At 39.3% G+C, this 57671-nt stretch carries 57 protein-coding genes and 2 riboswitches (1 of these 59 cut by a window edge); of the genes, 21 read left to right on the top strand and 36 right to left on the bottom strand.

Translation table 11 applies throughout. The features are described from left to right. A protein-coding gene (locus V7124_RS02810; protein WP_335485681.1) for a hypothetical protein crosses the window boundary here: on the top strand, positions 1-136 show its 3' end. The gene continues 395 nt to the left of window position 1, outside the view; only the last 136 of its 531 coding nucleotides appear in the window; the start codon falls outside the window, past its left edge; its stop codon occupies positions 134-136. Between the two features lie 54 nt (positions 137-190). On the opposite strand, the gene V7124_RS02805 is transcribed toward V7124_RS02810, so the two are convergent. From V7124_RS02805 to V7124_RS02790, 4 genes are all read right to left on the bottom strand, one after another. After that, complete coding sequence (locus V7124_RS02805) at positions 191-616, bottom strand: OsmC family protein (protein WP_335485679.1); 426 nt, start codon at positions 614-616, stop codon at positions 191-193. 91 nt (positions 617-707) lie between these two features. Next, positions 708-1703 carry an aliphatic sulfonate ABC transporter substrate-binding protein gene (locus tag V7124_RS02800; RefSeq protein ID WP_335485675.1) on the bottom strand — a complete coding sequence of 332 codons (996 nt, stop codon included), beginning with the start codon at positions 1701-1703 and terminating at the stop codon, positions 708-710. 34 nt (positions 1704-1737) lie between these two features. Continuing rightward, the gene (locus V7124_RS02795; RefSeq protein ID WP_335485672.1) at positions 1738-2496 is read right to left on the bottom strand and encodes an ABC transporter permease; all 759 of its coding nucleotides are present in this window, start codon (positions 2494-2496) and stop codon (positions 1738-1740) included. Next, positions 2429-3271 carry an ABC transporter ATP-binding protein gene (locus V7124_RS02790; protein ID WP_335485669.1) on the bottom strand — a complete coding sequence of 281 codons (843 nt, stop codon included), beginning with the start codon at positions 3269-3271 and terminating at the stop codon, positions 2429-2431. Before V7124_RS02790 ends, V7124_RS02795 begins: the two co-directional genes overlap by 68 nt. 181 nt (positions 3272-3452) lie before the next feature. Here V7124_RS02790 and cysK point away from each other — a divergent pair, with 181 nt between their 5' ends. Both cysK and V7124_RS02780 read left to right on the top strand, forming a co-directional pair. Next, positions 3453-4364 carry a cysteine synthase A gene (gene cysK, locus V7124_RS02785; RefSeq protein WP_335485666.1) on the top strand — a complete coding sequence of 304 codons (912 nt, stop codon included), beginning with the start codon at positions 3453-3455 and terminating at the stop codon, positions 4362-4364. Positions 4365-4621: 257 nt separating this feature from the next. After that, positions 4622-4807 carry a hypothetical protein gene (locus V7124_RS02780; RefSeq protein WP_335409560.1) on the top strand — a complete coding sequence of 62 codons (186 nt, stop codon included), beginning with the start codon at positions 4622-4624 and terminating at the stop codon, positions 4805-4807. 77 nt (positions 4808-4884) lie between these two features. Here the strand turns inward: V7124_RS02780 and V7124_RS02775 are convergent, their stop codons facing one another. The 10 genes from V7124_RS02775 to V7124_RS02730 all read right to left on the bottom strand — a co-directional run bounded on the left by V7124_RS02775 (position 4885) and on the right by V7124_RS02730 (position 16207). Further along, positions 4885-5160 carry an aspartyl-phosphate phosphatase Spo0E family protein gene (locus V7124_RS02775; RefSeq protein ID WP_335485663.1) on the bottom strand — a complete coding sequence of 92 codons (276 nt, stop codon included), beginning with the start codon at positions 5158-5160 and terminating at the stop codon, positions 4885-4887. Between the two features lie 200 nt (positions 5161-5360). Continuing rightward, positions 5361-7079 (bottom strand): assimilatory sulfite reductase (NADPH) hemoprotein subunit, encoded by a 1719-nt coding sequence (gene cysI, locus V7124_RS02770; RefSeq protein WP_335485660.1) that lies wholly within the window; start codon positions 7077-7079, stop codon positions 5361-5363. Between the two features lie 28 nt (positions 7080-7107). After that, positions 7108-8910, bottom strand: coding sequence for an assimilatory sulfite reductase (NADPH) flavoprotein subunit (locus tag V7124_RS02765; protein ID WP_335485658.1), 1803 nt, complete (start codon positions 8908-8910; stop codon positions 7108-7110). Between the two features lie 410 nt (positions 8911-9320). Further along, complete coding sequence (locus tag V7124_RS02760; protein WP_335485655.1) at positions 9321-10046, bottom strand: sirohydrochlorin chelatase; 726 nt, start codon at positions 10044-10046, stop codon at positions 9321-9323. A 21-nt stretch (positions 10047-10067) separates the two neighbouring features. Further along, positions 10068-10844 carry a uroporphyrinogen-III C-methyltransferase gene (cobA, locus tag V7124_RS02755; RefSeq protein WP_335409550.1) on the bottom strand — a complete coding sequence of 259 codons (777 nt, stop codon included), beginning with the start codon at positions 10842-10844 and terminating at the stop codon, positions 10068-10070. Between the two features lie 30 nt (positions 10845-10874). Further along, a complete protein-coding gene (cysC, locus tag V7124_RS02750; RefSeq protein WP_335485653.1) occupies positions 10875-11474 on the bottom strand; it encodes an adenylyl-sulfate kinase in 600 nt (199 codons plus the stop codon). Between the two features lie 12 nt (positions 11475-11486). After that, a complete protein-coding gene (sat, locus tag V7124_RS02745) occupies positions 11487-12659 on the bottom strand; it encodes a sulfate adenylyltransferase (RefSeq protein ID WP_335485650.1) in 1173 nt (390 codons plus the stop codon). Positions 12660-12699: 40 nt separating this feature from the next. Then, positions 12700-13758 (bottom strand): inorganic phosphate transporter, encoded by a 1059-nt coding sequence (locus V7124_RS02740; protein WP_335485647.1) that lies wholly within the window; start codon positions 13756-13758, stop codon positions 12700-12702. A 15-nt stretch (positions 13759-13773) separates the two neighbouring features. Then, entirely contained in the window at positions 13774-14490 is a 717-nt protein-coding gene (locus V7124_RS02735) for a phosphoadenylyl-sulfate reductase (RefSeq protein WP_335485644.1), read from the bottom strand. Between the two features lie 71 nt (positions 14491-14561). Continuing rightward, positions 14562-14662, bottom strand: a riboswitch (SAM riboswitch). Positions 14663-14836: 174 nt separating this feature from the next. After that, positions 14837-16207 (bottom strand): MATE family efflux transporter, encoded by a 1371-nt coding sequence (locus tag V7124_RS02730; protein WP_335485641.1) that lies wholly within the window; start codon positions 16205-16207, stop codon positions 14837-14839. Positions 16208-16403: 196 nt separating this feature from the next. On the opposite strand from V7124_RS02730, the gene V7124_RS02725 reads away from it, so the two are divergent. Next, positions 16404-17618, top strand: a complete 1215-nt coding sequence (locus V7124_RS02725; protein ID WP_335485638.1) for an MFS transporter — start codon at positions 16404-16406, stop codon at positions 17616-17618. Positions 17619-17735: 117 nt separating this feature from the next. Here V7124_RS02725 and V7124_RS02720 read toward each other — a convergent pair whose 3' ends face one another. After that, positions 17736-18557 (bottom strand): histidinol-phosphatase, encoded by an 822-nt coding sequence (locus V7124_RS02720; RefSeq protein ID WP_335485635.1) that lies wholly within the window; start codon positions 18555-18557, stop codon positions 17736-17738. A gap of 157 nt (positions 18558-18714) precedes the next feature. On the opposite strand from V7124_RS02720, the gene V7124_RS02715 reads away from it, so the two are divergent. Beyond that, entirely contained in the window at positions 18715-19146 is a 432-nt protein-coding gene (locus tag V7124_RS02715; protein ID WP_335485632.1) for a hypothetical protein, read from the top strand. 32 nt (positions 19147-19178) lie between these two features. Here the strand turns inward: V7124_RS02715 and V7124_RS02710 are convergent, their stop codons facing one another. Next, positions 19179-21005: an APC family permease gene (locus V7124_RS02710; protein ID WP_335485629.1), complete on the bottom strand. Its 1827-nt coding sequence runs from the start codon at positions 21003-21005 to the stop codon at positions 19179-19181. Between the two features lie 128 nt (positions 21006-21133). Continuing rightward, positions 21134-21275: riboswitch (cyclic di-AMP (ydaO/yuaA leader) on the bottom strand. A gap of 80 nt (positions 21276-21355) precedes the next feature. Between V7124_RS02710 and V7124_RS02705 the strand changes: the two genes are divergently transcribed. After that, entirely contained in the window at positions 21356-21484 is a 129-nt protein-coding gene (locus V7124_RS02705; RefSeq protein WP_335485626.1) for a bacitracin ABC transporter ATP-binding protein, read from the top strand. 129 nt (positions 21485-21613) lie between these two features. Beyond that, positions 21614-22933: a YheC/YheD family protein gene (locus V7124_RS02700; RefSeq protein WP_335485624.1), complete on the top strand. Its 1320-nt coding sequence runs from the start codon at positions 21614-21616 to the stop codon at positions 22931-22933. A gap of 21 nt (positions 22934-22954) precedes the next feature. Here the strand turns inward: V7124_RS02700 and V7124_RS02695 are convergent, their stop codons facing one another. Next, positions 22955-23197 (bottom strand): glutaredoxin family protein, encoded by a 243-nt coding sequence (locus V7124_RS02695; RefSeq protein WP_335485621.1) that lies wholly within the window; start codon positions 23195-23197, stop codon positions 22955-22957. Between the two features lie 422 nt (positions 23198-23619). On the opposite strand from V7124_RS02695, the gene V7124_RS02690 reads away from it, so the two are divergent. Then, positions 23620-24171: an undecaprenyl-diphosphatase gene (locus V7124_RS02690; protein WP_335485618.1), complete on the top strand. Its 552-nt coding sequence runs from the start codon at positions 23620-23622 to the stop codon at positions 24169-24171. Between the two features lie 25 nt (positions 24172-24196). Here the strand turns inward: V7124_RS02690 and V7124_RS02685 are convergent, their stop codons facing one another. The 4 genes from V7124_RS02685 to hutU form a co-directional block, all read right to left on the bottom strand. Next, positions 24197-24970 (bottom strand): alpha/beta fold hydrolase, encoded by a 774-nt coding sequence (locus V7124_RS02685; protein WP_335485615.1) that lies wholly within the window; start codon positions 24968-24970, stop codon positions 24197-24199. Between the two features lie 147 nt (positions 24971-25117). Next, entirely contained in the window at positions 25118-26125 is a 1008-nt protein-coding gene (locus tag V7124_RS02680) for an agmatinase family protein (protein ID WP_335485612.1), read from the bottom strand. Further along, positions 26097-27395: an imidazolonepropionase gene (gene hutI / locus V7124_RS02675; protein ID WP_335485609.1), complete on the bottom strand. Its 1299-nt coding sequence runs from the start codon at positions 27393-27395 to the stop codon at positions 26097-26099. The genes V7124_RS02680 and hutI overlap by 29 nt, the downstream gene beginning before the upstream one ends. Before the next feature lie 13 nt (positions 27396-27408). After that, a complete protein-coding gene (hutU, locus tag V7124_RS02670; RefSeq protein WP_335485606.1) occupies positions 27409-29082 on the bottom strand; it encodes a urocanate hydratase in 1674 nt (557 codons plus the stop codon). 242 nt (positions 29083-29324) lie between these two features. Between hutU and V7124_RS02665 the strand changes: the two genes are divergently transcribed. Next, positions 29325-29738 (top strand): VWA-like domain-containing protein, encoded by a 414-nt coding sequence (locus V7124_RS02665; RefSeq protein ID WP_335485603.1) that lies wholly within the window; start codon positions 29325-29327, stop codon positions 29736-29738. Between the two features lie 53 nt (positions 29739-29791). On the opposite strand, the gene V7124_RS02660 is transcribed toward V7124_RS02665, so the two are convergent. From V7124_RS02660 to V7124_RS02635, 6 genes are all read right to left on the bottom strand, one after another. Beyond that, complete coding sequence (locus V7124_RS02660) at positions 29792-30583, bottom strand: hypothetical protein (RefSeq protein WP_335485601.1); 792 nt, start codon at positions 30581-30583, stop codon at positions 29792-29794. 130 nt (positions 30584-30713) lie between these two features. Next, the gene (locus tag V7124_RS02655; protein WP_335485754.1) at positions 30714-32018 is read right to left on the bottom strand and encodes a UDP-glucose dehydrogenase family protein; all 1305 of its coding nucleotides are present in this window, start codon (positions 32016-32018) and stop codon (positions 30714-30716) included. A gap of 1 nt (position 32019) precedes the next feature. Next, a complete protein-coding gene (galU, locus tag V7124_RS02650; protein ID WP_335485598.1) occupies positions 32020-32925 on the bottom strand; it encodes a UTP--glucose-1-phosphate uridylyltransferase GalU in 906 nt (301 codons plus the stop codon). A gap of 129 nt (positions 32926-33054) precedes the next feature. After that, positions 33055-33831, bottom strand: coding sequence for a HipA family kinase (locus V7124_RS02645; protein ID WP_335485595.1), 777 nt, complete (start codon positions 33829-33831; stop codon positions 33055-33057). Next, positions 33828-34943 (bottom strand): glycosyltransferase family 4 protein, encoded by a 1116-nt coding sequence (locus V7124_RS02640; RefSeq protein ID WP_335485592.1) that lies wholly within the window; start codon positions 34941-34943, stop codon positions 33828-33830. The genes V7124_RS02645 and V7124_RS02640 overlap by 4 nt, the downstream gene beginning before the upstream one ends. Positions 34944-35033: 90 nt before the next feature. Then, a complete protein-coding gene (locus tag V7124_RS02635) occupies positions 35034-36113 on the bottom strand; it encodes a hypothetical protein (protein WP_335485590.1) in 1080 nt (359 codons plus the stop codon). A 318-nt stretch (positions 36114-36431) separates the two neighbouring features. Between V7124_RS02635 and V7124_RS02630 the strand changes: the two genes are divergently transcribed. The 4 genes from V7124_RS02630 (at position 36432) to V7124_RS02615 (ending at position 42290) form a co-directional block, all read left to right on the top strand. Beyond that, entirely contained in the window at positions 36432-37094 is a 663-nt protein-coding gene (locus V7124_RS02630; protein ID WP_335485587.1) for a TorD/DmsD family molecular chaperone, read from the top strand. A 1-nt stretch (position 37095) separates the two neighbouring features. Then, positions 37096-39468 (top strand): DMSO/selenate family reductase complex A subunit, encoded by a 2373-nt coding sequence (locus V7124_RS02625; protein WP_335485584.1) that lies wholly within the window; start codon positions 37096-37098, stop codon positions 39466-39468. Positions 39469-39687: 219 nt separating this feature from the next. Beyond that, on the top strand, positions 39688-41010 hold the full coding sequence (locus V7124_RS02620; RefSeq protein ID WP_335485581.1) for an ectonucleotide pyrophosphatase/phosphodiesterase: 1323 nt from the start codon (positions 39688-39690) through the stop codon (positions 41008-41010). A 14-nt stretch (positions 41011-41024) separates the two neighbouring features. After that, the gene (locus V7124_RS02615) at positions 41025-42290 is read left to right on the top strand and encodes an MFS transporter (RefSeq protein WP_335485578.1); all 1266 of its coding nucleotides are present in this window, start codon (positions 41025-41027) and stop codon (positions 42288-42290) included. 51 nt (positions 42291-42341) lie between these two features. On the opposite strand, the gene V7124_RS02610 is transcribed toward V7124_RS02615, so the two are convergent. After that, positions 42342-43382 carry an ATP-grasp domain-containing protein gene (locus V7124_RS02610; RefSeq protein WP_335485575.1) on the bottom strand — a complete coding sequence of 347 codons (1041 nt, stop codon included), beginning with the start codon at positions 43380-43382 and terminating at the stop codon, positions 42342-42344. Positions 43383-43545: 163 nt separating this feature from the next. Between V7124_RS02610 and V7124_RS02605 the strand changes: the two genes are divergently transcribed. Continuing rightward, a complete protein-coding gene (locus tag V7124_RS02605; RefSeq protein WP_335485573.1) occupies positions 43546-44223 on the top strand; it encodes an SOS response-associated peptidase in 678 nt (225 codons plus the stop codon). 66 nt (positions 44224-44289) lie between these two features. Here the strand turns inward: V7124_RS02605 and V7124_RS02600 are convergent, their stop codons facing one another. The 5 genes from V7124_RS02600 to V7124_RS02580 all read right to left on the bottom strand — a co-directional run bounded on the left by V7124_RS02600 (position 44290) and on the right by V7124_RS02580 (position 48545). After that, entirely contained in the window at positions 44290-44784 is a 495-nt protein-coding gene (locus V7124_RS02600) for a flavodoxin domain-containing protein (RefSeq protein WP_335485570.1), read from the bottom strand. Between the two features lie 239 nt (positions 44785-45023). Next, positions 45024-45356 carry a metal-sensitive transcriptional regulator gene (locus tag V7124_RS02595; protein WP_335485751.1) on the bottom strand — a complete coding sequence of 111 codons (333 nt, stop codon included), beginning with the start codon at positions 45354-45356 and terminating at the stop codon, positions 45024-45026. A gap of 145 nt (positions 45357-45501) precedes the next feature. Further along, complete coding sequence (locus V7124_RS02590; RefSeq protein ID WP_335485567.1) at positions 45502-46968, bottom strand: alanine/glycine:cation symporter family protein; 1467 nt, start codon at positions 46966-46968, stop codon at positions 45502-45504. 143 nt (positions 46969-47111) lie between these two features. Then, positions 47112-47849 carry a GTP pyrophosphokinase gene (locus V7124_RS02585; protein WP_335485747.1) on the bottom strand — a complete coding sequence of 246 codons (738 nt, stop codon included), beginning with the start codon at positions 47847-47849 and terminating at the stop codon, positions 47112-47114. Positions 47850-47879: 30 nt separating this feature from the next. Next, complete coding sequence (locus tag V7124_RS02580; protein ID WP_335409494.1) at positions 47880-48545, bottom strand: TetR/AcrR family transcriptional regulator; 666 nt, start codon at positions 48543-48545, stop codon at positions 47880-47882. Between the two features lie 260 nt (positions 48546-48805). Between V7124_RS02580 and V7124_RS02575 the strand changes: the two genes are divergently transcribed. Together V7124_RS02575 and V7124_RS02570 are read left to right on the top strand one after the other, a co-directional pair. Then, positions 48806-48967 (top strand): hypothetical protein, encoded by a 162-nt coding sequence (locus tag V7124_RS02575; RefSeq protein ID WP_335409492.1) that lies wholly within the window; start codon positions 48806-48808, stop codon positions 48965-48967. Positions 48968-49252: 285 nt separating this feature from the next. Next, positions 49253-49423 (top strand): hypothetical protein, encoded by a 171-nt coding sequence (locus V7124_RS02570; protein WP_335485565.1) that lies wholly within the window; start codon positions 49253-49255, stop codon positions 49421-49423. Positions 49424-49466: 43 nt separating this feature from the next. On the opposite strand, the gene V7124_RS02565 is transcribed toward V7124_RS02570, so the two are convergent. Next, positions 49467-50204 carry a protein-glutamine gamma-glutamyltransferase gene (locus tag V7124_RS02565; RefSeq protein ID WP_335485563.1) on the bottom strand — a complete coding sequence of 246 codons (738 nt, stop codon included), beginning with the start codon at positions 50202-50204 and terminating at the stop codon, positions 49467-49469. A 313-nt stretch (positions 50205-50517) separates the two neighbouring features. On the opposite strand from V7124_RS02565, the gene V7124_RS02560 reads away from it, so the two are divergent. From V7124_RS02560 to V7124_RS02540, 5 genes are all read left to right on the top strand, one after another. After that, a complete protein-coding gene (locus V7124_RS02560) occupies positions 50518-51750 on the top strand; it encodes an ABC transporter substrate-binding protein (RefSeq protein WP_335485561.1) in 1233 nt (410 codons plus the stop codon). A gap of 153 nt (positions 51751-51903) precedes the next feature. Continuing rightward, entirely contained in the window at positions 51904-52764 is an 861-nt protein-coding gene (locus V7124_RS02555; RefSeq protein WP_335485558.1) for a branched-chain amino acid ABC transporter permease, read from the top strand. Then, complete coding sequence (locus tag V7124_RS02550; RefSeq protein ID WP_335409486.1) at positions 52765-53757, top strand: branched-chain amino acid ABC transporter permease; 993 nt, start codon at positions 52765-52767, stop codon at positions 53755-53757. It begins immediately after the preceding gene. Next, a complete protein-coding gene (locus V7124_RS02545; protein WP_335485555.1) occupies positions 53754-54509 on the top strand; it encodes an ABC transporter ATP-binding protein in 756 nt (251 codons plus the stop codon). The genes V7124_RS02550 and V7124_RS02545 overlap by 4 nt, the downstream gene beginning before the upstream one ends. Beyond that, entirely contained in the window at positions 54502-55212 is a 711-nt protein-coding gene (locus V7124_RS02540; RefSeq protein ID WP_335485552.1) for an ABC transporter ATP-binding protein, read from the top strand. The genes V7124_RS02545 and V7124_RS02540 overlap by 8 nt, the downstream gene beginning before the upstream one ends. Positions 55213-55265: 53 nt before the next feature. Here the strand turns inward: V7124_RS02540 and V7124_RS02535 are convergent, their stop codons facing one another. Both V7124_RS02535 and V7124_RS02530 read right to left on the bottom strand, forming a co-directional pair. Continuing rightward, positions 55266-56282, bottom strand: a complete 1017-nt coding sequence (locus V7124_RS02535; protein WP_335485550.1) for an amidohydrolase family protein — start codon at positions 56280-56282, stop codon at positions 55266-55268. Positions 56283-56323: 41 nt separating this feature from the next. Then, positions 56324-57322: a VOC family protein gene (locus V7124_RS02530; RefSeq protein ID WP_335485547.1), complete on the bottom strand. Its 999-nt coding sequence runs from the start codon at positions 57320-57322 to the stop codon at positions 56324-56326. Between the last annotated feature and the right edge of the window lie 349 nt (positions 57323-57671).

The following is a 57671-nucleotide window of genomic DNA, read 5'->3' as shown; positions in this document are numbered from 1 at the left end:
GGACGATAAGGAAATAATAAAAAAAGAATACAAGAAAATACTAAAAGCCCTTCATCCAGATAGAGGTGGGGACGAAAGACTTTTTAAAGTGTTTTATGAGCATTACACAAAATTAAAGGATTCAGCAAAAAGCTGAATCCTTTTTTACAGACTCTTTTCTTAAACTTTGTTACTTTTACGAAAACAGCCTTTATAAAGTTTGATCAGCCTTCGTTCCATTAATCGAATAGCTTGCTACGATGTTGGCACTTAGGGAATGCGATACCGAGCAGTATTTGTCTTTTGATAATTGGATGGCACGGACTACCTTTTCTTCGGGCAATTCCCCTTCCACTAAATAATGAATATGAAAATCCGTAAATTTTTTTGGTTCTGTGTCTGCTCTGATTCCCTCTATTTCCATCGTAAAACCGGTTAGCTCCAAACGCATCTTCTTCAAAATCATTACAATATCAATTCCTGTACAACCAGCTAGTGAATACAAAAGAAGCTCTGTTGGTCTTGCTCCGCTATTTTGCCCGCCAATTTCTGGTGCGGCGTCCATTCTTAATTCATGCCCTGACGGTGTAGTCCCTGAAAAAGCCATATCCCCTTGCCATGTGATTGTTGATTTCATTCTACCCATTCCTTCCTCTATGTATTTCTACTCTTATTTTACCTTAAAAAAAGGTTTTGAACTCGTTATTGAGTCCAAAACCTTTCTAAGCTTATTTAAGAAGTGATAAGTCAATCATACCTTTTATATCACTGCTTGGGATATAGCCAGCTTCTTTGCTGATGTCTGCCATTTCTTGAATCACTTTTTCATTTACATCTGTCGTTACAGCAAGGCGTGAGAAGGCTGCGTCCACTTCGTCTTTATTTAATGCTTTACCTGTCAAATCTTTCAAATGCTTAATAACAATTTCTTTACTCTCTTCAGGATTATCCTGGATAAATTTCACTGATTTCTTGTGAGCCTCTATATACTTCTTTGAAAGATCTTTATTTTTCAAAAAGTCAGCTCTTGCAGCGACTACAGTATTTGTAGACTCTTTACCCCAAGCAAACTCATCCCAGTCAAGAAGCAGTTTACCGTTTGCTTGATTTTCAATGACATAGCCCCATGGTTCTTGAGTTGCTGCTGCGTCTACTTGCTTTTGGATAAATAATGAAGCCGTATCAGCAGGTGCTGCAGCGAATAAGTCTACTGTACCACCACTTGTTTTTGCTTTTAAGCCAGCCTCTTTTAGCGCTTTTCTTAACATTACATCCTGAGTACTTCCAATTACCGGGATGGCTACTTTTTTACCATCTAAATCTTCAAGCTTTTCTACGCCGCTGTGTTCAGCAGCAACTAGGACCGCTCCACCATTCACTGCTCCAGAAATAAGGTGATATTCTTTATTTTTCACATAAAAGTTAAGTAATGGACCTGGACCAACCGTACCAACATCAATTGCCTTTGTTGCCATAGCTTCCATAAACAGTCCGCCATTCGCTACGGTTTTGGTTTCGATCTTTACATCTTTACCGAAAGCCTCTTCAAAATAACCTTGTTCCAGAGCAACAATTGTAGCAATATGCGTTAAGTTAGGAAAATAGCCAATTTTAACTGTTTTTGGGTCACCGCTCCCCTCTTCGTTCGAACCTTGCGCACACCCACTTAATAATCCAATAAATAGTGCCGTCATAATCAGATAAAACATGGATTTCTTTAACATAAATTCTCTCTCCCAATCGTAAAATAATAGCTTGCTATCTTGCTCTAATACCCCATTTAACTTCCACACTGCGTTCAAGTCTCGAGAAAACAACATTATCGACAATGGTCCCAATTATCGCAATGATAATCATGACGGATATAACTAAATCCATTTGTCCAAGTGAACGACCCATCTCAAGCAGCTGACCTAGTCCGCCCCCGCCACCAAGTAATTCTCCTGCCATCAAGGCGCGCCATGAGAATGCCCATGCAATCCTAAGGCCAGAAATAATTTGCGGAACTGAAGCCGGCAGGATGACGGTCCGTAAAAAATGAAATCCGCTTGAACCATATACTTTGGCAACACGTTGATAAAGCTGCGGAACGTTCTTAAATCCGCTTGTAGCATTCACGGTCATCGTCCACGTTGCTCCGATCGTTACGATAAACAAGATGGAAAAATCATTTAATCCAAACCAGATAATCGCTAACGGGAACCAAACAATACTTGGAATCGATTGAAGAGCAGTAACAACAAAACCAAGAGTGTCCTCGACAAGTTTATATCGCCAGATGAAGTACCCTAATATGAGTCCCACAATGATAGCGATCGTAAATCCAAGAAGAATACGCCCCATACTTTTACCTATCGCAAGCGTAATTTGACCGTTAACAATCCCGTTAAAAAGAGTTTCTAATACTTGAGACAGGGTTGGGAACATAAAATCTGGAAGGCTGGAAAATCTAGATGTGACTTCCCATATCACCGCTATCGTCGCGATGAAGATGATCCGTCTTAAAGCTGTAGTCATCACCCATTTCCTCCTTCAACACTTTCTCGATTTCTTCCTGTAATATGGATAAAATCCGTTGTTCCGTATTCACAGTAATACTATCAGGTGTAACCCCATCCTTCATGGTAGGAACTGGGATAATTTCTTTAATTCGTCCTGGACGTGTAGCAAAAACCACTACCTCTTCTGAAAGAAGGACCGCTTCCCTTATATTGTGGGTGATAAAGAAAATCGTTACCTTCGTCTTACGCCAAATTTCGAGCAGCTCTTTATGCAGCACCATTCTTGTCTGTTCATCAAGCGCTGAAAAGGGCTCATCCATTAATAGAATATCAGGTTCCATCACCAACGCTCTTGCAATAGACACCCTCTGTTTCATTCCCCCTGATAACTCATGTGGGTAGGAATTAACATACCGGCTGAGGTGGACCATTTTTAAAACATCAAGGGCCTTAGCTTTTGCCTCTTCTTTTGGCATCTTTTTCAATGTAAGTCCGTAGGTTACATTTTCTAAGACAGTCAGCCAGGGAAACAACCCTGCTTCTTGAAAAACAACAACCCTTTCAGGACCTGGTTTTGTCACTAAGTTACCATCGACCCGGATTTCGCCTTTATCGGCTTTGTCTAAACCCGCAACTAAGTAAAGTAAGGTAGATTTACCACAGCCAGATGGTCCGACAATGGAAACAAAGCTGCCTTTTTTAACATGTAAATTTATGTTGTCGAGAACTTTCACGTTTTCTTTTCGATCATTAATAAAACTTTTCTCGATAGCTTCTATCGTTAAGTACAATGCCTTCACCTCTTTTTTAATCCCAAGTAAAACTATTGGTTTTATTATATTATAATCAAAACGGAAGTCAACAATTATTCTAGCATTCTCAAAAATTTTCTTTGATTTCTTTCTTTATTTTCAAATTTCTCTCGCCTTTGATAAGATAAGAGTAAGATTTTTTATGGAGGTTAGTTTTTATATGAAGGTTGTAAATAATATTACCGACTTAATTGGAGATACACCTATTGTTCGCTTAAATAAGCTTGTTCCAGAAGGTGCTGCAGAGGTTTATGTCAAGCTTGAAATGTTTAACCCATCAGGAAGTGTGAAGGATCGGGCAGCTTTTAATATGATTAAAACTGCTGAGGAACAAGGACTCATTAAACCAGGAGATACCATTATAGAACCCACCAGCGGCAATACCGGAATTGGTTTGGCGATGACGGCTGCCGCAAGGGGCTATAAAGCCATTTTAATCATGCCCGACAATATGACCAAAGAGCGTATTAATATATTGAAGGCATACGGAGCAGAAGTGGTATTAACCCCAAGTGAAAAGAAAATGCCAGGCTCCATCGAAAAAGCGCTTGAATTGCAAAAAACGATTCCTGGAAGTTTTATTCCACAGCAATTCGAAAACGCAGCAAACCCAGACATCCATCGAAGCACGACAGCGATTGAAATCTACAATCAGATGGAAGGTCGTCTTGATGCATTTGTTGCGACGGCTGGAACGGGAGGAACGATTACTGGTACAGGTGAGAAATTGAAGGAATTACTGCCTGAACTTTTTGTAGGGGTTGTCGAGCCGAAGGGATCTCCTGTTTTATCTGGGGGTAAGCCTGGTCCACATAAATTGGTTGGAACAAGCCCTGGATTTGTCCCAGTTATTTTAAACATAGATATTTATGATGAAATTTTTCAAATCTCTGATGACATCGCGGTTGATATGTTTAAACGTTTAGCGAAAGAAGAAGGTATATTTGTTGGACCATCCGCAGCTGCAGCAGTTTATACTGCCATTGAGGTGGCAAAGCGGTTAGGTACAGGAAAAAAAGTGGTTTGTATCGCACCAGATACAGGGGAACGCTACTTAAGTATGGAACTTTGATTTCATTTAGCTGATACAAAATTTTGTATCAGCTATTTATTTTTATCTGAGAATCTCATAATATTTTTCTACATATGACTTCTACTGGCGCTGGAATCCCGTCGTTATTTGCAAAAATGTTACTTTTTCTTAAGGAATCTGGTGATACATGTAGATAAGTTTTTTACTGTTATAGCAGGAATAACTTCCCTCTTTCTAAAACTAATAGAGTAGACGAATTAGTAGTCTAACGAAAAAGTTGAAAGGTGGTCATTGCCATGAGCCAGGATATTACCCTCCAACAAATTGCAGAAGGTGTACCTAAGACGCTTTTATATGCATCTGATAGAGACATTGAAGGATTCCAAAAAATCATTGAAGAAACCATTAAATTAAGAGAAGCACATAGAAACTTGCAGAAAATGGTTAAAAACTTCTCTACCTCAACGATTCAGCGAACGTAAATATTTATGTAAAAAAAAGACCCATCTTGGTTGAATGGGTGGGTCTAAACCTACTTTTATTGGAATACATTTTAAGGTTAAGAGAATCTATTACTTTTAAAAGGATGCAAAAATTTGTATGGTAGTGCTATTAATTTTTGCAAGTGCTGAAAAAAAGCCTGTAGACTTTCTAGTATTAATGTAGCTTGAGACCGTTTCCTGTTTGTTCTTAGCCTTCTATGGTCATTAAGCAGTTTATCGAGTTCTTGGCTGCATAAAACCGTTTCTTCACAAGTTAGTCCTTTGGTCATACCAATTTTAATCATTTCATCTCTTTTTACATTAATTGCTTCTTCTAACTCTACTATCGTCATAACAAAAACACACCTCTAAACAATATTTATAATCTAGTTGCGCTTTAATTTTATAGTCATGAAATGAATTATAGCATCAATTTTAATCTATTAAATCGTTTCGATAAAACAAGTTAAAAAATGACAAAACTAGACGAAGTTTAAAATTTCTGAATTTTATACACAAAAATAAAGAGACAGGGTTACTGTCTCTTCACTCTTTAAGCATGAAAATTTGTGCCATCTGTCGTAGCTTGGATAATTCCTGCACGGATCACGAAATCGCCAAAGTGCTCGTCTTTATTTCGTTCTTTTGCGTAACGGGGAAGAATGACATTTAGTTCGCGTAAAATTTCTTCCTCGCCGATATTTTCGCGATACATTTTGCTTAAGCGGCTGCCATCATGGGCTGCTCCTAAATACATGTTGTATTTGCCAGGTGCTTTTCCGATGAAGCCAATTTCTCCTAGTGCATGGCGTGCACATCCGTTCGGACATCCAGTCATACGTATGGTAATTTCTTTATTCCTAAGGCCATTTTCGTCGACAATCGTATCGATTTTGTCAATCAAACGAGGCAAATAACGTTCTGCTTCCGCCATTGCTAATCCACACGTAGGCAGCGCCACACAGGCAATAGAACTGCGGCGGAGTGCTGAATAATGGTTACCATCTGTTAAACCATATTGTTCAATCAATTCGGTGATTTTTTTCTTTTTCTGGCTAGTTACATTGGCAATGATTATATTCTGATTAGATGTCAGACGGATATCGCCAGTATGTACTTTGGCAATCTCTCGTAAGCCTGTCTTTAACTTATAATTATCGTAATCCGCTACACGGCCACCTTCAACAAACAGTGTTAAATGCCATTTTCCGCGAATTCCTTTCACCCAGCCGTAACGATCGCCATTATGATCAAAATGATAAGGCTTTGCTGCACTTAGTTTCCAACCAAGACGCTCTTCTAGTTCTTCCTTCACTGTTTCAAGCCCTAAGCGGTCAACCGTGTATTTGAACCGAGCATTTTTACGTTCAGAACGGTTTCCATAATCACGTTGAATCGTAATGGTTTTTTCTGCAACATCATATATTTGTTCAGGCTTACAGAAGCCAATTACCTTTGCCAGCTGTGGATAAGTTTCTTTATCCCCATGAGTCATACCCATGCCGCCGCCAATTGCCACGTTAAAGCCAACAAGTTTTCCATCCTCTACAATCGCAATTAATCCGAGGTCCTGAGAAAAGACATCGATATCGTTGGAAGGAGGTACGGCAATTCCAATTTTAAATTTACGTGGTAAATAAAGCGGTCCGTACATTGGTTCTACTTCTTCTATTTCGGGTGTCCCTGCCACTTTTTCTTCATCAAGCCAAATTTCATGATACGCTCTTGTTCGTGGCAATAAGTCATTGCTCAATTTCTTCGACCATTCGTACACTTCTGAATGGATTTCTGACTCATAAGGATTTGACGCGCACATCACATTACGGTTTACATCTCCGCATGCAGCAATAGTATCTAAAAGGGAAGCATGGATTTCCTGGATCGTACTTTTCATATTCCATTTCAATATGCCATGCATTTGGAACGTTTCCCGAGTAGTTAGTTTTAATGTACCATTTCCATATTTCTCAGCTAATTCATCCATTACCAGCCATTGAGCCGGGGTAGCTACACCACCAGGCATACGAACACGGAGCATAAACTGGTAGGCTGGCTCTAGTTTCTGCTTTTGACGCTCATTGCGAAGATCACGGTCATCCTGCAAATAGCTGCCATGGTGTTTCATCAAGCGGTTATCATCGTCTGGAATTCCGGCACTGATCCGGTCGAGCATGACTTCTTTTAATGTTCCGCGTAAATAGTTACTATCGATTTTAATACGCTCGACATCGCTTGGCGCGCCTTCAGGTGCCGTTAATTTTTGCTTCACCATTTATGAAAAAACTCCTTCCACTACTAGATTAGTATACATCGCGTTGGTATCGTTTTTGCTGTTGCATGTCTGTAAGGTACGCTTCTGCTTCTTCACGGCTCATGCTGCCTTCTGTTTCGATAATGTGAATAAGTGTTTGATGAACGTCATGTGCCATATGTTTTTCATCACCACAAATATAAAGGTGAGCACCTTCTTGTAACCATTCGAATAATTCCTTGCTCTGTTCAAGCATGCGGTGTTGTACATAGACTTTTTCAGCTGTATCTCGGGAAAAAGCAACATCCATTTTTGTTAACACACCATCTTTAAGCCATTTTTGCCATTCTGTTTGATAGAGGAAGTCCGTTACAAAGTGCTGGTCTCCAAAGAACATCCATGACTTACCTTCTGCACCAGTTTCCTCACGCTCTTGCATAATGGAACGGAACGGTGCAACCCCAGTACCCGGTCCAACCATGATAATTGGGGTTTCAGGATTAGCTGGGAGTTTAAAGTTATCATTGTGCTGAATGTAAATGGGTACGCTGTCACCAGTTTGTAATCTGTCTGCGGTAAAAATAGAACAAACACCTTGGCGGTCACGACCATGTGCATGGTAACGAACAGCACCAATTGTTAAATGAACTTCATCTGGGTTGGCGGATAAACTGCTGGCAATCGAATATAATCGTGCAGGCAGTTTTCTAAGAATAGCGACAAACTCTTGAGGAGAACTATTCCATGGTCCGAATTCACGAACCACATCGAGTAAATCGCGTCCCTCAAGATATGACTTTAATTTTTCCCCATTATTGATGAGCTCTTTTAATTCGTCATTTGTTGACAGTTTCGCTGCTTTTTCAAGTAGCGGTTTTGATAAAGTAGTAATTTCATAGTACGTGATGAGGGCATCTCTTAGCGCACGAACCTCACCTTGTTTATTAATCATTATGCTTTCTTTTGGATCCCAATTCATTTCCTCAAGAAATTGGTCGACAAGCGCTGGATCATTTTCTGGATATATCCCAAGACTGTCACCAGGTTCAAAGGAAAGTCCAGAGCCTTCAAGCGATAACTCAAGATGTCTCGTTTCTTTATTGGAGCCTCGGCCGTTTAAATTAATATTTTCAAGTACTTCTGCTTTAAATGGATTGGTTCTGGAATAAGTTGATTCTACTGTTTGCGCAGCTGTCACCTGAGTAAGTGCAGGTATACCATCCTTCGCTTCACCTAAGCTGCTAATCACGCCCTGGAGCCATTCCGCTGCTGGTTCATCATAATCTAAGTCACAGTCAAATCTTGGATATAATCGGGTACCTCCTAGTTCCTCTAGGCGGGCATCAAATTGTTTACCAGTTTCGCAGAAAAACTCATAAGAGCTATCTCCCAGAGATAAGACAGAAAAGTTCAGTTCATCAAGCTTAGGAGCACGTTTACCATGCACAAATTCATGGAATGTAAGTGCATTATCCGGTGGATCGCCTTCTCCATGTGTACTCACTAAGACTAATAAGTTTTTTACTTTTTTTAGATTGTTTGGTTTAAAATCGCTCATAGAAGAGACGGTTACGTGGAACCCTTTCCCTTCAAGTGTTTTGCTCGCCTTTTTTGCGAGCCCCTGAGCATTTCCAGTCTGTGAACCAAAAAGAATGGTTACTTCTTTTGAAGTAGTCCCCTCTGATGCTGCTTGCTGGTTCGGTGCTCCTAGAACGGAAGCTAATGGTGAAGCCGCGCCTGCAAGATACCCACTTAACCACACTTTTTGTGATTCTGTAAAAGTAGGTAAAAGACGATTTAGGAGTTCCGCCTGCTCCTGATTAAACGGACTGTTTACTACCTGAAGTTGCAACATTATCCACCTCACTATGGAATATAAACCTATGATACTGTTCTTTTAAGTGGCTGTTCTATTATTATTGATTTCTGATAATTGTGGGACACTTTATAGTTACCGGTAACTCGTTTGGATCTGGCTTTCGGTCACTATGAACCCTTTATAGTGACCGAAAACTCGTTTCCCATCAACTCTCGGTCACTATAAGCCGTCTATAGTTACCCAAATCTCATTTCCCATCGACTCTCGGTCACTATGAGCCCTCTATAGTTACCCAAATGCTTTTTCCAATCGGTTCTCGGTAACTATAAACCTTCTATAGTTACCCAAATGCTTTTTGAAATCGGCTCTCGGTCACTCCAGCTCCTCTGCATTGACCCAAAACACATTTCCAAACGGCCTTCGGTCACTCCAGCCAATTAACTCTACTCCCCAATTGCCCGTTCAATCACAATATCCTCAATAACCTGATGATTGCTCAAAGGAGCGGTGCAAAGGATCTTCTGACCTTCCTTTTGGCGGGCGCGAACGATTTTATTTAATTCTGCAAGCAGCAATCCGGAAAATAACATATAAGGAACGACAATGACTCTGCCGGCCACTCCTTCAGAAATCGTCTCTAGCCCCTCACTCAGCCTTGGCTCTGTTGCAGCAAAATAACAAACCGATACCTTTTCAGCTTCAAGCCGCTCCCGAATTCCACTAGCAATCTTACCGAAATTCACATGAATATCTGGGTCGCTGCTTCCTACACCAACGATTAACAAACGATCATTGGGGAATACATCTCCTGCCGAATCCCTAATCAATTCAGCCACTGCGTCCAAAATAACTTCTTGAACACCAAATGGATTCTTTATTTTTACCGGAATAGTAGGATATTGGGCAAGTAAAGGCGCTAAAGCTTCTGGGATATCTCGTTTAATATGTCCTGCTGCTAAGAGAAACAATGGAACAACCTCTATTTCCGTTGCGCCTTGTTCTACACATAATTCAAAGCCTTCTTCAATCAGCGGCTCTGTCAACTCAAGGAAGCTAAGTTCCTGAATCGGTACATCAATTCGTGCCTTAACCCTTTCGATAAAAGCACGTATCTCGACCGCCCCTTTTTTTGAGCGAGTACCATGGCCGATATAAAGAATTGCTTTCATTCAATGTGCTCCCTTCTGCTATTACCGGTTGGCTACTGGTATATTTGGTACAATTTCTTCTTGAAACCAATTCAATTTTTTGTGTAAGGTGACTACCTCACCAATTACAATCATACTCGGATTAGTAAGCTGTTCTTTTTTCACCATATCTTCAATATTTTCAAGTGTTCCCACTACCGTCCTTTGTTCACTTAATGTTCCCCAATGGATTAGTGCGATTGGCGTCTGTGGTGATTTCCCATTTAGGATTAAGTGCTTAGTAATAGTAGCAAGATGGGATACCCCCATGTAAACACAAATGGTATCAACGCCATGTGCCAAATGAGCCCACCGATGCTCAGCTTCAACATCTCCGGCCTGATGACCAGTAATAAAAGCAAAGCTTTTACTCAAACTGCGATGGGTTACAGGAATACCTGCATACGCAGAAGCGGCTATTCCAGAGGTAATACCTGGAACGATTTCAAATGGGACATTATGCCTTGCACATTCCTCCGCCTCTTCCCCGCCACGTCCGAAAACAAAAGGATCTCCTCCTTTTAAACGGACTACCTGATATCCCTTTTTGGCATATTTCACTAAGAAATGGTTGATCGTCTCCTGCTTCATTGTATGATAATGTGGGAGCTTGCCGCAATAGACAAGTTGCGCTCCTTCTTTCGCATTCTCCAAAAGTTCAGGATTTACTAGCCGATCATAGAGGATGACATCAGCTTGCTGCAGGCAGCGTAACCCTTTTACTGTGATTAAATCTGGATCTCCAGGACCCGCACCTACTAAATAAACCTTGCCAACCATTGATCAACCATCCTTTCTTACAAACTCAAATTAGAGAATATCCTTTTCTTGCAAGTAACTAAAAATTTGTTTTACTGCTTCTTCCACTGTTAATAAATCGGAACGAACAGTAATTTCTGGATTTTCAGGTGCTTCATATGGAGAATCAATCCCCGTGAAATCCTTAATTTCTCCACGACGTGCCTTAGCATATAACTTCTTTGGATCACGCTTTTCACACTCTTCAATCGGACAGTCCACAAAAACTTCAATAAACTCTCCTTCTTGAAAAATTGCTCGGACCTGGTCACGATCGGAACGAAATGGTGAAATGAAAGCTGTGGTCACAACAGCACCACTATCGACAAACAGTTTCGCTACTTCACCAATTCTTCTAATATTTTCAGTCCGGTCATGATCTGAAAAACCAAGATCCTTGTTTAGTCCATGACGGATATTATCGCCATCTAAGACATACTCATTGATTCCCTTACGATACAGTTCACTTGATACAGCATTCGCAATCGTTGATTTACCAGAACCAGAAAGTCCTGTGAACCAGAGTACGGCGCTTCCATGACCATTTTGACGATGTCGATCGGATTTTGTAACGGTACTAGCATGCCATGTAATATTCGTTGCTTTCGTCATTGTTGCTCCTCCTTAGACCGTCGCCTTTTCTTCTTTCATGCCTTCAATCAGCACTTCGACAACCTCTTTACGGCTGAAAGTAGATGGTGGCAGCTCACCTGCACGAAGTAATTCTCTTACTTTTGTTCCAGAAAGAATCACTCGGTCTTCGTTGCTATGCGGGCAAGTTTTATCCGAAGCCATTCCTTCACATTTTGTGCAATAGAAACTATGTTCAAAGAATAATGGTTTAATGCCAAGCTCCCCTTCAGGGAATTCGTTAAATATCAACTGGGCATCATACGTCCCGTAATAATTCCCCACACCGGCATGGTCACGACCAACAATGAAATGCGTGCAGCCAAAGTTTTTACGGGCAATCGCATGGAAAATTGCTTCTCTTGGACCTGCATATCTCATAGCTGCCGGGTAAACTCCAAGCTGAACACGTTCAGTAGGATAGTAGTTTTCTAGCAAAACACGATAGCTCTTTAAACGAACATCTGCCGGAATGTCGTCAGACTTAGTCTCGCCAACCAGCGGATTAACGAATAGACCGTCGACTGTTTCAAGAGCTGCTTTTTGAATATATTCATGGGCACGGTGAATGGGATTTCTCGTTTGGAAGCCTACTACAGTCTTCCAGCCCTTCGCTTCGAACAATGCTCTAGTTTCCTTTGGTTCGAACCACACATCACTGAAGACTCCTTTTTCTGGTTTTTTAACGAGTGTAATTTCCCCAGCAACATAGACGGGACCTCTTTCATACAAACGCTTGACACCAGGGTGAGCTGTTTCTAAAGTCTTATATACTTCAACCGCTTCTTTGTCTAAATTTGGTTCATACCATTCTGAAACAGTGATAACACCGTATACCTCATTATTAAAAACAAGTTTACTTTTTTCACCAACCTCTAGGGTCGCAGCTGTTTCATGGGAAACAGGCAGGGTTACAGGAATTGACCAAATGGTATTGTTTGCAAGACGCATATTTTCCACTACATTTTCGTAATCCGCTTTCCCCAGAAAACCCGTTAACGGACTAAATAACCCAACACCGATTAACTCCAGGTCACTCAAGGCAATCGCGTCGATTTCAATTTCTTTTACAATAGATGTAACATCATAGTTTGGATCAAATGCTTGGATAAGTTTACCTCCATGAGGTGTTGGTAAAAATGACAACAGAATCAAACCCTTCTTCATTAATTTTTCATTTTAGATTTCATTTAGCAAAACGATCATACTAGTCTTCCACAACATCTACTACCGGCTGACGTGAACTTTTCATCAATGACATCACTCCGAAAACAGAAACCAAGACCCCTGCCATTGCAACGATTGGATAGAAATTATGTTCAATTAGCAATTGGATGAGTGTATAGGACAACACCATAGATAAAACAGGTGACACGATCCAAACAGTTAGCAGTTGCACAACAATGCCTTTCTTTAAAACTGATTTGCCGTGTTTGGCAAATCCAATACCGATAATCGAAGACGTTGTGATTTGTGTCAGTGGTACAGGAATTCCGAATACAGAAGCTGCCGTGACAATGGCCGCACCTGTTCCAGAGATAACACATCCCTCTTCAAGCCGCAGAGTAGTTATTTTCTTGCCATTTGTCTCAAGGACTCGGTGTCCTAGCAGAATGGCACCTAATGCCACACACAACCCGCCCCAGAAGATACCGTCACCCGTGGACATGATATCTGCACCGACAAGCGGTCCAACGGCATTGGCCACATTGTTCATCCCTGCTGAGAAGGCTTCAAACAAACCCATTAAGACGACAAGGACGGACAGGTAAGGGACTGCTTTTGGAGCCTCCATCAAGCGTTTAAGTGTCTTATTTTTTAAAACTTTTGCTGCAAGGATGGCAATCAAAAATGCTGCAAAAGGGGTTAATAGCCAAAACATCATTATCCAAACCAAATTACTAACAAATACGGATTGGTAGACAATTCCAGCCCCTACAACCGATCCAACCGCAACCTCACTGGTGGAGAGTGGAATCCCGAATATATTGGCTAAGAACAACGATAATGCCGCAGAAGCTAATACAATAAGCGCAATTGGAACAGTAAAGGTGCTGGTCGGGACTATCCCACTTCCAATGGTTTTAACCACTTCACCACCGCCAAGCCAAGCACCAAAGAATACAGTAATTCCACACAATAATAATGCCAGTCTCTTTTTAACCACGCCTGCTCCGTAAGAAATCCCCATCGAAGCTGCCGCACCACTGGCACCGATATTAATGGCAAAAAATAAACCTATTGTTACCGCAATAATTGTGAGCAAACCACAAGCCCCCTTTTAGGATGTGTGTAATCCACACTCCGTCTTGCCACTTCCTACCCAGCGTCCTGCACGTGAGTCACCATCTGCCGCAACGGGCTGTGTACAAGGGAAACAGCCGATACTCGGGTAATTTTGATCATGCAATGTATTGTATGGGAGGTCTTTTTCCTTGATATAGGCCCAAACTTCGTCCCAAGTCCAGTGAATGAGGGGACAGATTTTAATATTTTGAAACTTATCATCTTTATTCAGGAATTCCGTATTCGCTCTTGTCGGTGATTGTTCGCGGCGTAGCCCTGAGATCCAAGCTAGTTTAGCACTCAACGTTTCTCTCAGTGGAATTACTTTACGAATGTTACAGCATTGGTTAGGCTCCCTTTTCCAAAGAGCTGACCCATATTGCTCGCGCTGTTCGTCAAGAGTTAACTTTGGCAGCTTTCTCTCAATTTTTAATGAAGGAAAACGCGCTTCGATTTTGTTAATTACCTCATATGTTTCTGGAAAGTGTAAGCCGGTATCCAAGAAAACGATATGCGCTTCTGGTTTTACCTGCTGGATAAGATCGATTAACACAATCGCTTCTGCACCAAAACTGGATGCATACACAATTTGGTCCTCCGGATATGAGCTGTATGCCCACTCAAGGACCGAAAGTGCTCCCTTTGTTTTATCCTCAATCGTGAAGGTATCGGATATTTGACTCCACTTTTCATATGTTACCGATGTAGTCATAGCTACAATCCTCCTTTTTTCATCAAAAAAGCCTTCCCAAAAAGGGGAAAGGCATCTCACGATTGTTTAACGCCTTATCTCCCAAATGGATACCATTTTGCTGGAATTAGCACCTTGTTTTGCAGGTTGTCGAGCTTTGTAGGACCAGTCCCTCCGCCACTCTTGATAAGATATTTATATTATTGGAATTAATCCTACCATACCAATAGGTTTTATGTAAATATAAAAAATAAATATTTGGAAAAATTAATTTATATCCTGGGCTGACCAATAAAAAAACACAAAAATGCGCCATGGCAGTAATCGCTCATGACGCATATCCATTCGTAATTATTAACTTTTTTGTTTATACCGCTTCTACTTTTTGTGTGTCTATGAATTTTCGTTTTTGGATGTAGAGGAGTCTCCACGAAAGGGCAATTCCAGCCGCTAACAAGCCGACTGTAAGTCCTAGCCAATAGCCTGTTGCTCCTAAGTCCGTAAAGTTTGCCAGCCCATATCCCACTGGCAGACAAATTAACCAGTAGGCAATTAACGTCATAATAAAGGCAAGATTCACATCTTTGTAGCCTCTTAATGCTGCCTGTGCTGTGACTTGAATGGCGTCACTAATTTGAAAGAATAACGCAAAGATCAAGAAGTGCGCTGTTAAGTTGATGACTTCTACTTCATTTGAGTAAAGACCTGCCACTTGGTACCGGAACAGAACTACTAACACGCCAGTAATGAGTGCAGACAAAATAGCTAAATAAATTCCAAGCCAGCTATAGCTTTTTGCATCCTTGTACCTCCGTGCACCTACCTCATAACCAACTAATACCGTTTGCGCCATAGAAATACTAATTGGAATCATATATAGGAAAGAAACAATGTTTAATGCAGATTGATAGGCCGCAATCGTGGTCACATTAAATTTACTTAAAAGGATTGTCACGACTGCAAACATACTCGTTTCAAAGAAAGTTGATAATCCCATTGGTACACCTATTTTTAATATTTCCATACACTCTGTCACTGAGAAAGCTTTCAAATTCTCAAAAACAGAAAAACTAGAGAAAGGTTCCTGTGTTTTAACAAGGACTATCGTCATTCCCGTTATCATCCAATATGTGACAGAGGTTGCGTAACCAGCACCTGCTCCGCCCAGTTCCGGGAATCCCCAATTTCCAAAGATTAACACGTAGTTCAAAAAGAAATTAATAGGGAGAGACAGAAGTAGGATATACATGACTATCCGTGTCCTCCCTAATGCATAGATAAACGATCTTAACACGTTAAAAATGAAAAGTGGAAGAATTCCATAGCTTAGACCAACCAAATAATCAAAAGCTGTTTCATGTACTTCTCTTGGAAGGTTCATTTTATCTAGAAGTGGATTTAGAAAGAAAAATCCAAGCACGATCACCACAATCGCGATCATAAAGGAAAGATATAGTCCATGTCGGACAACGGAAGCTACTTCACTGCTCCTCTTTTCCCCAAAACGCTGAGCCGCTATTGGTGAAACTGCAAGCAAAATTCCACTTATTCCTGTAAATACCGGGCTCCATATTGATGCACCAATCGCAATCGCTGCAAGATCTGAAGAGCTGTATTTACCAGACATAATTGTATTAAAAAACACCATTGAGAACATTCCAAGTTGTGTGATTAAAATAGGAATTAACATGATAAAGATTTGCTTTGTCTTTTCCTTTAATGTAAAAGTTTGATTCATTTAAAATTCTCCTAATAAAACTGAAATATAAAAGCAAAGCTTTATTATACTTTATTTTTTACTTTATTACATTTAAAATATTTCGATTACCGAATCAATTTTTATTACAAAAATTTCACAAAAGGATTATATAGAAATTTCGGAAACCGTAGTATAATATTAGCGTTATTGATTACTTGAGAAACTGGTGAATTTCGTGCGCACATATAATGAAAAAATAAGTATTTATCATGGAATGGTTTCAACCATTGCTGTTAACCTGGCAGGGAACTTTTATCCCATTTTCGCTATCTCTATTCTCGGAGCGACCAATTATCAAGTTGGACTGATTAGTTCACTTCCTCCGTTAATTGCACTCCTGATGACGATCCCTGCTGCCATTTTGTTAAACCGATTAGAGACACAGAAAAAAACGGTAGCGATGGCTGTATTATGGACTCGCATGTTATTTTTATTTCTCATTGGTGTTGTTTATATTTCCTCTTCCTACCAAGCATGGGCATTTCTCATCATCATTGCCTTCATGAATGTACCTGCCACCGTTTCTAACATAGGGTGGCAAACACTGATCAGTGGAATGATAAAAGACGAACGAAGGGGTGCCTTTTTTAGCGATCGAAACCGGTTATTGACCATTGCAGGCATGGTTTCAACACTTGTGATTGGGATTATCATGAAAAACCAAACAAACAATGCCACCGCCTATCAGTGGTTATTTTTTACAGCCCTCCTTTTTGGTTTAGGGGAAGTTTATTTCTTGATGAAACACAAAGAGAAAAGCCAACCTAGCACTAGTACGAAAAAATCATCAATGGATTGGTCGATTTTTAAAGATCATGGGTATAAATGGTTTCTCATTGCAGCTTTATGCTTTAATTTCACTTGGCAGATGTCTTGGGGAATATTCAATATTTATAATGTCAGATTTGCGGAGGCAACGATCCTTTGGATTAGTATTTTTTCGGTTGCCAATCAATTGGTCCAAATTTTCACGTTCCCTTTATGGAAAAGATGGGCAGAGCAAAAATCTAATACACTTATGCTCGTTTGGGCTGCCCTAGGCATGGCACTGGTACCATTTTTAACGGTACTATCTACCAATCTATACTATTTAACGATTGTAAATGCCATTTCTGGATTTTTCATTTCCGGGGTTGTGCTCTTATTGTTTAACCTTTTGTTGGAGCAATCACCCTCCGAAACGAGAACGTATTGCATCACTAGTTATAACGTACTCCTATCATTTGTCGCCTTCATTGCGCCCCAAATTGGTATCTTCTTGTTAGAAGGACTAGGCATTCAAAAATCAATGGAACTTAATTCAATCCTAAGAATAGGCAGTGCATTTGTTTTCTTACTTATGTATTATCAAACTAGAAAAAATACGAAAGCAATCTTATTAAAAGGCTAGTAATTTTCCCCAGTAAATCATCGGTGGAATCTACTTATTAAGAGCAATAGTCAAAAAATGAATCAAGAAAAAATGTAATGGAGCCACCCATTACATTTTTTCGTTTATTTTCTCCATTTAAATCTTGACTTCATATCTCTTCCGCCCTTTAAAGTAAACCCATTCTGTGTAGCCTAATTGTCTTAGGCGAGTCTGGACGTTTTCGAATTCGTCTCCTACTCGATGCGGGTCATGAGCATCAGATCCGAAGGTGACTTTTACTCCATGATATAGTGCTCTTTCTAAGATGTCATCCGCAGGATACCAGCCACCGACATATTTTGTTTTGCCTGAGGTGTTGATTTCAATGGCAATATCACATTTTGCTATGACCTTTAAGGTCCGCTCTACTGCTGCAGTTTGGATCTTAGAAAACTCTGGATAGTAACCCTTCATTGCGTCAATATGCCCTAATATCTGAAACATGCCACTCCGTGCGGATTGTTCAATTAAAGAATAATAATTTTCTTTCGTTCGTATCCTTTCCTTAGTACTCAGCCTTTCCCAGCGGTTTTTATTAAAAATACTAACTCCATCCACTTGGTGAACAGAACCAATAATGTAATCAAACGGATAACGGTCAAAATAGGCTCGATAGTTTTCAACATGTTCCGGGAAGAAGTCTGCTTCAATTCCTAAAAGAACTTCTATTTTTCCAGAATAAGTTTGTTTCAACTGTAGGACTTCCTTCACATATTCAGGAAATTGACTTGTCGCCATCGTAATGTGAGGAAAGGGATGGTCTTCTTTACTTGAAAAATACGGAGTATGGTCCGATATTCCGATGATATTCAATCCTTTTTCTATAGCAGCTTCTATATAATCCCGAATCCCCCCCCTCGCATGGCCACACCGGTCATGATGTGTATGTAAATCAAATTTTACTACTAAGTTGCTCATTCACTCATCACCTCTAGCCCTATTTTCCCATATTAAGGAACTTTCATTCAAACTATTAAAACTTTTTAAACCTAGAATATTTATTTCCCCGTCAGTCCAATCGATGAGACAAGCTCTTTCATATATATAATTATTAATGATTAATGAGAGGTGTTTTATGGAAAGTTGTAATTGTAGTGCAGTTGTGTCCGCTGCAGCTGTACCAGTTGAAACCTTAATTGATCGATTTCCATCCAGCGGCTTGATTACTGTATCAGCACGTATTTGTGATCGTCATTGTTCTTCCAAAAACTGTTCGATTTCCATTCTCTATGGAGATCATGCGAATCCAAACAATAGCTTTGTTTTTAGATCTGTTGTCCCCGACGAACCCACCTATGAACCTGTTTCAGGCGGCGGTATCGGATTAATTGTATCTGCACAAGGAGAAGCATCAGGAGTGATTTTTAATGACATCGTTTCTCTATCAAATATTCATTTTCTCAATGGGACCATTATCGGAGATGCAATCTGTTCCATATCTTTAACAGCTAACGGCCGGACCTTTGAGGTACCTGGATGTATATTTAACAATTCTGATAACACTTAAAATTGAGCAGCCCCCAATGGAAGCTGCTCTTTTTATTTCTTTAAATGATATGGAACGGTGGTGATAATTACGTCTCTTTTATATAACAAGAAGGCTTTTATGAGTAAACTAGATTGATTATGCAGTATATTGTGCCATCCCTTTTTTGGAATAAATTGTGGAATGATGACAGTAACCCGATAGTTAGCTTCACTGGCTTTGTGCTGTATCGTGTCAACGAATTTTGTCAGTGGCTGGATGATACTTCTGTAATGGGAATGCAGGGTAACCAACCGTATTTCCGGTTGCCATTGTTTCCATTTTTCCTCAAATTTCTTTTCGTCACCTCGTTCAAACGAAACATAGACAGCTAGTATTTGATCCGCTCCAAGAGACTTTGCATAATTGACAGTGTTTTCTACTACTTGCGTCATTCCTGCTACCGGGACAATGATAACATTTCCTTCAATCGGAATTGCAGGCGCCTCTGGATTTAATCTTAGTTGATCCCCCACTGCCTCATAATGTTTTTTTATACGGAAAAAGATGAAGACGATAATGGGTAGGAAAACCAAAACGGGCCAAACCTGGGCAAATTTTGTTAAAAAGAACATGATGGTTACGATAAAACAAATAACTGCCCCTGTAGTATTAATAAATAACTTTGACATCCAGCCCTGTGGCTTTTCACGAAGCCATTTTAACATCATTCCTGTCTGGGATAATGTAAAGGGAATAAACACTCCCACTGCATATAAGGGGATTAAGTGCTCAGTTTGCCCTTTGAAAAATATGATTAAAAGGATGGAAGCTAAACATAGTACAATAATTCCATTTGAATACCCTAACCGATCCCCTCTTATTTTGAACATTCTAGGAATAAATTTATCATTTGCAAGATTTACCGCCAATAACGGAAAGGCAGTATACCCTGTGTTGGCAGCGAGAATCAAGATTAATGCAGTAGTACCTTGAATAAAGAAGTACATAAAATTCCGCCCAAATGTTTCCTCCGCAATTTGCGATACTACGGTTACCTTTTCATTTGGAGTAATTCCAAAATAATAGGCTAAAAATACAATCCCTGAAAATAATATAGCTAGTAATCCTCCCATTGCTAATAACGTTTTAGCAGCGTTATTAGGGGCAGGATCTTTAAAATTGGGAATCGCATTTGAAATTGCTTCTACTCCAGTTAGTGCTGAACTGCCTGATGCAAATGCCCGCAAAAGAAGAAAAAGGGATATCCCTGCGATAGGCGTACCAACTGGAGTATGTAATGCTGCTGGAACCTGACCTGATAAAACATTGTAAATTCCTACACCTATCAAAATGAATATAGCGAGAACAAATAAATAGACTGGATATGCTAAAATAGAAGCAGACTCTGTAACTCCTCTTAAGTTTAAAGTTGTTATTAATAAGACAAAAACAATTGCTATAGCCACATTATGGTCGTGTAGTGCAGGAAAGGCTGATGTAATCGCATCTGTTCCAGCTGAAACACTTACCGCTACGGTTAAGATATAGTCAACGAGTAAGGAGCCGCCCGATATTAGGCCATAGTTCATACCCAAATTTTCCTTCGATACTACATAAGCACCACCGCCATGTGGGTAAGCAAAAATAATTTGTCGATAGGATAAAATTAATGCTGTTAACAAGATCAAAACACCGATTGCAATTGGAATCGAATACCAAAAGGCAGCTGCCCCGACTGTAATTAACACAATTAATATTTGTTCCGGACCATATGCCACTGATGATAATGCGTCAGATGAAAGAATGGCCAACGCTTTTGTTTTATTTAACTTCTGTTCCCCTAATTCAGCTGACTTTAAAGGTCGGCCAATTAAAAATCTTTTGATTGAAGAAACCATTGGTTCCACTCCCGAGTAAATAAAAAATGTGATTCTTTCCTATTAACTTGCCAAAAAAACACAAAAAAATGCCTACAAGTCAAAGTTAATAGACCTGTAGACATATATGCTCTGTCAACAAGCTCCACCTTCCTTCTCATTAACGCTTACGAGGTTAGCTGTCGGATTCGGGCCATTGAGTAGCCCTACCTTTTTAAAGGATTCACCCCTTGGATATACTATCCATGTGAATGGTTCCCCCGCACCAATTGGTCTCAGCGATTTAGAAATATGAAACTGTGATTATCATACTCCTGTGTTTCTCAAATGTAAATTATTATTTTTTAATAAATTTAAGATGGGAGAAAAATATGTCTAAAAGGAAGAAACCCTTATTATCAGATGAATTCTTAGACGAATTGGCGAACGAAATCAATCTATTATCAGGGACAACCGAGGAACAAATCGAAGATAACAAGAATGATGAAAATGAAAAATGATCTTTAATTCATATTTCAGGATAACAATAGGACACTTGTCCAATTTGTAGGAATCCCCCCATTTTTAAAACAACATTGATTATTGGTACATATAATAACTTATCAGTATTAATGGTTGGGGGAATTAAAATGGAAAATGTTATACTGCTATCGAGTGACAACCATACAAAAGGAAAATTAACTCTTCATCACAAATTTGCAGAATCAATTGGAATTACTCGACCTACAATTAGAAACATCAGATTTGGTGCAAAAACCTTTCAAACGACTGTAGACATTTCTGATGAACTGCCATCAAATGGGGCAAGCCTATCTATTGATATTTTGGACAGGCTGAACATACCTCAGCATTGCCAGCTAGAAATCAAGCAGTCTGGCAGCGAAATCCAAATCGGACCCTTTATTGGTTTACTTGCTGGTTATTATTTTAGTTCGATCAAGAAAAATCTTAGTCATCTACGGGATTATATCATCCATTACAGGGAGATTAAGGGGGCAATTCTTGTTTTTTCCCTTGACCATGTTGATAAAATTAACCATACCGTAAAGGGATATCTTTACAATCCTCAGGCAAAACAATGGGAGGAAGGAACCTACCCATATCCAGCATCTATCTTTGTGATGACTTCTTCTGTGAGCTCAGCTTGGATTCATCATTTCAAAAAAATAGTAGGTAATGTGGTTTTTAACGATTTCAACCTTAATAGATGGAGTATTCATAAGAAATTGACGAGTTCTCTTGGGGTAAAATGTTATCTGCCTGACACCATTCTTTATGGTTCACCTCAAGACCTTTACTTCTTTTTAAAAAAATTCCCAAATCTAACGGTCAAACCATTAAACTGTGCTAATCGTTCGGCAATAAAAGTACTTTTAAAGGACTCGACCACTCTTGTTATCACCAATCTAAAAAAAATGGCAACGAAGAGTTACAAATTTAATAATCGTGACCAAGCCTATTCTATCTTTAGTAAATATTTTAAAGCAGGTGAATTCCTGATCCAGGAATCAATCGATGTAACAGGTTATCGAACAATCTCAGTACGAATCGTAACGGTTAAAAATCAGTTAGGACAATGGCAGGCTATGGGGCTGTTTACGAGAGGAGAACAATCTGAAAATAATAGCGGGCAATTTCAGCCTTTGGTTAATTTTGAAAAAGGCATGGTAAAAGACTTCTTACATCAGAGTGATTTACTAGCTTCCTTGACCTATAAGGAATTAATCCATATTGCGATTGACACTCTCAAAGAAATTGAATGCATGGGAGTTCATTTTGCCAATGCAGCCGTAGATATGACAATTGGAGAATTAGGTGATATCTGGATTTCTGATATTGATCACTGCCATCCATCACACGAGATGGCATTAGTAGCTGGCGATCCCGATCTTTACTATGAAATTCTAAAGACCAATTTGCTTTACGCTAAAAAGCTGGCAGGTTTTTAAAGATAAAAAAGAGCTAACCAATTAGCTCTTTTTTGCTATTTTCATTATTTCCTTAAGCTCATTGGTGAAACCCTTAACTGCTTTATTTCCTAACACAGTAACTGGGACACCGAGAAAGCCGTACTTCTCTACTTCTGTTTGATAATCTGCGTTTATTGAAATATCCCTCACTTCAAAAGGAATACCTTCCTCAGTAAGAACTTTTTTGACCATCGTGCACTCAATACAGTCATTTGTAGTATAGACGATGACTCCTTGCGACATTTATATCTCCCTCTCCTTCTACACTCTGCTATTTTATCATTTATGGAGAACACTCCGAAAGAATACTGCTTCTGTCTTATTTTGTCTGTTGGCGACTACGAGTTAAAAATTAATAATTCCCCTTCAAATCTGTTCAATAGATTTTCTTTTTGGTAAATATGCATCTGAAATTACGACAATCTTCATACTTTTCCCTCACTATTTTCGATGAAAGCAATATTTTGTTAGACACTATACATGAATATCCTTATTTCCCATCTTTATTACGACAACAATAATTGACAAAAGAACTCAGGAAATGTCTGTTCTTGCGCTTTCCCAAGAAATACAAAAAATTTCCCTAATCCTCAAAAGGAAACCGCCTACATATTAAGTTATTTTAAGGAAAAAATATTGTCAGCACAATTTTAGGAGGCATTATCATGGACGATAAAATATTTAGAGTAATAAATCAATTCACAGGAAGGTATCATTTGGTTGATATTTTTATGATCATGATTTCTAAGAAACTCCGATATGTTTTTGCGTTTTTATTGGTAATCATGTGGCTTCAAAATAACTTTCATAAAAGAATCACATCATTTGCAGGAATTTCTGCCCTCATTACATTACTGATTACCAGTGTTATTAAATTTATTTATTTCAAACCGCGTCCATTTTCAAAGCACTGGGTTAATCTATTAGCACCAGTGCCGTCAAAAAAAGATTCTACATTTCCTAGTAAACACACGACCATAGCATTTGCGATAGCAATTTCAGTGTTTTTTTACAAACGCACATTAGGTTGTATCATGTCCTTATTAGCCTTCCTAGCAGGTTTATCTCGTATTTGGATGGGACAGCATTATCCCTCTGATATTATTGGCAGCGCTTTGATAGGAAGTATAGTTGCTTTATGGGTAAACTTTTTATCAAATTTTTGGGATCCCATCATTACCCGAGTAATCCATACCTACAATCGTTACTATTCATAAATCACTTCAATTTTCCTTAATTTGGTTACTCGTTATGTAATTGGACAAAATCGATAATCAAATGGTTTAATTCTCCAGCTGCTTTTGTAGGTATTTGATGTTTTTCCTTATCAATGAACTTTAAACTACTGCCTGGTAATCTTTCTTTTAAAAGATTTGCATACCGATGAAATGATTTGTCTTTCTTCCCATAGACCAATAATATGGGAAGATCGATATTTTCTAATTGATTTGTACAATTATATTTTAAACTATATTGGTAATATTGATGAATATTCCTGGCGTCACCTTTTACTGCTGCATTATACAATATCGTAAATGTCTCTTTTGAATCTGAATTGCCATATGTAATGGCATAGGCTAGAAAAGAAAGTGTTCGAGGATTAGCAAGTTTAACGGCTAAAGAAATCCTTTTCCTCAAATAAAAATCACTTACTTCTGACATTCCACTTACTAAAATACTTCCTAAGGCTCTGTCAGAATAAGTCAGCATAAATTCTAAGGCAATAGAAGCTCCTGTCGAATACCCGCATAGGAATGTTTTTTCTATCCCTAAATGATCCAGCAAATGTTTCATATCTTCCGCAATTAACGGATAAGTAATCGGTTGATTTGAATAAAGACTTCTCCCATGACCTCTAAAATCAAAGGTAATAACTTTAAAATCCTTGGATAGTTCTTCCATTTGATATCTAAAGTTTTCATTAGTAAGTAAAGGTGGATGAATAAAAACAATCGGTTTGCCTTCCCCCTTAACTGAAAAATATAAGCTAACACCCTCCAGTTCCAAAATCGCCATAAAATCACCCCAAAATAAAAAATTCCTTTAAAATGGTAGTATCCACATAACACCACCATTTTCATTCTCCCACCAAAAAAAAAATTCCCGCCCGAGGCGACATTTGTATTTTATTAGTGCCTGTCACCAATGCTATCAACTCGTTATCTAGTTGCTAGCATTTTGTCGAAGCATAACTCCCGTAAGGAAGGTTAAGAATACATGTGTTCCGAGTTTGACAGTCGGCTGAACAAATGTGTCCCTCAAGGGATCGAGGCAGACAATGTCCATTGCTGTTACTTTTGGATGGCGGCCAGCTGCTAGTACTCCATTTAGCAGTTCTTCTGTTGTCATGCCCCCCGGCGTTGATGCCGGTACACCTGGTGCATAGGCGATGTCTAATACATCCATATCTACGGTTAAATAGATGGTATCCACCTTTGAAGATAACTCATCTAAGCAATGCTGTACGGTTTCTTCTATTCCCTTTTTTCTAGCTGTACGGAGTGTAAAATAGTTGACTCCTTTTTCATCTGCATACTGTTTTAGATCCTTCGTATTAAAGAAGCCATGCAGGCCGATGTTGTACATATTCCTGCCTTCCACCACTCCGCTCTCTATTAAATTACGCATTGGTGTTCCATTAGATGGACCATTATCTGACAGGTCTCGCAAATCAAAATGGGTATCAAATTGCAAAATACCAATTTTTTCATTAGGCTTTTCTAACTGCATTCCTTTGACCATCATAGCTGTGATAGAATGGTCACCGCCAATGGCACATACCTTAGAATGCCGAAAATGCTGATGTATTGTTGCCGATGCATTGATGATGTTGGTATGACATTTTGAGATATCCGTCACATGCATGGGTACGTTTCCTGCATCAAATACGGTCATCTCAGACAAATCTATTTCTTCATCAAGATTATAGGTAGTAAAACTTCTCCATGAGCGTCGGAAGGCCTCAGGAAATTCAGAAGCTGCTGAAGCGCTTATGGATGAACGAGACAGAGGAACACCGAGGATCACAACCTCTGCGTCCTTGCTTTTTTCAAGACTAGTCAAATCAGTAATCGGCTGAATCCATTCATGAACCTTCGAACATTCCCCGCTTTCTGGTCTCACCCATGTAAAGCTTGGAGGATTAATGGTTGGATAGAGAAAGCTCTTCAATTAATTGCCCTCCTCTTACAACGACTCTTCCTGATTTTATTACTGTATGTGTATGATTCACTCCATAAGAGTATTGAAGCTTCATATAATTATCAACACTAAACATCGTAATGTCGGCTTTTTTTCCAACCTCTAAACTGCCTATTTCCTGGCCGCGATTGATTGCGTGTGCTGCATTGATTGTTGCGGCAGTAATAACCTCTGCAGGCGTCATCCCCATTTTTAAACAGCCTAGATTCATAATAAATGGCATGGATACAGTTGGAGATGAACCAGGGTTACAGTCGGTGGACAAAGCAACCGGCACACCTAAATCAATCATCATTCTGCCATTGGCAGACTCCGCCATTAAAAAGTAAGCTGTACCCGGCAGCAGCACGCCGACGACACCTCTTGCAGCCATCGACTTCATTCCTTTTTCAGATGCTCTCAATAAGTGGTCTGCAGAAATCGCCCCAACCTCGGATGCTAGTTCTGCCCCTTCATATGGTTCAATTTCATCCGCATGGATTTTCGGAATCAATCCGTGACTCTTTCCTGCTTCAAGAATCCGCCTTGATTGCTCAGGGGTAAAAACGCCATGCTCACAAAAAACATCATTAAATTCTGCTAATCCCAGCTCTGCAACCTTTGGAATCATTTCATTAATAAGCAGCTCAACAAATTTATCCGGATTGTCCTTATACTCTTTTGGTATGGCGTGGGCACCCATAAAAGTAGGGACGACATCAATGACATGCTTTTCATTTAATCGTTTCGCGACTTCTAGCTGTTTACGCTCCGTTTCCCATTCCATTCCATAGCCGCTTTTCGCTTCGACGGTTGTCACCCCGTGGCGAAGGAATTGATTTAAGCGTTCAAAGCTTTCTTCAAAAAGCTCTTCATGACTTGCAGTCTTTGTCCTTCTTGTAGTGGCATGAATACCACCACCGCTATTCATGATTTCCATATAGGTAGCACCTTGAAGCCTCATATTAAACTCATTTTCCCTGCTTCCAGCAAAAACAAGATGGGTATGAGGGTCCACAAGTCCTGGAGTTACAAGCTTTTCACTTGCATCCACTATCTCCGCTTCACCCAAACGATCTTCATATTTTTCAAAAAGCACCTCGTCTTTTCCTACATCACTAATGACTCCGTTCTCAATCCAAACGCTGCCATTCTCAATCATACCTAGCTCAGACATCTTTTCCTTTACAAGGGGAGCATGCGAACTCCCCTTTAATGTCACGAGCTGAGAAGCATTTCTTATAAAAATTGGCTTACTCACCCGGTTCAACTCCTTAGTCTTGTTTCAGCATTGGCATTCTGATACCTTTTTCCTTTGCTGTCTTAATAGCTAGTTCATATCCTGCATCAGCATGGCGAACCACACCCATACCAGGATCAGTGGTTAATACACGTTGTAAACGAACTTCTGCTTCCTTGGTTCCATCGGCAACAATCACCATTCCAGAATGCTGGGAATAGCCCATACCTACTCCACCACCATGATGTAATGAAACCCAGCTTGCACCACCGACTGCATTGATCATTGCATTGAGGATTGGCCAGTCGGATACTGCGTCACTTCCATCCCTCATGCCTTCGGTTTCTCGGTTCGGAGAAGCAACCGAACCTGCATCTAAGTGGTCACGTCCGATAACAATGGGTGCTGAAACTTCCCCAGAAGCAACTAGGTCATTAATGATTTTACCTAAACGGGCACGATCTCCGTATCCTAACCAGCAAATCCGTGCCGGAAGTCCTTGGAAGCTGATTTTTTCCTGTGCCATTCTCACCCATTTACAAAGATGCTCGTCTTCCTTAAATTCACGCAGGAGTGCTTCATCAATTTTACGAATATCCTCAGGATTTCCAGACAATGCCGCCCAGCGGAAAGGACCTTTTCCTTCACAGAATAGCGGTCGAATATAAGCCGGAACGAAGCCAGGGAAATCAAACGCATTTTCTACACCCTCGTCCTTCGCGACCTGGCGAATGTTGTTACCGTAGTCAAAAGTAATTGCGCCTTTTTGCTGCAGGGTCAGCATCGCTTTTACATGAATAGCCATACTTTGTTTTGCTAGCTTTACATATTTAGAAGGATCTTCATTTCTGAGTTTAGTAGCTTCTTCTAAACTAAAACCCACTGGAACATAACCATTTAATGGATCATGTGCAGACGTTTGGTCTGTTAGCACATCCGGATAAAAGCCTTTTTCAATCATAATCGGTAAAATCTCGGCAGCGTTTCCAATAAGACCAATCGAAAGTGGCTTTCCAGCTTTCTTTGCTTCTTTTGCAAGAGTGATAGCTTCATCTAAATCATGCGTTTTCACATCGAGGTAAGCGGTTTCAATTCGACGGTCAACTCTAGTCTCATCAACATCGATGGCGAGGCAGACACCGTCATTCATCGTTACTGCTAATGGCTGTGCTCCACCCATGCCGCCTAGACCTGCTGTTAATGTAATCGTATGCTTTAACGAGCCATTGAATTCTTGGCGTGCAAGCTCAGCGAACGTTTCATAAGTCCCTTGGACAATTCCTTGTGTTCCAATATAAATCCAACTGCCTGCTGTCATTTGCCCGTACATCATTAATCCCTTTTTATCTAGTTCATGGAAATGCTCCCAATTTGCCCAGGCTGGAACTAAATTCGAGTTTGCCAGTAATACCCTCGGAGCATCCTTGTGCGATTTGAAAACAGCTACAGGTTTACCAGATTGAATTAGCAATGTTTCATCACTTTCTAGTTCTAGCAAGGATTTAACAATCGCATCGTAGGATTCCCAGTTACGTGCTGCCTTACCAATTCCACCGTATACCACCAAGTCCTCTGGGCGCTCAGCTACCTCTTGGTCAAGGTTGTTCATCAGCATCCTTAATGCAGCCTCTTGGATCCAGCCTTTTGCATGTAATTCTGTCCCTTTATAATTGTTAATGACTCTTGATTTTGCTGTATTTGCTTCCATCACACACACTCCTTTAAATACGAATTGGTGAAATTCATCGTTTACTAACCTTTCCTGATGCTGTCCCCGATCTAAAAAAAATACTCGTTACATAATAAAAGTATACCTTCCATGCTAAAATCTACAAGTATTTTACGATTTACTTTCTTATGCATGATTTGCAATAATTTCATTAGAATTCCCCGATTCAATATGAGCATAATAATTTTTGTGGCTATAAAACGAGAGGGGAACTAACAAGGATGAAATGGCACAAAAATCTTCTAAAAATTGTCCAAGATCGTCAAGATAAAAAACTAGCAATAGTCGTGGACACCTCAACAAAGGAAACAAAAATTGACCTTATCGCAAAAGTCTTACTGTTTTTCAAAGAATTAAAACCTGAAACCACAGTCGTTCAAGCAGATTTTAAAATACGAACTATAAAGCATATTACGGAAGGTACAGAAATAAACTATCATACCCACGGGAAAGCCTCCTATACCTTGGCATTGGAATGGGCTGAAGAGGAACAAATTGAAACACTGTTCTATATCACCGACTTAACAGGCTTTCTACCCGAGGACATGGAAAAAGTGCCCTATGAAATGTACTGGCTCGTTCCGACTGAATTTGTACCAAAAGCACCATTTGGAAAGGTATTTAAAATCGTATAGTGTAAAACGATAGAAAAACTCCTCAACTATCTTGTTGAGGAGTTGCAGTTTCATTAACTTTTACTAATTTTCGATGGATTGTTGACTTTATAGATCACGGCAGCATTTACCATAAATTCTTCTTCCACGTCCTTACCCTTCGCGAGTTTCTTTTTCGCTACTTTCCCGTCAAATTCAAGCTGATCGCCTGGTGCCAATTCGAATTTTTTTAACGTTTTACTATGACTGCACCATGCTAGTCCCAACTCAATCGCTGGCTCTTGTACAATCTGGACATTTTCAAGTACGACCACTTCATCGTTTTCTTCGTTAAATGGATTATAGGTAAGCGCAAACTGTTTTACTGAGGCCGTAAAATGGACTTTATCTAATGGAAGTTCGATTTTTGGTTCTTTCTCTTTTTTTGGCTTTGCTGCTTTTGCTTTTTTAGGTTCAGGTTTTGGTTCTTGTTTTTCTTCATTTACATTCGATTCAGTAACTTGCTCCTCTGTACTGAAATCCTTGTCTTCTAATTGCAGCATGCTTTCCTTGCCAAAACTGGAGCCTTGCATTTCTTTTAGAAAAGCGGGGTGAATACAGCAGAGATTTCCATCCTGAAACTCAATCACCAGCGTATTAAACTCATCTAACTTCCCGTACGTTTCGTATCCTTTAATTGTAACAACACGCTGATAATTCCGTTCCTTAAATAAAAACTCACGCTTCGCCTCCTTCGCAGACGAAAGCCCCCACTCCTTTAGCTTCTCGCGATAATGCTCCTCATCACGAAACCCTTCATAATCTCCCTTAGGAGATACATAACGAGTCAAACTACTCCGCTCTAACTGCTCATGTTCAATAACCATATATTATCACCGTATTTCTTATGTATTTTGATTGGCTCACTTATTTATTGTAGCAAAGATTACTTGTAATGAAAAAAGCTTAGGCATGATTTTTGCTATAAATCTCATTGCAAGAAATCATGCCTTTAACTTATATGATGATTGATGGTTTTCCGATCGGGTAGTATTCTATAGCACTGCAGGCTCGAATTTCATCTTCAGAAAAGCAGTTTCGACCGTCAAAGATGATCGGTTCTTTCATGTTCCGAATCATCTCCACCAAGTCCTGATTTTTAATCTCGTTCCACTCTGTTACGATGAACACGGCGTCTGCTTCGTAAACCGCTTCAGCAATTGAACCAGCATATTTAATACTGTCACCCAGCAACTTTTTTGCATTTTCAGTGGCAACGGGATCATAGGCAATGACTTCAGCACCCCATTTAGATAATGCCGCGGATATAGGAATCGATGGCGCTTCCCTCATATCGTCTGTTTCCGGTTTAAAGGCTAAGCCAAGCATGGCAATTTTCTTTCCACTCAAGTGCCCAAATCGTTTTAATGCCTTGGCAACTAACCATTCGCGCTGACGCTCATTAATAGCTATTGTCTCTTTTAATAGAGGAAATTCCACTCCGTTTACCTCAGCAGTATGAAGCAGCGCCTTCACATCTTTTGGAAAACATGAGCCGCCATAGCCAATTCCTGCATTTAAAAACGCTTCTCCTATCCTCCTATCCTTTCCCATTCCTCGGGCAACATCTGCAACATTTGCACCAACCGCTTCGCATAAATTAGCCATCTCATTAATATAACTAATCTTTGTGGCTAAAAATGCATTCGAAGCATATTTTATCATTTCAGCACTTTTTGTACTTGTTACAATCACTGGCACATTCAATGGCTGGTACATTTCTTCTATTTTCCTGGTAGCTAGTTCGTTTTCAGAACCGATAATGATTCGGTCGGCTTTCATCGTATCCTCGATCGCAGACCCCTGTCTGAGAAATTCAGGATTGGACACCATTTTTACCGTCGTACCTGTTCGATCTTCAATTAATTTTTTTACAACAGCATTCGTTCCAACTGGCACTGTACTTTTAATCACAATAATGGTTTCTTGTGTTATATAGGATGTTATTTCTTTTGCGGCTTGTACTAGATAGGTAAGATCAGCTGCACCATCATCACCTTGTGGTGTACCCACTGCAATGATGATGATTTCTGCATCAACCAAAGCTTCGGGTTGAGAGGTAGTAAATTGTAATCTGCCTGCAGCCATATTGGAGGTTAGTAATTCTTCGAGATTTGGTTCATAGATAGGGGAAATTCCTTGTCGTAATTGGTTAATCTTTCGTTCATTTATATCTAAGCATGTTACCTGGTGACCGATTTGGGACAAACAAACACCTGTTGACAGCCCTACATAGCCTGTACCTAAAACAGCAATCTTCATATCAATCAATCTCTTTCTTACTATTTTGAACGTTTTTCATTTTATTCAAATCTTGTAAATAGGCTAAGACAGATTCTTTAATATCCGCCCGGCTTAATGCAAAATCAATAGTCGCCTTAATAAAACCTATTTTATCGCCAATATCATAACGGCTGCCTGTAAAGTTATAGGCCAAAACAGCCTGTTGTTTATTCAATTCATTGATGGCATCTGTCAGCTGTAATTCATCGCCGCGGCCCGTTGGAATCCTCTCGAGAATCTCAAATATTTCCGGACTCAAAACATAACGTCCCATAATGGCATATCTAGAAGGTGCTTCATCAAGGCTAGGCTTCTCTATTAACGAATCAATATGGAATAGGTCCGATTCTATCATCGTCCCCTTAGGCTTAATAATTCCATATTTGCTTACATCCTTATCAGCGACAGTTTGAACGGCTACCACTGAACTATTATAGTATTCAAAAACATCGATAATCTGCTTTAAACAAGGGGTTTCCGACATCACGATATCATCGCCAAGTAAAACAGCAAATGGTTCATCGCCTATAACGCTTTTCGCACATAGAATCGCATGTCCTAGCCCTTTTGGTTCCTTTTGGCGGACATAAACGATATTTGCCAAGTTTGATATATTTTGAACTTCTGCTAACATTTCAAGTTTGTTTTTTTTATAAAGAGTATCTTCAAGCTCATACGATTTATCAAAGTGATCTTCTATCGATCTTTTTCCCCTGCCGATGATGATGATAATTTCCTCAATCCCAGAAGCGACTGCTTCTTCAACAATATATTGAATGGTTGGCTTATCAACAATCGGCAGCATTTCTTTTGGCTGTGCTTTCGTGGCTGGCAAAAATCTTGTTCCGAGGCCAGCTGCAGGAATAATGGCCTTGCGGATTTTCATATGCTGCCTCCTTTCCTTATCTCCTTAATCTTTTATATGCGAATGGACAACCTCCGGTCACGTTAGTAACCTAGTAATATCTTTTTAGTTTTAAAAATAAAACTCCCTAAACAAATGTTTTAAAGGGAGTCATTCATCATTTGCATGTATTGGTTGATAAACTCTTTTAATAAACCTTTCCATCAGCTTTTTAAGAATTCTTTTTCGCCGTGTCACCAATGTAGTCACAATTGCTTTTCTTTCTTCACTCGTAACCTGCCAATCATCTGGAATCACTGCGACAATTTCTTCTATTAAATGGATCGGTATCTCTTGAATGATTTCTAGCTGCTCATAAAAATCCTGCTCTTTCTCGATAAAATAGGCCATGATTTGATGTGTTGCACTTTTTAAAATCGTAATCGGAAGCGACTCTAAATCCTCTTGTCCCCAATTATACGAAGCAAATACCTCGGCATGGTCGATGATCCACAAATGATAGGAATTTTGTGCATCATCACATAAGATGATGTTTTTCCTTGTTCGATCGCGATTGCACATCCAATAATCAAATAAGATGATACCAGCAAGATTCTCCCGGTTAGAAATACTAGGAACATCTGTCACTTGATGCCCATCAAAACAATCTGGTACATAAAGACTTGCAAATTGAGACTTGGTGTCTGCCATATGAGAAAGCTCAGGAATACCAAGGGAGAACTCTTGTGGAATCTCTACGATTTTGGCAAAGGGTATTGGCAGATTAAGGTATCGACCAAGGCAGTAGGAGATCCACTCATTCGCAAGAGTTTTTTCAAATCCCTTCTGGGAATATTTAACAGCGTAGTCACAGCCATCATCAAAAGTTATCAAATGAGCATTCGATTTCCCTGTTAGGATTTTTTTATAGGCAATTGGTTTAATCAATCGCTGCTCACCTCATTTCTATCAACTGACTCGATTCCAGTTATTTCTTTTAATAAATGCACATATTGCTCAGCCACCACTTCAATCACGAACTTTTCATGGACGCGAGCCATCGCTGCCACTGACATTTGTTGATGAAGAGCTGGGTTATCCACGATACTCGTAATCTGTTTGACTGCATCTTCTACATTTTGGCCACGAAAAAGCATCCCGTGCTCTCCATGATTAACCAATTCTGTGACAGGCATCATTTTTGAAGCAACGACAGGAACACCGCAGATCATTGATTCTATAAAGGTATTCCCAAAGGATTCCGTTTTTGTCGTTGCCAGTGTACAGCCACCAGATTTACGGATTTTTGCATAAACATGCGGCATTTGCTGATAAGGGATTATCGGAAACCACTTGACCATGTCAGTAAGCTGCTCTTCCTGCCACTTGGAGACAAATTCCTCGCGTTGAACACTTTGTGCCCCGCCAATGACCCAAAATTCTATATCATCCCGCTGACTTTTGATTTGCATGGCCACTTCAAGAAGCATTTGCCAATTTTTACGTTTATCCAATCTGCCAATCCAGCCGATAATTTTTTTGCCGTTATGAAGGAATGGTTCACTGTCATGATTCATTTCCTCAAAGGATAACGCTCGAAAAAAAGAAGCGTCAATCCCATTGTAGATAACTTGAATCGGTATTCCATCCGTTAGAATCGAAACTAATCGCCTTTGGTAATGAGAAGGAACGACGATTGTTTCCGGAATGATTCCTCGAAACGATTTTAATTGAGGCTTTAACTTTATCAACTCTGGTGTACGAGCCTCTACCAAGACTGGACCTTTATATTTTGCTTTACGAATCCATTTATAGGCTGCACCTGTGTCAACAACAATAATGGCATCATAGTGATTGTCTCGAATAATTTTAATGATTTCCCGTTCATCTTTGGTTATATAAACAGGTGCTATGTCTTCCATAATATGGAGCCCACCATGATCTGTCGTGTATAAAAACTCTGTATCGATACCATGTTTTTTAAAATAAATCGAGCGATTGCGCCAACCAGCATTCACCCCGCCAACCGTCAACAAACGCCAGATTACTAATACTTTCATTTTCGCTTCTCCTCGTTTTTACTCGGCATCCTCAAAAATATCTAGTATCTATCTCGACCCTTTTTTGGGGAAAACTGTTAGTTATCGCTGTTACCTTTTACCCTTGCCCTTACCTTTGTCTCTATGCTTGCCTCGCTTTTCATCATGTCGGTCGCGATCATTGTATTTTTCACCCGAGTAGTGCTTTCCACCTTTTGCACCTTTACTGTGACGACCTCTTTCCCCATCAAAATGTTTTCCTCTTTGCGGCTCTCCTTTGTAGCCTCGTTCGCCTTCGAAGCGTTTTTCCCCTTCGAAGCGTCTTTCCTCTACAGGATTCCTTGCCTCAAAGCCCTTTTCTAGATTGTCCCAATACTTATCAATTTTGGCCATGACAGCATCCGGATCGGCACCTCTTGCCAGCATGGTTTTAATCCATTCTTCCTTGAAAACCTTATGAACTAGACCTTCGAGCAAATTCAAATAGTTTTTTTCATCTGCTGTGGTCAACAAACTATTACTAAGATTCTTCATTGCCTTTTTATCCGTTTCCAGTGGAAGAAGTAAAGCGGTAATTTGTCGGGAGATTTCCTCCATTCGGATGTAGTGGAGCCACTCCGAATATAATTCCGGGGCCATTTCCTGAACATGTGCCAAAAAAATGGCTTTATTTTCTTCCCCTAAGGACGTCAATAATTTTCGTGGGTAAGGATAGACACGGTCACGCCAAATGGTTCTCGCAACATCAATGACCTTTAAGCTTCCATCAGACTGCAAATAAATTTGCCGCTTATGATGGTCAATTCGCTCATAGCCAATTTTCTTAAAGGTAACTAACATGGCAATTAATTTTGCAGAAAGTGCCTTTGTTAACGGCTGGGATTGCAAATACTCGCGTAAATCAACTCCCCTAATGATTTCCATCACAATATAGAGTGGACCTTTTCCATAAAGCTTTGGAAATAAAGAGGTCTGCTGCCCAAGAGATAGCGCATAATATTCGCGGTCACAATCCTCGGTATTACCAAACACTTTTACACAGATGTCATTTGTTAATTGGAAAACAGCACCTTGGCGCCCCTTTCCCATCATTACTAATGGGGTATTGTTTACCACTTCAACATCCGCATTCACTAAGTTTGTTACTTTTATATTCCTCATCCATTGTTCTAAATTCTTTTGATTAAACATATCTTTCCTCCTTCCTTTACAAGTTGGCAGTACCACAGGTATTCGAACATGCTTGTCTACTGTTAAATTTCAGATTTTTACCGCCTACTATAGTAAATTCAAAAAGGCAAAAAACGTACAGGCTACAGTCTATAAATCTAAAAATGTACCAAGAAAACAGCTATTGTTTTATTTCCTTTCACACTCAATGATAATAATTATCAAAATCCACATATTGTTAAAATAAAAGTGAAACTTATTCAACATTTAAAAAAAATCCATTTTATCTCATTATTATTAGATACTATTAATTTATCTGGTTTTATGAAAGGAGATTATATGTTTACAGAAGAGAAATCGGACTTCAATGAATCTCACTTATTACATAGTAGGTATTATCTAAACCAGTTGGTTCGGTTTATTTTTGACATGTCGCCTAATATGGAATTATTAGCTCTTTTGAAAAATCCACAGTTTATTTCACTTTGCGAAATCAGCGAAGCATGCCGTCTCATCCAAATAGGAATCCAATCAATTCAGGCAGCTGATGATGAAAACCTCAAATTATTGCAGGAGGAATATAAGCGGCTGTTTGTCGGACCTAACGCTTTGCCAGCACCTCTTTGGGAATCGGTCTATCTAGGAAGAGAACACCTATTGTTTGAAGAAGTAACCTTGGAGGTAAGAGATTGTTACCGTCAATATGGTTTATCTTTTATTCGCGAAGGGAACGAGCCTGAAGACCACCTAGTGATTGAATTAGAATTTCTCAGCTTTCTTATCCAAAAGACGATCGAGAGTGACGATGTTGAAACAAAGAAAAAACTTTTAGAAGACCAGCATTCCTTTTTAACCGAGCATCTTCTAAAATGGTGCCCTTCTTTTTGTGAATTATTGAGCAAATCAACCTCGTTTGAATTGTACCAAGGGGCTGCCCAGCTTTTAGCAGAGTACTTGAACCTAGAAAATGAATTAATCACTGCCTTGAAGGAGGCTCTATAACATGAGTGAAAAAAACATGATAACAAAATTAGGCGAGAGTAAATTATCACGGAGGTCGTTATTGAAATGGACGGGAATTGCATCTGTACCGGTTATTGCTGGCGGAGTTTGGTCCACTAAATACCTCTCTGAAAATAAGAATATCGTTGAAGCAAGTGAAACGATTGTTCCTACCTGCAGCACGTTAGACTGCGGCGGCAAATGTATGATTAAGGCACATGTTAGAGACGGTGTCATTACAAGAATCAGTGCACGCAGTGATAAGGAACTAGATGAGGCAAATCCTTTTATGAAAGCCTGTGTTAGAGGCCGCTCATATCGCAAGAATCAATACCATCCAGACCGATTAAAGTATCCAATGAAACGCGTTGGCAAACGCGGTGAAGGGAAATTTGAAAGGATTACCTGGGAAGAAGCCGTTGCCACCATTACAAAAGAAACCAAACGGATTACCGAGCAATATGGACCTGCTTCAAGATATGTCCATCAGGGTACAGCCGTTACAGGCGGTACCGTTGGGGGCGCTCAGCTCGCACGAAGATTAATGACGTTAACAGGCGGGTTTCTTGAATATTACCATTCTGTCAGTATGGGTAATACTGCTGCCGCCACTCCTTTTACGTATGGAACCCATCAAACCGGAAACAGTCTCGATTCTTTAAAAGACTCAAAGTTAATCCTACTTTGGGGACATAATCCATCGGAAACGATTTTCGGAAATACCCTTCATTATTATAAAATGCTAAAAGAATCTGGAATCAAGATTATTTCGATTGATCCAAGGTATTCCAATACTGCAGTTGCTTTTGCCGATGAGTGGATTCCTTTGTTACCTGGTACCGATAATGCGCTTATGGATGCAATGGCCTATGTGATTGTAAAAGAAAAACTTCATAACAAGGAATTCTTAGATAAATATGTAGTTGGCTTTGATGAAGAACATATGCCTGAAGGTGTCCCAGCGAATGAATCGTTAGTCGCTTATCTATTTGGCAAAAAGGATGGCGTGGAGAAAACACCTGAATGGGCTGAGGCTATATGCAAAGTGCCTGCAGCAAGAATCACCGAGCTAGCCCGCGAATATGCGACAGCGAAACCAGCTGCATTGATTCAAGGCTGGGGACCACAGCGTCATGCGAGTGGTGAAAGAATTGCCCGTGGCGGTACGATGTTAGCTTCCATTACCGGAAATGTTGGTGTATCTGGTGGCTGGGCCTCTGGTTATGGCGGGATCCCAAGGAAATTTCCAATGGGTATACCAGTCCCAGAAAACCCAGTAAAAGAAAGCATCTCCATAATGAACTGGACCGACGCAATTACGGATGCTAGTAAAATTACTCCAGAAAATGGTCTTAAGAATGGTGAAAAGCTGACATCTAACATTAAGTTAATCTATAACTTGGCTGGTAATTACTTACTTAACCAACAGCCTGATATCAATAAAACGAAACAAATCTTGGAAGATGAAAGTCTGGTAGAATTCATTGTAGCCAGTGATCACTTTTTAACACCTAGTGCAAAATATGCTGACATCCTTTTACCAGAGACTACCTTCTTTGAACGCTGGAATATCGGTGAGTCATGGGCATCTGGGGATTATATTATCCTTTCTGAAAAAGTTGTCGAGAATTTCTATGAATCCCGATCAGATTACGACTGGTTATCTGAAGTTGCCGATGGCCTTGGTGTCGGTCAAGCGTTTACCGAAGGACATGACGATATTGGCTGGATAAAATGGATTTTAGATGAAACAAGAAAAGTCGAGCCGAGCACTCCAACCTTTGAGGAATTCAAGAAGAAACGGATTCATTATTGGCGCTATGACGGACCTAGAATTGCCTTCAAGGATCAAATTGAAGACCCTGCCAATCATCCATTTGAAACACCTTCTGGAAAAATTGAGATTTTCTCAAAACGCCTATATGACATGAAACATAATGAAATACCTGCCATCCCCATCTATATCCCTGAATGGGAAGGCGCTGAAGACCCATTAAAAGCTAAGTTCCCTCTTCAGTGTATAACATGGAAAGGACGAAATCGAACCAATTCCATGTATGCCAATCATCCATGGCTAAAAGAAGTAGCCGAACAGGTTCTTTGGATAAACCCTGCTGATGCCGCGGCAAGGGGCATAAACAAAGGCGATCAAATTAAAATATACAATGATCGTGGGACCGTCATGATTCCAGCAGAAGTTACCACCCGAATCATGCCTGGTGTTGTGGCCATGCAGGCAGGTGCCTGGTACAAACCAGATAAAAACGGAGTCGATACTGGGGGCTGCGCAAACGTCCTCACTAGCCAGCGCATAACCCCGCTAGCAAAAGGCAACGCCCACCAAACCATGCTAGTAGAAGTCCAAAAAGCCTAACAGCAAAGCCGGTTTCTTGACGAAACCGGCTTCTTTTTGTTTTCACTGTCCACCTGGGGTGGAAAGTGTCTTTTTGCGGTGCCTGTCACCACTTCTTTCTAACATTCCGGAAACGTACATTATTTTCCAATAGATTTAAAATTATTGAAAATTTAACAATTCGTCCCAGTATTTATTGTACAATTGTACTAATAGATACAGTTACACAGGGGGTTTTACATGAGTCGGCTTACCAATCATTTAATCGTTATTTCATTTGATTGTCTTTCAGCATTAGATTTTCCACTGCTGCGAACATTACCACACTTTAAGACCATCCTTGAAAAAGGATCATATGTTGAGAAGGTAGAAACCATTTATCCATCGGTGACCTACCCTTGCCATACGACGATTGTGACGGGGAATTATCCCAATCGACATGGAATCATCAATAATACCCTTCTCCAGCCAGGAAGGTCTTCACCAGATTGGAACTGGTACAGAAGTTTAATCTCTGGAACCACATTGTATGATGAAGCGAAAAAGGCCAATTTGACAACAGCTGCATTACTTTGGCCCGTGACAGGTAAAGCGAATATTGATTACAATTTGCCTGAGATTTTTCCAAATCGACCTTGGCAAAATCAAATTTTCATTTCACTTAGAAACGGCAGTCCACGTTATCAATGGGACTTAAACAAACGATTTGGTCATCTTCGTAATGGCATAAATCAGCCTGAATTGGATGAATTTGTTTTAGAATCTACCGTACATACCATCAAGACAAAAAAACCAAATTTACTACTGGTTCACTTTACTGACCTTGATACACAGCGTCATGACTATGGTTTTTCATCCAATGAAGCCATTGCAGCCATACATCGGCATAATGACCGGCTAGGAAGAATTCTGGCTGCATTAAAAGAGAGTGGAATCTATGAAAATTCCACGATTGTTGCCTTAGGTGACCATAGCGCCTTGGATGAGAACATGGCGTTACATTTAAATGTGCTTTTACATACAGAAAAGCTTATAACGATCAATGCCAAAGGGAAGATAAATAATTGGAAAGCCTACTGTAAAAGTTGTGATGGCTCAGCATATATTTATTTAAAAGACAGAAACGATTCAGAAACTACTACTAAAGTAAAAGAATTATTAGATTCATTGCTTGTCAATCCCGAAGCTGGTATTGAAAAAGTACTAAGTGGGGACGAAGCTGCATCAAAGGGGGCAGACAGTTCCTGCGTATTTATGGTAGAAGCAAAGAAAGGTTATTATTTTTTAGAAGATGTTCAAGGGGATTATGTAAAAAAGATTACCCGTGAAGATGTTCTAGCTGACCCTAAATACACCCTAGCCTGCCATGGGTATTCTCCTGAGAAGCCAGAGTATTCGACTATTTTTATGGCGGCAGGTAAAGGTATTCGCAAAAAAACAATCGTTCCTCAGGCGCGCCTTATTGACGAAGGGCCAACATTGGCAAGGCTTCTAGGTCTAAATTTAGGAAATACAGATGGAAAAATAATCGAGGAACTTTTAACATTAACTGACAACTATTAGAGGAGGAAATCGCTATGAGTCGATTGACGAAGCAAGAAAAAAGCTGGGTTTTTTACGATTGGGCAAATTCTGCTTACTCGATTTTAATCACAACAGCTATCTTTCCCTTGTACTTTAAAGCAGCTGCCAATGGAGCAGGACTTGCTGGATCTACCTCTACTGCCTATTTGGGATATGCAAATTCCTTTGGAACACTGCTTGTCTCCATTTGTGCACCTATTTTAGGAACCATAGGTGATTTTAGGGGCTTAAAAAAGAGATTATTCACCTTCTTCGTCATTCTTGGTATTGCCTTTACCGCCATGCTGGCAGTTGTCCCTAGTAACCAATGGCTTATCCTCTTAATCTGTTATATTGTTACCATTATTGGTTTTGGAGGAGCCAATATTTTCTATGATGCTTTTCTAGTAGACGTCACAAGTGAAGAACGCATGAATCGGATTTCATCACGTGGGTTTGCCATGGGTTATATCGGAAGTACCATCCCTTTTATTATTGGCATTGCTCTTATTCTATTATCACAACAAAAGATTTTACCCTTGTCTGTTACGGTGGCCACGCAAATCGCCTTTGCAATTACGGCCATTTGGTGGGGAACCTTCACCATACCGATGTTAAAAAATGTAGAACAAGTCTATTATGTCGATCGAGTAGCAAAACCAATTTCGACGAGCTTTAAAAAAGTGTTTCAAACTCTTAAACGAATAAAAGCCTATAAACCTTTGTTCCTTTTCCTTATTGCCTATTTCTTTTACATTGATGGGGTTCATACAATCATTACCATGTCTACGGCTTATGGAACAGACCTTGGTATTTCATCCACAAATCTGTTAATTATTTTATTTGCTACCCAAGTAATTGCTGCTCCGTTTGCGCTTTTGTATGGAAAACTTGCAGATAAATTTTCAGGAAAAAGAATGCTATTAGTTGGTATTTTTATCTATATTATTATTTGTATCTATGCTTACTTCATGAAAACAACTCTGGATTTCTGGATTTTAGCGATGCTTGTAGGATCCTCCCAAGGTGGAATTCAGGCTCTGAGCCGCTCTTATTTCGCCAAGCTTGTCCCTAAGGAAAATGCAAACGAGTTCTTTGGATTCTATAATATATTTTATAAATTCGCCTCGATTTTAGGACCAGCTTTAGTCGGTTTTACCGCACAAATTTCTGGCAATACAAATGCAGGTGTTTTTAGTTTAGTTATTTTATTTATTATTGGCGGAGCCATTTTACTGCGGGTTCCTGAAACCAATGAAAAAATCCAAATAAACAATTAAAACATTTTAATAAACAAACGCCTTTGGGATTATCACCAAAGGCGTTTGTTGTTAAGCGAAAAGATCCTTATCAAGGATAATTTCTTTTTCGAGATGACAGGCTCGAATTCCAAATCTAGGTTCCAACGGACCAATTTCCTCCCCAAGCAATATTTTTATCGCCAAATATGGCAGGTTAATACCTGTTAAACAGCTAAAATGCATTCCCCCGCTCATTCGAGGATTAATTTCCAGTAGCTTAGGAACGTCATGATTGTATTTAACCTGAATATTAAAGATATATGGCAACTGAAAATGCTGATGAAATCGGTGGGCAAGTTGAATAAGTTCATGATGATCAACTATTTCTCTTACCCTACCTTCCCCTTTCATCCTCGGTATCGCTGCATATAATCGCTGATTAGATGCAACACAGTCAATGCTGTATTCCGGCCCCTCCAAATATTCTAATATCATTAAATCAGGAAACACCTCTTGCTGGCTCAGAATTTCGCATGCATAATGGTACGGCAGCCTGCGGCTGCTTGCCCTTTTAAACAGCTGGTCAATGCTTTCTATCTTATCTTCAATTACCCGAAAACCAGTGGCACCCTCCCCTATTACAGGTTTAAAACAAACCGTATGTCCTTTATCCCGCAATGTTTGATAAGCTATCTTGAAATCATTAATATTATTAACCACGTAGAAATCCGGAATGGAAACGAGTTCAGCGCCAGTCTCTTCCTTTTGCAAAATAGAATGATAGGCAGCAGCTTTATGATCCAGTGTTTCCATTAATTTAGAATCTGGACAAACCAACACCTTCACACCAATTGCTTCAAAGTCAGCCAGCCTTTTTGAGATTCCTACATTTTCTTTTCTTGGAATGAAAATGTCTATTCTATGCTTCTGACAAAATTCCAGGCAAAAATCAATATACGCTTCACCGGAAATAGATGGCTCCGTAAAAGCATAATCACAATATTGTAAATAGAGTGCATCCTTATTCGTGTGAGTTCCAAAAAACTCAAACCGCCGCCCTTCTTCATTCGCACGAATCAACTCAATAAAATGGGTAACCGTCGTAAACCACCTATTAAACCAAATCCTCATACGCAACCTCCTTCTCGTTGAACTTCTAAAACTAAAACCTTAAACATTATTCGCCTATAACTTCCGACTTATACATCCTTATTCATAAATCAATGTATAAATGGGTCAGAATGTATAAATGGTGACAGGCACCACATGTTATACTAGGAAAGGGGTGTTAGAGATGTGCGGACGTTTTACGTTAACTGCGAGTGTTGATCAGCTTATTGACCGGTTTGATATTGAGTTTTTTCTTCAAGAGGAGGAATTTTTTCCAAGCTATAATGTGGCTCCTTCTCAATCGGTTTTATCGGTGATTAACAACGGTACTCATAATCGGATGGGTTTTTTACGTTGGGGATTAATTCCTCCTTGGGCGAAGGATATGTCGATTGGGTATAAAATGATTAATGCCCGTGCTGAGACATTATTGGAAAAACCAAGTTTTCGAAATGCTTACCAGAAGAAACGATGCTTAATAGTGGCTGATAGTTTTTATGAATGGAAACGTATAGATCATAAAAATAAAACTCCGATGAGGATCAAACTAAAGTCGAATGAATTGTTTGCCATGGCAGGGCTTTGGGAAAGTTGGAAATCCCCTGAAGGAAAATCGATTTATTCTTGCTCAGTGATAACTACCAATCCTAACGAGCTCGTTCAGGATATTCACGATCGTATGCCTGTAATCTTAAAACCAGAGGATGAAAAATACTGGCTTGACCCTTCTATAACGGATACAAGTAAGCTTAAACATTTATTAAAACCACTAGAACACGAACTTATGGAAGCATATGAGGTCAGCCCGCTGGTTAATTCACCTAAAAATAATTCCATTGAGTTGATTCAAAAAATCTGTTAAAAATAAAGGGCGGGAGCGCCTGTTCAGCGATTAAAAAAATGCCTGACCCACGGAGGGTCGGGCATTTTATGCAAGAGCGAATGTTGAATTAATTTTCATCACAAAAGACATGATGGCTGTTTTATCTAAATTAGATGTGTCAACAGTAACACCACTTACTTTTTTCACAATTTGTCTTTCAATGAAATTCATTTTACTTACTAGAAATTCTCCGCCAAATATCCCGTTCGCAATGGATACCCTCCTCAATTCCTCAGGAAAGGCAGTATCAAATTGATCAATCGCTGTTTCACCATCGTGCCAGCAACAGAGAAATAGTCCAAGTTTTTTAGTTAACAGATCCTCATAATGTTTTCCGATAAAATGTTTTATTTTACTTTGAATACTTCCAGCATGGATGGATCCTCCGATGATAACGATATCAAAAGTCCTTACATCAAAATCAAGTTTATCTCTTTTTAGATCAACGGCTAAGACTTCACCTTCCATCCATTCACTTAGTAGTTGGACAGCTTTTTCTGTTGTACCATGAGATGAGCAATAAACAATCAATGTCTTCATAAATCATCCTACCCTCCATGGAAAATTTTTACTTACAAAATAACCTTGGACTGCTTGACCTTTTGTTGTCTTATCCTAATTATAATGCAGCAGAAATTAATATTCAGGAAAAACATTGGCAATATTTCTACAATTCATATTCTTCATCCACTTCCCTCAGTTCACACAAATACACTGGACATAGAATAATAGAAAAAATAGTGCTCCACACAGTGGCAGCACTATTTTACAATTATTTCCTATTTCTTCATTAACTTTTGGATGGTAACTAAAACCTCATCTAAAACCTCATGGTCACCTTCTTGAATTCTTTCAATTACGCACGTTTTTAAATGCCCTTCTAACAAAATCTTGGCAACACTATTAAGGGCTGATTGGGTAGCTGAAATTTGCGTAATGACATCATCACAGTAAGTATCCTTTTCGATCATACCTTTAATTCCACGAATTTGACCTTCAATTCGATTAAGTCTTGTAACGAGATTATTCTTCACTTTATCAGAATGATGGCTCTTTCGGTGACTGCCCTCATTCGTTCCACAGCAAGATTCATCATTCATTTCTATATTCATTTCGTCCTCATTCACATGGTTAAAAGACAATTTGATCACCTCATTTTGTACTAATATTATATCATACCCCCCTACCGTAAAGCGATATTCCTTGAAAAAGAAAAAACTGACAAACCTTCTGTCAGTTTCTCCCTCTAATATAGGATCATCCCGTTTTTTCAGTTGACTCTGCTTCTATATACTCATACTCGTGTTCCCAGAAATCTGCATCTTTGATTCCCAATTTTACCGGATCAAATACTGGGTCTTTTCCATCTTTTAGCTGTGATTCATAATCTCTAAGAACTTTTAATGCAGGCTTTGTTAAAAGAAGAATCGCAATCAGGTTTAACCATGCCATTGCACCAACACCTACGTCTCCTAACGCCCAGGCGAGGCCCGCTTCTTTAACGCAGCCATAGTAGACCATTCCTAAGATAACAAATTTAAGTATATACTCAGTCCAAATTCGTTTCGTCTTCTGATTAATATAAGCGAGATTTGTTTCTGCCATATAATAGTAAGCCATGATTGTGGTGAAGGCAAAGAACAATAATGCAATCGCTACAAATGGTGCCCCAAACCCTGGTAAAACGGATTCAACTGCTGCTTGTGTGTAGCCAGGACCTGCTTCAACCTCTGTTAGATTTGTTATGATAGGTTTTTGTCCTTCAGGTGTAACATTATACATGCCAGTCATCAAAATCATAAACGCAGTTGCCGTACAAACAAACCAGGTATCAATATAAACGGAAAAGGCTTGAACAATACCTTGTTTCGCTGGATGTGATACTTCTGCAGCAGCAGCAGCATGTGGGCCTGTCCCTTGTCCTGCTTCATTGGAATAAATTCCACGTTTAACGCCCCAAGAGATTGCTGCACCTAGAATACCCCCATAAGTGGCATTTCCACCAAATGCACTTGAAAAAATTAACGAAAGTACTTCAGGTATTTGTGAGAAATTTGCAACCGTAATAATTAGCGCAACTATTATATAGCCAACAGCCATAAATGGTACAACAAATTCAGCGGTACGTGCAATACGTTTCACACCACCAAAAATAATGATGGCTAAAATGACGATCAAAAATATTCCTGTAATACTTGTATTGATCCCAAAGGCATTTTCAATACCAACAGCAATACTATTCGCTTGAACCCCTGGTAAAAGGGCACCAGTCGCAATCACTGTAACAATGGCAAATAATACAGCATACCATTTTATTTTTAGACCTTTCTCTATGTAATAGGCAGGTCCTCCACGGAATTGGCCATGCTGTTTTGATTTGTATACCTGGCCAAGAGTAGATTCAATAAAGGCTGAACCTGCCCCTAAAAAGGCAATTAACCACATCCAAAAAACAGCACCCGGACCTCCAAAAGCAATAGCAGTCGCAACACCAGCAATATTACCTGTGCCTACCCTTCCTGACAATGCTAGATTTAACGCCTGAAAGGAAGAAATCCCTGCTTCTGATTTTTGACCTTTAAACGTTAACCTAAAAATATCCTTCATATGCCTAATCTGTAGAAATCGAGTTGATAAGGTATAAAACAAACCTACACCCAAACATAAATAGATAAGTGCCTGACTCCAAATAATTCCATTCAACCAATTAACTATCTCTTCCAAATAAATCCCTCCTTTTTCGTAATGTCCTTATTATATTACAGCTCGTTCAAAAAAAGAAAGAATTTTTAGAATACTTCGTTATACAATCTCACATAAAAAAGTAAATAGCCTACTACCAGAAAAAAGTAATAGGCTTAACATTCTTATTTAATTCCCAGTTTTTCTTCGATAAAAGTCTCTATAAATTTAAGCTTGTTGTTCCCGATTCCTGGAGGCAGAAGCATCTCACTAGCTTCATCATCCTTCTTCATTTTATCCATTTCTCTATGAAGGCTCTCCATTTTCCTGTCCAAACTTGAAGCCATCTCAGCTGTTGATTTCAATTCATCCAACATTTTTTGTGGAATATCCTTGTTGTATTTATAATAAATTTTATGCTCTAAGCTCGCCCAGAAGTCCATGGCAATGGTACGGATTTGAAGCTCTACAAAGATTAATTCCTCCCGATCTGACATAAAAATCGGTATTTCCAATATCATATGCAAGCTTTGATATCCATTTGGCTTTGGTTTTTTAATATAATCCTTGTATTCTACAATTCGAATGTCTTTTTGGTTTGCGATCATCCGGCTTAGTTCATAAATATCAGTTTGAAAGGAACAGGTTATTCTCAATCCTGCAATGTCTTTGATATTTTCCTTAATACTCGCTAACGTGAAATCAATCCCTTTGCGTTGAACTTTTTTTAATATGCTTTCCGGAGATTTTAAACGTGATTTTACGTGTTCTATTGGGTTATAGTCATGCATATAATTAAATTCTTCTTTAAGTATGTTAATTTTTGTCGTCAATTCATCTAAAGCAAATTTATATGCCATCATAAACCGGGTTAGTTCAATTTTTATTGCTTTTAGATTTTTCATATCAAGAGTTCTTTCCATTCCTAGCAATTACATCCCTTCAAGATATCGTTACTCGATAACTTCTTTTTTGCCCTCTGCTTCTATTTGTAATTTTATGATCACATCTGGAGGGAAAATCATTCGGCAAATCACCTTTGCTACCTCACGATAATCGGCCTGTTTTCCGCAATGCTTCATTTTTTCAGGTGCGTTCTCTGCTAAAATCATCAATGCCCATGTTAACGTATTTAAATCTAAATCCTTCCAAACTAAGTCATTTTCAAAGGCCTTTTTAACCCCTAACAGGATCCGATCATATATTTTCCTCTTAGCTGCAGTCAGTACATCTGCAAATTCTGAATCCTTGGCCAGCAATTCGGGCAGCAAACGCTGTAGTCCCATCTCTTTTAATCGCCTATCATGGGCTTCTAAAAGTGCTGCTAACGTGCTTTCTGGGTCTCGAACACCCCATTTTGGTTCAGGTGGCATTAACATCTCTATCTGATCCTCTAACAAAGACATCAATAGCTGCCGCTTATCCGAAAAGTACCTATAGAAGGTACCGGTTGCTACTCCTGCATTGGCGGCAATCTCTTTTGCAGTTGTATTCTCATACCCCTTCATAATAAACAATGCATGCCCACTTTTTAGTAACGATTTTCTTTTTTGTTGAGCTCGTTCTTGCTTAGGCAGTAATGGAAATTCACCAACTAGATGGTCTTCTCGATCTGACATTTAGCTCACCTCACTACTAGTATACCACAAATTAAAAATAGTGAACCCTAGTTCATGTTTCCATTGACAGACTCGCTCTAACATGTAATACTTGAACTATAGTTCATGTTATTTTAGTGGGTGTTGACACCCCTTGGCACCTATTTATAATAACATGGACAAATTATTTATTTTTTGGTTTTTTAGTACTTTTTACTCGCTTTTTTGGTTTTTATTCATATATAATATTTTATAATTAACTTTGGAAGGTGTTGATTAATATGGCAAACCAATCAGATAAAAAAGATATCTCAATCAACTCAAGTGTTTCACTAAAGGGAATTGTAAAAGCCATTTTCAACGATACCGTACACGTACAAATTGGCGGAAAGATAATTACTTTGCCAATAGCAGATTTCAAATTAGATAAATCAATGAATTAAAGAATTGTTTATTTGTTTTTCCATAATAAGAAAGCCCATTGCTTCTAAAGCGATGGGCTTTCTTTTGCGGGATGAAATGATTACATGCTCTTAAAGGAAGGATATGGCATAATTTTTAAGGATCCTAGAGTTAATCTTCCGAGCAACCGCCTCAGCATACATAACAGCCTGATATGGCGAATTATCCACTTTGTTCATAAAAAATATCAGTGTTATCATTGGTACTGTAATAAAAAAAGCCGTTATGGCACTAAACCGGAGGGATTCATTATCCATAGTTTGAATTTGAAGTACACAAATGAAATGGAAAAGGCGTTGCTGACTGCCCATGGAGTATGTTATGAAGAATACAAGCGAAAACTTCATGTGAGACTGGAAGTTGAAAAGCGGAGAGAACAGGATTACCTTACATGCAAACGACTAGTTTCAGATCTGGACGGCAAAATTCACGTTTGATATAGTATAAAGCGGAGCACCTAAGCAAAGGAGCTCCGCTTTCTTATCGTAATAAAGAAATCGTTTTATAATTTGGTCTTGTGATCATCCTCATGAGATAGGCAGATTCATTAGAGTTTTCTTTTCGCTTATCATTTAAAAAGTTAATGATCGTCTTCGAGTCTCGTATACCAATTCCATGACCGTAGAACTTGTCATCACCAACAAAGATTACATTTTCTGCCCTCCACCATGGCTGTTGCGGGTCAAATTCTGGATTTTTAAAATGTAAGACATCGCCAATAATAAAATCCTCGCCCTCTTTGTTGTAAACGGGAAGATCTTCATCAAATTGCCAATCCATTAAATATAGCCTGCTAAAATACGTATTAAATGCCCTAGGTCCTATGGTATAGAGGACGGCAATATATAATACGATAGCAATTGCTGTAGAACATTCAAATGCATATAGCTTCCCATTTTTCACTAGATCTTCGATTCCTTCCGAAGGATAAATCCCCTCACGCAAAAGAAATCCACCGTTTGGAAGTCGGTACCATAACTTTCTATTGGGAAAGGAATAAGCAAAAGTGGTAAACTTTGCACCGCTTTTGTCTAAATCGTTTGCTGCTTTTATCGTATTTACCCTAAATAGTAATTCAAATTTTAGCTGTTGCAATGATTCATAGTAAAAAATTACAGGGTAACCAGCCATTTGTTTTAGAATAACCTTTTGCTCGCTATTGGTGATTTCTTTACTTAGCTCCTCCGGGTTAACAATGTGTCCATTTACACTAATCATCTGATTCCTCCTCCCTACACGATATGTACCCACTCCTTCTTACATGCAAGAAAAAAGCCAGCATCCCAAACAGCGGATTTTTTATATTTTTATTAAAAAAAATTAATTCGTTGCGTATAGCAGAACAAAGGTGTTGTAGTAGAAACAAATTCATATTAACATCTAGTCAGGCAGAAAACTCTGAACATTTCGAATAATATTGAAAATGAGTCGAAAAAGGAGGGATTTTAATTAAACAGAAAGTGAAAGCGCTTAACAAAGAATAGTTTTGAAATAGGGGACAATCTGTAATTACAATAGGGGGAAATAAAAAATGGAGAATAGAAAAACGAAATCAAAATGGAAATTAATGTTCCTGCTGCTATTAACAATGATGATTTTTGTTGCAGGCTGCCAAGGAGACAATAAACCATCTACCACAACTGAGAAAAAACCTCAATCAGCAGAAAGCGAAACGATTAAAATAGGTTTTATCCTATCCTTTACAGGTCCATTGGCTCCATTATCTGAAGGTATTAAACAAGGGTTCGAACTTTATTTAGAAGAACATGATGGAAAATTAGGAGGTAAAAAAGTAGAGCTTAAATTTGAAGATGACGAAGGAAATCCTCAAGTAGGTCTAAGAAAATATCGTCAATTAGTTCACAGTGAAAAAGTAGATCTTCTCGTTGGTCCTACTAACTCTTCTATCGCTCTTGCATTACGTGATGAAGTAAATAAAGATAAAATTCCTATGATTGTACCAAACGCAGCAGCAGACGATCTTAATTGGAGTAAAAAGAGTGATTATGTATACCGTGTTTCTTGGTCTAACTGGCAAAATGGACATCCTCTTGCAGAGTATGTAGCAGAAAACATTGGTAAAAATGCAGTTATTATGGGGTCCGATTTCCCAGCTGGTATTGAAGTGTTAAGATCCTTTAAGGCTGCCTATGAAGCAGCAGGCGGAAAAGTATTAAAAGAACTTTATCCGAAATTAGGAACGAATGACTTTTCTACTTATTTACAAGATGCATCTAGCTTAAAACCAGATGTAATCTATTCCTTCTTTGCTGGTAGTGACGGTATTCGTTATATTCAACAATACGAGGAATTTGGTTTAAAAGATAAAATTCCAATGTCTGGAACATTAGAGTTTGGTGATTTACTAATGACCGAACCCACTGGAGATGGTTCGGAAGGATTTCTTGCTGGAACGATATACTCACCTTGGTTGGAGAGTAATTTAAACAAAAAATTTGTTGATGGCTATGAAAAGAAATACGGAAAGCTTCCAAATACGTTCTCTGTTAATGGATATGACTCAGCAACAGTTCTTGACAAAGCTCTAACTGCAGCTGGTAGCGTGGAAGCCGAAAAAGTAATCAAAGAACTACCAGGTATTTCCTATGAGAGTCCACGTGGACCAATTACGATTGATGAAAAAACACATAATCCAATTCAAAACTTCTATATCACGAAAAACGTTATGAAGGACGGCAAACTTGTACCTGAAATAGTTGAAACAAAAGAAAAAGTAACAATGCCAGAAAAGTCACCATTTTAAATAAGGCTGTTTTCGTAACGATTGTAAGAAAAGAGCCTTTAATAATGGTTACTAACAATTTCTGATTAACTAAATAAATGGGGCTGTCCCAAGAGACAACCCCATTTAGCTGTTTATAATACTACATTTTAAAAAGGAAGAGAGGGAGAGACCTTGGATATAATTCTAGTTCAACTTATAACAGGCATTGCATATGGAATGTTGTATTTTATGATTGCAGCAGGGCTTACGATTATTTTAGGTGTTATGAACGTTGTCAATCTATCTCATGGAGCACTGTTCATGCTAGGTTCCTATTTGGCCTTTACCTTTATTAACAATGGGATTAACTTTTGGTTTGCACTACTATTATCCGCTATTTCAGTAGGAATATTTGGTATTATCCTAGAAAAAGTATTAATCAAACGTGTTTATGGAAAAGTGCTGGAACAAGTGTTGCTGACATTTGGTTTAATGCTAGTTATTGCTGACTCTGTCAAATGGATTTGGGGAACAGAAATGCAAACGATTCCAGCACCTGCAATGCTTGATATGTCCATCCCAATCGGGGATATGGCATTCCCAGTATTTCGTTTATTTGTGGTATTTGTTGGTTGTTTATTAGCAGTATTACTATGGTATTTAGAAGCAAAGACTCGTATAGGGGCAATCATTCGTGCAGGGGTCGATGACCGTGCAATGGTTGGTTCTCTTGGTATTAATGTAGGAGCTGTATTTACAGGGGTATTTATCTTTGGAGCAGCTCTAGCTGGATTAAGTGGAGTATTAGGAGGGCCACTCTTAGGTATGTATACAGGAATGGACTCTGAAATCCTTGTCACATCCCTAATAGTTGTTGTAATAGGTGGTTTAGGTTCATGGAAGGGATCGTTTATTGGCGCTTTAATCATCGGGGTTCTTGAAATATTTGGAAAAGTGTGGTTCCCATCCTTATCCATGCTCATTGTATTCTTAATCATGATGGTTATTTTAATCATTCGCCCCCAAGGTCTATTCGGAAGAGAGGTGGCATAATTGAAAAAAAATATTCTTTATGCTGTTTTACTTCTCCTCGTCGTTTTCGCAGTACCGCAAATACTTTCTGATTTCGGAACGAATTTAACAACTGAAATTTTTATCATGGCCATGTTCGCCATGAGTTTGGGCTTAATTATGGGCTATGCTGGTTTAGATTCCCTAGGGCATGCTGCCTTTTTTGGAATTGGTGCCTATTCTGTTGCATTAATCGGGAAATTTGTGACTAATACGTATTTAATCATTATTATAGCGGTTGCGATCGCTGGATTGATTGCATTCATTACTGGAGCAGTATTTATTCGTACTTCTAAATTCTACTTTCTTATGATTACGCTTGCCTTTAGCCAATTGATCTTTACTCTACTTTGGCAAATGAAGGATTTGACAGGTGGAGCGGATGGGATGTCTGTTTCCGCCATTATGAATCTTGGATTTGGAGACATATTTGATCCGCAAACCATGTATTATGTGATGGGAATTATTTTTGTCGCTGTCTTTATTTTACTAAGATTATTCGTGGAATCTCCAGCAGGAAAAATAACGAAAGGCGTCATGGAAAATGAAGGTCGTATGGCTGCACTTGGGTATGACGTTCGTGTTTATAAACTATTAGCCTTTACCCTTTCCGGAGCATTAGCAGGGTTTGCTGGTTCACTTTATTCCTTCTATAACGTTTTCGTCTCTCCTGAGTTATCTGCTTGGCTGTTCTCTGGTCAAGTAATGATCATGGTTATCGTTGGAGGCGTTGGTACATTGCTTGGACCTGCCATTGGAGCAGGTGTATTCATCTTCCTACAAAACTTTATCAGTACCTATACGGAAAGATGGCCATTGATTTTGGGTGCCATTCTCATCTTCCTTGTCCTTATTGGAAAAGGCGGGATCATCCAGTGGTTGAAATTGGGTGTTACTATGATTTTTAAAAGTAGACCCAAAAATAATAAGGTTTCTTCTACTATTCAACCAGAAAAGGAGGAGATTATCAGTTGAGCTTACTAAAAGTAGATAAAATAAATAAATCTTTTGGTACCCTGCAAGTACTGCATGATGTGTCATTGGAAGTACAGCCAGGCGAACGCCATGTTATTATTGGTCCAAATGGTGCTGGGAAAACGACTCTTTTTAATTCTATAACAAACCATCTTCCTATTACTTCAGGAACGGTGTATTTTGAAGGGAAAGATATTACAAATCTTCCTGCTCATCGATTAGTTCATTTAGGAATGGCACGAACATTTCAAAAGAATAATTTATTTGGTGATTTAACGGTAGAAGAAAATATTCATCTTGCCTTAACAGCCAAGAAAAAATATCGTCATGACATATGGTTTTCCCTAACAAGTCGTTCTGATATAAAAAAAGAAACAAATCAGATATTGGAAGAATGGAAGATTACCCATCGCCGTGATGTGAAAATAAATAATTTATCCTATGGGGAACAACGTTTACTAGAAGTACTATTAGCAATGGCTAGTAAACCAAAGCTTCTTTTACTAGATGAACCAACATCTGGAATGTCTCCGGCAGAAACAACGCAAACTTCCGAGATGATTCAAAGATTGCCACGCTCCATGGCGTTAGTGGTAATTGAACATGATATGGATGTAGTCTTTGCGATTGCAGATCGAATTACTGTTCTTCACCATGGTGAACCAATCTTAACTGGTACTCCAGAAGAAGTTAGAAATAGCGAAATGGTAAAGGAAATTTATTTCGGTGGAGGTGCGAAAAAACATGCTTGAGTTACAAGATGTTCATTCCTATTATGGAACAAGTCATATCCTTCAAGGGGTTACATTTACCGTTCCAGAGGGAAAATGTGTCGCACTTTTGGGACGAAACGGAGCAGGAAAAACAACAACGATTCATACTATATCTGGTCTGGTCAAATCAAAACGCGGTACCATCACTTTTAATGAAAAACAAGTACAAGCTTTACCAACACACCAAATTTCTCGTGATGGTATAGGCTTAGTACCACAAGGAAGAAGAATATTTCCTTCCCTTACCATTAGAGAGAACTTAACGATGCCCGCTCGGAAAAGAAAAGGAAATAGTCAAGCAGTAAACTGGGATATCGACAAGGTGTATGAGCTATTCCCCATTCTTAAGGAACGTGAAAATAATATGGGTACGCAGCTATCCGGCGGACAGCAGCAAATGCTGGCAATTGGCCGGGCATTGATGACGAATCCGCAGTTTCTGTTAATGGATGAGCCATCTGAAGGACTCGCCCCGGTCATTATTGACCAAGTGGGTGAAATCGTCTGTAAGCTGAAAGAGACCGGACTTTCGATATTAATGGTTGAGCAAAATATTTCACTTGCCTGTCAGGTAGCGGATGAAATCTTAATCATGAACAAGGGTACGATTGTTTGGAATGGTGCACCAAGTGAATTGTTAGAAAATAAGGATGTTCAGCATAAATACTTGGGAGTTTCGTAGCTTCCAAAAAAAGGTAGACTCTTATCTCGAGTCTACCTTTTTCCGTATTATATTCAGGATTTAACCAATTCGTTCAATCCAAGAAAATCCAAAGCATTTTGTCCTAACATTAACCTTGCATCGTCTTCTGAAATATCCTCATGGTTGTCAATGACCTTTCCTACCGGCTTTTCACGCAGAAGGAAAGGATAATCAGATCCAGCAATTATTTGCTTTGCACCAAAACGTTCGATCATGAATTTCAAATTATCTGGGTCGTATACGAGTGAATCGTAATACAGCTTTTTCGCATAGGAGCTTGGAGGATTTACTGTATTTCGGGTATCCGGCCAAACTTCCCAGCCTTTATCCATTCTTGGAAGGATATATGGCAAGGACCCGCCTCCATGCGCAAAGCAAATTTTCAAGTTCGGCAACTTATCCAGCATCCCGCTCATAATGATGCTTCCGGCTGCTAACGCAGTTTCTGACGGCATTCCGACAGTATACATTGAATTGAAACGTTGCAGCCTTTCTCGTCCTAGAGTTGCCCATGGGTGGACAAAAAGTGGCACATTCATTTCTGCTGCTGCCTCAAAAAATGGATACAGAGAATCGTCATCCAGATTCAATCCGTTTACATTGGAACCTATCTGAATCCCTTTAAGACCGAGCTCTTTAACAGCCCTTTCCATCTCTACTGCCGCCTGTTTCACATCCTGTAGTGGCACTGTGCCCATTCCGATAAATCTGTCTGGATACTTATTTACCACAGAAGCGATAAAATTATTCTGTGACTGGGCAAGCTCCAGGCCTGCCTGCGGATCCGACCAATATGAGAAGGTGACTGGAATCGGTGACAGCACCTGAATATCCACACCCTCCTTATCCATGTCTTCAATCCGTTTTTTGGGATCCCATGCCTGGTCGGTTATCTTCCTGAATGTTTTGCCTTGTATCTTAATTTCAGCACCACAGCTGCAGGTCTTTTCAAGTATCGGAAACCTGCCATCTTCATATTTTGCTGCCAGGTCAGGAAAATCTTCGGAAATGATGTGTGTATGAAAATCAACTCGTAATTTTTTTGTCAAAACTGAAAGTCTCCCTTCTTTAAGACACCTAAACTGCCAATCTATTTCTTTATTTCTGTACCATAAGTTAAGTAGCTTTTAGGTGGTGTGCTTCCCCACATATCAAGCCCAAATTGTCCCGTTCCTGATTGCCACTCAATTGGCTCCCAGTCTGGTGCAAAAATAAGCATTCCGCCTGTCCACAGCTCAATCCGGTTACCAGATGGCTCAAATGCATACAGGAATTGCGCCCCACTTGTACCATGCTTTCCAGGTCCCCACTCGATTTTGATGTCATTTTCAGCCATGATATTCAGTGCACGTAGTAGTTCATCCGGTGAATCTAAGAAATAAGCTACATGATGGAGAAGTGTTCCTGATTGATTGCCGTTTCGCATGAGCGCAATTTCATGTGCGATATTTGTTTTGCTTAACCATGAACCTAGACGAACATCCGCTTCATTTTGGATATAGTAACGATGATGGATTCCAAGGAAATTAGTCCACCATTCTTGTTCGTGTGCAACATCATTCACCATCACATTCACATGGTCAAAGCGGCGAGGCGCAGCACCCTTCCCACTATATTTCATTGGGTGACTAGGCATTTTAGAAGCTGTCAGTGGGTTTGAATACTTTTCCATTTCCCAATAAAGCTCAATAGGAATTCCAGCTGGGCTGAAGAATTTAATGGCATCACCCTGTGCAAGTTCAGTACCACCTTCTATCCATGTATAGTCAGTTCCTGAGTCTATTAACGATTTTTCGAATGCATAAAGTGATTTTTCTGAGTTAACTCTCCAACCAAAATGGTCCAGCCCTGCTTTTTCAGCTTGATTGAGAACTAATGTGTGGTGATCCCAGTCCTGCCATGCTCGCAGATAAACCTTGCCTTCTTCCTCTGCGCTTACATGCAGGCCCAGAACCTCTGTGAAAAACCATGTAGATCTTTCCAAGTTAGTCACATTGATTGATGCGTGGCCTATGTGTGCAACATTCGATAATTTAAGATCTAATTCAGTCAGTTCTACCTCATTTTGTTTTGCATTTGATATAGCCATCTTTTCATACCCCCATTGTTTTATTTTGCTTTTGAGTAAATTATTTTTTAGTAGAAATCGCTTACATAATTGAAAGAAAAAATTGATTTCGATCATTTAAATAATTTACTAAAAAATGTGACTTCCTCTTTAACTAGTTCTAATTATATGGGGTCGATGGGGCAAACAAAAGTGATGAATTCCTCTATGTGGAATTATATTGTGAAAATTTAAAAAAATCTAAATTATTTTACAGATAGGGGATTCCTCTATGTGAAACCTTAAAGAAATTCCTATGTAATATCTATTAAATGTTTGGCTGTGTTAATGGATACTGTTGCTTTTAGAACTTGTTGATTGGAGCGAAAGG

It is taken from the genome of Neobacillus niacini (genome assembly GCF_036961885.1).
GTDB lineage: Bacteria > Bacillota > Bacilli > Bacillales > Cytobacillaceae > Neobacillus > Neobacillus niacini_H.
This window is presented reverse-complemented; position numbering and strand designations above follow the sequence as displayed.

Excerpts from the sequence above, each read along its gene's own strand:
- V7124_RS02805 (WP_335485679.1), bottom strand. The coding sequence starts at position 616 with ATGAAATCAACAATCACATGGCAAGGGGATATGGCTTTTTCAGGGACT.
- V7124_RS02800 (WP_335485675.1), bottom strand. The coding sequence starts at position 1,703 with ATGTTAAAGAAATCCATGTTTTATCTGATTATGACGGCACTATTTATT.
- V7124_RS02795 (WP_335485672.1), bottom strand. The coding sequence starts at position 2,496 with ATGACTACAGCTTTAAGACGGATCATCTTCATCGCGACGATAGCGGTG.
- cysK (WP_335485666.1), top strand. The coding sequence starts at position 3,453 with ATGAAGGTTGTAAATAATATTACCGACTTAATTGGAGATACACCTATT.
- V7124_RS02780 (WP_335409560.1), top strand. The coding sequence starts at position 4,622 with ATGAGCCAGGATATTACCCTCCAACAAATTGCAGAAGGTGTACCTAAG.
- V7124_RS02775 (WP_335485663.1), bottom strand. The coding sequence starts at position 5,160 with ATGACGATAGTAGAGTTAGAAGAAGCAATTAATGTAAAAAGAGATGAA.
- cysI (WP_335485660.1), bottom strand. The coding sequence starts at position 7,079 with ATGGTGAAGCAAAAATTAACGGCACCTGAAGGCGCGCCAAGCGATGTC.
- V7124_RS02760 (WP_335485655.1), bottom strand. The coding sequence starts at position 10,046 with ATGAAAGCAATTCTTTATATCGGCCATGGTACTCGCTCAAAAAAAGGG.
- cobA (WP_335409550.1), bottom strand. The coding sequence starts at position 10,844 with ATGGTTGGCAAGGTTTATTTAGTAGGTGCGGGTCCTGGAGATCCAGAT.
- cysC (WP_335485653.1), bottom strand. The coding sequence starts at position 11,474 with ATGACGAAAGCAACGAATATTACATGGCATGCTAGTACCGTTACAAAA.
- sat (WP_335485650.1), bottom strand. The coding sequence starts at position 12,659 with ATGAAGAAGGGTTTGATTCTGTTGTCATTTTTACCAACACCTCATGGA.
- V7124_RS02735 (WP_335485644.1), bottom strand. The coding sequence starts at position 14,490 with ATGACTACATCGGTAACATATGAAAAGTGGAGTCAAATATCCGATACC.
- V7124_RS02730 (WP_335485641.1), bottom strand. The coding sequence starts at position 16,207 with ATGAATCAAACTTTTACATTAAAGGAAAAGACAAAGCAAATCTTTATC.
- V7124_RS02720 (WP_335485635.1), bottom strand. The coding sequence starts at position 18,557 with ATGAGCAACTTAGTAGTAAAATTTGATTTACATACACATCATGACCGG.
- V7124_RS02715 (WP_335485632.1), top strand. The coding sequence starts at position 18,715 with ATGGAAAGTTGTAATTGTAGTGCAGTTGTGTCCGCTGCAGCTGTACCA.
- V7124_RS02710 (WP_335485629.1), bottom strand. The coding sequence starts at position 21,005 with ATGGTTTCTTCAATCAAAAGATTTTTAATTGGCCGACCTTTAAAGTCA.
- V7124_RS02705 (WP_335485626.1), top strand. The coding sequence starts at position 21,356 with ATGTCTAAAAGGAAGAAACCCTTATTATCAGATGAATTCTTAGACGAA.
- V7124_RS02700 (WP_335485624.1), top strand. The coding sequence starts at position 21,614 with ATGGAAAATGTTATACTGCTATCGAGTGACAACCATACAAAAGGAAAA.
- V7124_RS02695 (WP_335485621.1), bottom strand. The coding sequence starts at position 23,197 with ATGTCGCAAGGAGTCATCGTCTATACTACAAATGACTGTATTGAGTGC.
- V7124_RS02690 (WP_335485618.1), top strand. The coding sequence starts at position 23,620 with ATGGACGATAAAATATTTAGAGTAATAAATCAATTCACAGGAAGGTAT.
- V7124_RS02685 (WP_335485615.1), bottom strand. The coding sequence starts at position 24,970 with ATGGCGATTTTGGAACTGGAGGGTGTTAGCTTATATTTTTCAGTTAAG.
- hutU (WP_335485606.1), bottom strand. The coding sequence starts at position 29,082 with ATGGAAGCAAATACAGCAAAATCAAGAGTCATTAACAATTATAAAGGG.
- V7124_RS02665 (WP_335485603.1), top strand. The coding sequence starts at position 29,325 with ATGAAATGGCACAAAAATCTTCTAAAAATTGTCCAAGATCGTCAAGAT.
- V7124_RS02660 (WP_335485601.1), bottom strand. The coding sequence starts at position 30,583 with ATGGTTATTGAACATGAGCAGTTAGAGCGGAGTAGTTTGACTCGTTAT.
- V7124_RS02655 (WP_335485754.1), bottom strand. The coding sequence starts at position 32,018 with ATGAAGATTGCTGTTTTAGGTACAGGCTATGTAGGGCTGTCAACAGGT.
- galU (WP_335485598.1), bottom strand. The coding sequence starts at position 32,925 with ATGAAAATCCGCAAGGCCATTATTCCTGCAGCTGGCCTCGGAACAAGA.
- V7124_RS02640 (WP_335485592.1), bottom strand. The coding sequence starts at position 34,943 with ATGAAAGTATTAGTAATCTGGCGTTTGTTGACGGTTGGCGGGGTGAAT.
- V7124_RS02635 (WP_335485590.1), bottom strand. The coding sequence starts at position 36,113 with ATGTTTAATCAAAAGAATTTAGAACAATGGATGAGGAATATAAAAGTA.
- V7124_RS02630 (WP_335485587.1), top strand. The coding sequence starts at position 36,432 with ATGTTTACAGAAGAGAAATCGGACTTCAATGAATCTCACTTATTACAT.
- V7124_RS02625 (WP_335485584.1), top strand. The coding sequence starts at position 37,096 with ATGAGTGAAAAAAACATGATAACAAAATTAGGCGAGAGTAAATTATCA.
- V7124_RS02620 (WP_335485581.1), top strand. The coding sequence starts at position 39,688 with ATGAGTCGGCTTACCAATCATTTAATCGTTATTTCATTTGATTGTCTT.
- V7124_RS02615 (WP_335485578.1), top strand. The coding sequence starts at position 41,025 with ATGAGTCGATTGACGAAGCAAGAAAAAAGCTGGGTTTTTTACGATTGG.
- V7124_RS02610 (WP_335485575.1), bottom strand. The coding sequence starts at position 43,382 with ATGAGGATTTGGTTTAATAGGTGGTTTACGACGGTTACCCATTTTATT.
- V7124_RS02605 (WP_335485573.1), top strand. The coding sequence starts at position 43,546 with ATGTGCGGACGTTTTACGTTAACTGCGAGTGTTGATCAGCTTATTGAC.
- V7124_RS02600 (WP_335485570.1), bottom strand. The coding sequence starts at position 44,784 with ATGAAGACATTGATTGTTTATTGCTCATCTCATGGTACAACAGAAAAA.
- V7124_RS02595 (WP_335485751.1), bottom strand. The coding sequence starts at position 45,356 with ATGAATATAGAAATGAATGATGAATCTTGCTGTGGAACGAATGAGGGC.
- V7124_RS02585 (WP_335485747.1), bottom strand. The coding sequence starts at position 47,849 with ATGGAAAGAACTCTTGATATGAAAAATCTAAAAGCAATAAAAATTGAA.
- V7124_RS02580 (WP_335409494.1), bottom strand. The coding sequence starts at position 48,545 with ATGTCAGATCGAGAAGACCATCTAGTTGGTGAATTTCCATTACTGCCT.
- V7124_RS02575 (WP_335409492.1), top strand. The coding sequence starts at position 48,806 with ATGGCAAACCAATCAGATAAAAAAGATATCTCAATCAACTCAAGTGTT.
- V7124_RS02565 (WP_335485563.1), bottom strand. The coding sequence starts at position 50,204 with ATGATTAGTGTAAATGGACACATTGTTAACCCGGAGGAGCTAAGTAAA.
- V7124_RS02560 (WP_335485561.1), top strand. The coding sequence starts at position 50,518 with ATGGAGAATAGAAAAACGAAATCAAAATGGAAATTAATGTTCCTGCTG.
- V7124_RS02540 (WP_335485552.1), top strand. The coding sequence starts at position 54,502 with ATGCTTGAGTTACAAGATGTTCATTCCTATTATGGAACAAGTCATATC.
- V7124_RS02530 (WP_335485547.1), bottom strand. The coding sequence starts at position 57,322 with ATGGCTATATCAAATGCAAAACAAAATGAGGTAGAACTGACTGAATTA.